Here is a 57,671-nt window from a genome sequence, read left to right as displayed (position 1 = left end):
ATATCGTATTGTTTTTAATCGATATTGACTATTTTAAATTGTTCAATGATCACTACGGCCACTTAGAGGGTGATGAAGCATTGAAATCTGTTGCGACCAGCTTAAAAAAATTGGATTTTGGCGGTGAAAAACTGGTTGCTCGATTTGGTGGAGAAGAGTTTTGTGTAGTTTTGGCGAGCGACATCGAAATTGATGGTCAAGCTTATGCTAAACGACTGATCGAATCGGTTGAATCGCTGCGCATCACCCACCAATTTTCCCCGGCGAAGAAGACGCTTTCAATCAGCGTTGGAGGGGTTGAAATTGATACCCCACAGTTGAATCACTATCTAGATTTCTTTCATGTGGCTGATAGAGCACTTTATGCAGTCAAAGCACAAGGAAGAGGTCGTTATCTCGTGCAAAAATTCACCTCTAATCTCCCGTTAACATTGCCTGTTCAATAATCTTTACGCAGTAAATTCTGTTTATTTTTGCAATGATTGTTTAATAAATAAGCAGTGTAATTGCTCTATTTGATTGTCTGTATTACCGTACTAGCTAACTAGTCTATTGATATTTGTGTGAGTGGTATGACACAGTCTGATTCTCGTGAACATTTTGGTTCACGTCTTGGTTTTATTCTTGCGGCGGCGGGTGCGGCAGTTGGCCTAGGTAATATCTGGGGCTTTCCAACCCAAGCGGCAAGCAACGGCGGCGGCGCATTCTTATTGGTTTATTTGGTGATGATCATGGTCGTTGCCTTCCCTATGTTAGTGGTTGAAATGGCGATAGGCCGTTTTGGGCAAGCAAACCCTGTTGATAGCATGCGCTCATTAACGCCTCATCCACTAGGTAAAATGGTCGGTGGCTTTGTCGGTTGGATTGGTTTGAGTGTTCCGAGTGCGGTACTGGCGTTTTACAGCATCGTCGGTGGCTGGCTAATCTGCTTTTTACTCGGTGCGATGACAGAGTTATTGGGTTTTGTGGAAATCACAGCTTGGTTGAAAGGGTTTAGTGTTGAGCGTAACTTATTCGGAACCTTAGTGTTTTATATTTTGACGATTCTAATCGTGCAAGGTGGTGTTAAAGACGGGATTGAAAAATGGTCAACGCGTTTAATGCCTGCATTGTTTGTACTGTTTGGTGTGCTGTTTGTTTACATCATGATGCAAACTGGTGCGATGGAAGGTTTACAACACTATTTGGTCCCTGATTTTTCAAAGGTGTTTGACAGACATCTTTTACTGGCGGCAATGGGACAAGGCTTTTTTTCATTAACCATTGGTGGCTGCTCGATGTTGATTTACGGCTCTTATCTGAGTAAGCAAGAAAACCTGCCGAAGATGGCACTAAATGTGACTTTAGTTGATACTGCCGTGGCTTTCATTGCTGGCCTTGTTGTGTTGCCTGCGATGTTTGTTGCGATGCATAAAGGTGTGGAAATCTATGCCGCTGACGGTTCTTTACTAAATTCAGACACGCTCGTTTTTACCGTGTTGCCATTGATGTTTGATAGCCTTGGTTGGATGGGGCAGGTGTTTGCTATCGTATTTTTCACTTTACTGACGATCGCCGCGTTAACCTCTTCTATCTCTATGCTGGAATGCCCTGTAGCCTTAGTCAGCGAGCGTTTTAATACGAAACGCGCACCAACAAGCTGGGTATTAGGCGCGTTAATTGCGCTAGTCAGTGTCGTTATTGTTTATAACTTTGGTGTGCTATTTGGCTTAGTGGCAACGGTTGCGACGCAATATTTGCAGCCGACAGCAGCGCTGATGTTCTGCCTATTTGGCGGTTGGGTATGGCGTCGTCACGCGAAGGTCAAAGAGTTAGAACAAGGTTTCCCTGAGTTCCAATTGGGTTGGTTTGGTAAAATCTGGCCTTGGTATGTGAAATTTGTCTGCCCTGTATTAGTGGCTACGGTGATTTGGGCTTCGTTCGGTTAATGAGTTACTTTCTTCATCCCACTCATGCTTAAACATAATAAAGCCCTTTGAATAAGGGCTTTATTATTGAACTTATGTGTCTCTATTGTTTAGAGTTATCGACTATTTAGACCATCGACGGTGGCATCAAGTGTCCCGTGGTTAGAGGTTCTAAATCGCTGTCTGCGACCTCTTCAATAAAATCGCCCACGACTTGCTCAACCATCTCATCGCTTTGCGAGAAGTAGGCGAGATGGAATACGGCATCTCCTTCATTAACAAGAGGCAGAGTTTGTTGGCCAATCACAATACCTCCCTTATTGGCTCTTAATTCGACTTCGACATGACCAAGCGGTGAGTTGATATAAGCAAGCACTTGTCCTTTTTCGACCTTGTCACCAAGTGTCACCACAGTGCGCAAGATGCCATCGCTTTCGGCTCTGAGCCAACTGGTTGATTTTGCGATGATCGATGTCGGTACGGCCTTGCGACTTTTGCGCATCATACCAATGGCTTGCATGGTGCGTTTCACACCGACAATACCCGCATTGATGGCAATAGGTTCAAATTTTAGCGCTTCACCTGCTTCATAAGTTAATACTGTGATGCCTGATTTCTCTGCTTCACTTCTGAGCGAGCCATTACGCAGTGGAGAGTCGATGATCACTGGGGTTGCAAATGCTTGGGCAATACGCAAGGTTTCAGGATTAGTGAGATCGGCGCGGATTTGTGGCAAATTCGTGCGATGAATAGCACCAGTATGCAGGTCAATGATGTAATCACAACGTAAAGCGACTTGGGAAAAGAAAGTATGTGCAATGCGAGAGGCGAGGGAGCCAGTTTCACTTCCAGGGAAGCAGCGATTGAGATCGCGTCGATCAGGAAGGTAGCGAGATTTATGAATAAAGCCAAAGGCATTGACGATGGGGACAACAATCAGTGTCCCTTTTAGTTTTTGCGGGTCGATGGAGTTGATCAGTTGACGGACTATTTCAACGCCGTTCAGTTCATCACCATGGATGGCGGCATTAACCATTAAGGTTGGGCCAGTGGATATTCCATTAATGATTTCGATAGGGATAGAGAGTGGCGAGTGTGTATAAAGCTTAGCCGCTTCTAGCTCCATTGCCTTGCGCGTTCCTGGGGGAACTGAATCCCCCAGGAAATGAAATGCTGTGTTTTTCCTAACCTTTGCCACGTGTTTTTGTCCCTTTCGTTGCCGCATTTTTTTCAATAAATTCGACAATCAACCCGGCGATATCTTTACCAGTAGCGGCTTCAATACCTTCAAGACCTGGCGATGAATTGACTTCCATCACTAATGGGCCACGTTCCGATCGCAAAAGATCCACACCCGCAACATTGAGACCCATAATCTTCGCCGCATCGATAGCCGTCTTACGTTCTAGAGGGGTGATTTTTACCAAAGAGGCCGTTCCGCCGCGGTGTAGGTTAGAGCGAAACTCACCATCGGCACCTTGCCGTTTCATGGCTGCGATAACTTTGTCGCCAATAACGAAACAGCGAATATCGGCGCCACCGGCCTCTTTGATGTACTCTTGCACCATGATATTGGCTTTCAGGCCCATGAACGCTTCGATCACACTTTCTGCTGCTTTGCGTGTTTCCGCTAACACTACACCGATGCCTTGAGTTCCTTCAAGTAATTTAATTACTACCGGTGCTCCTCCGACCATGTCGAGTAAGTCTTTGACATCATCGGGTTTGCTGGCGAAACCAGTAATTGGCATACCAATGCCGCGACGAGACAATAGCTGCATTGAGCGAAGTTTATCTCTGGAACGGCTAATAGCCACAGATTCATTGACAGGATAAACCCCCATCATTTCAAATTGGCGTAATACCGCAGTACCGTAAAACGTAACGGATGCACCAATACGAGGAATGACTGCATCAAAACCCGCTAACTCTTCACCTTTAAAGTGAATTTCGGGTTTTTCAGAATTGATATTCATATAGCAACGCAGCCCATCAATCACTTTGACTTGGTGGCCACGGCTTTTACACGCTTCAATCAGACGCTTGGTTGAATACAACGAAGCATTACGTGACAGAATACCAATTTTCATTATTTGCTCTCCTCGAAAGCGATTAAAAACGATTTAGTTGGATTAACTAAAATTCGACGGTGCATTGCGGTGCGACCTAATAGCATACGAAAACCCATATTTTCGCGATTGGTTAACGTTATTTCAATGGGCCAAGTTTGGCCGCCCAAACTGACGTCTGATTGAATAACGTAACGTGACTCTTCATGGCCACCGGAATCACGGACGATTCGTTCATCAATGACTTTAGCTTCGCACACTGTGACCTTGTCATTATTGCGCTGCACAGGGTGGATCCAAAAGCGAACCCAAAGAGTCTCTTCCTTGATGAAGCTCTCTACCTTAAATGCGTGTAAGCACGACGTGCGGGCTCCGGTATCGACTTTGGCATTAATTTGCTCAATACCTAACCCTGGAAGGCTGAGAGTTTCTCGCCATCCGACAATCATTTCTTCTTTCATCGCAGTTTCAATATTTTTGGAGAATGTAAGACGCCGCTAAGGAGTAGCCGCATCCCCGATACAACTTTTAAATGGTGTTATCGCTTGAAGAGAGTGTGGTGAATAACTCTAGGAACTTCAAGGGGGCGAACTCTAGCAGTCACAAAAAATGTGCGCTAATGAAATTAATTTGCCTTATCGATAAAATTAATTGATAGAAAAAGAGGTAAGGATTGATGCCGAATTCCGCTGCCAAAGCAAGATATTCATCAACTTGCTATTACACGCTGGTTGAAGAATTCGACATCAGAGTGGGTTAAACTTTCGCTGGAATATGCTCTAGTAGGGCAACCATTTGCTCCCAGAAAAGGTCGACTGTGTCGATCTTCACTTTCTCATCCGGTGAGTGAGGGAATTTAATGGTTGGGCCAAACGAAACCATATCCATTTCTGGGTAAGGTTTTTTGAAAAGACCACATTCTAGGCCAGCATGGATCACCATGATATTCGGTTTATGACCGTAAATACCTTGGTACATGTCTCTGAAAATAGCCATGATCTCTGAATCGGCATCTGGTTTCCAGCCCGGATAAGCACCAGTAAAGGCAATTTCCGCATTCGCTAGCTCAGCAACGGATTTGAGCATGCTTTCAACCTGTTGGCGACCTGAATCAATCAGAGAACGAATAAGGCATAACACAGTCACAGAGTTTTCTTGCGTGGTAATCACACCGACATTCAATGAGGTTTCAACTACGCCTTCAATTTCATCGCTCATCCGGATCACACCGTTTGGACACGCGTTTAATGCGGCAATAAAACGTTGTTGATCAACAAGAGCGAAGACATTTTCTGCATTTTCTTGCGGGTTGTTGAAAGTGACAATTCCTGTTTCGACGCGTCCAAGCTCTTCTTTCACTAGCTGGGTATAGGTGCTAAATAGCTCATCCAGTTTTACCCCATTTTCGGCAGGAATGGCCACGGTGACAAACGCTTCTCGAGGAATGGCGTTACGTAGGCTACCACCGCGAAACTCGATCAAACGTAAATCAAGTTCTTGTGCGTGACTAGCAAGAAAGCGAGCCAGCAGCTTGTTAGCATTCCCACGGCCAGTATGGACGTCACACCCAGAGTGACCTCCTTTTAACCCTTTCAAAATCAATTGATGTGTTACGTAACCAGCAGGCATGGCTTGTCGTTGGATATTAAAAGTCATTGCGCCATCAATACCACCAGCACAGCCCATATATACTTCGCCCTCTTGTTCTGAATCAGTATTGAGCAGGATCTCTCCTTCTAACCAACCCGCTTCAAGGCCGAAAGCACCAGTCATACCCGCTTCTTCATCAATCGTCAGTAACACTTCAATAGGACCGTGCTTGAGCTCTTTTGACGCGAGAACAGCCAAACATGCTGCCATACCCATGCCGTTATCGGCACCTAAAGTGGTTCCTTTGGCCGTTACCCATTCGCCATCGATATACGGTTGGATAGGGTCCTTAGCAAAGTCGTGCTGCGTGTCTTCGTTTTTTTGCGGCACCATATCAATATGAGCTTGTAGAACCACACCTTTCTTATGTTCCATGCCAGCTGTCGCTGGTTTTTTTATGAAAACGTTGCCGGTTGGATCTCGGCGTACCGCTAAACCCTGCTCTGTCGCCCACTGGATGATGTGTTGGGCTAAGGCTTCTTCATGCTTAGATGGGTGAGGAATGGAACAGATTTTATCGAAAAATTGCCATACGGGTGCCGATGACAATTTACTGATTTCAGAATAGAACTCAGACACGGAATACTCCTTTTATTCGAGCTTGCCAGATCATGAACAGGCGAAATGTTTCTTTTGTAGCGATATCGACTAGATCTGAGCATGACTTGTAGTGGTGGACAGCATACCACTCTCGACAATCAGCGAGTAGCCTCACCGCTTGAGAATTGTTTTATTGGTGTCACATTAAATCGACTGTAGCGTATAGAAGAGATGACACAATCGGCGATGAGATTCTTCCTCTTACCGCCTAATAATCATTTTTTGCTGATATTTGTGTAATTTAATTACCTAAATCTGTTGATGTAGATCATTAAAATAAAATTATGTGATTTTTATCACGCTAAATATTGTAATTTAATTTCTTGGTGGTATATTTGTAACCAACTTCGAAAGCGAAGAAAAAATGCTCAAAGGATGAGTCCGTTTATCGCCTCCATGGAACCGAGAAATCAAATTTATGTTCAATTGATTTTATAAGGTGATAGTTATGAAAGGTTTACCATCTGCAATGTTCTGGACAAACAAGTCTGTTTACACTGGCAACTTTGCTTACCCAACAAGCTTTGGTTATTAAGACTTTAAGCATGTTATTTGAACTGTATGTTCACCCCCTAGATATTGGAATTTTTTTGTAGTCAGTTTGGCTAAAATGATTCGCCGCCACCTCAGATGAGGTGGCGTTTTTTTATCTCAATGTTCAGCACTTCCTTTACGGCTCAATGGCAATACGATATGGAAATCCGCTTTTTCTTTTTGAAGAAATGAAGCGCGACTAAGTTCATAAGCCATTAATAAAAGCATATTACAGTCTTAATTCTATCTGGAATTTGTGATCTGATCTCTCTATAATCCACAGCCAATCGATTACGCAACCGTTTACTTTTTACCCTTATAGGACTCGATCATGCTCGAAAGGCTATTTAAACTTAGTGAATATGGCACAAACGTGCGCACTGAGGTTATCGCAGGAATAACGACATTTCTCACGATGGCATACATTATCTTTGTTAACCCTGCGATCTTAGCGGATGCCGGCATGGACCGTGGTGCAGTATTTGTTGCTACGTGTCTTGCGGCGGCTATTGGCTGTTTCATCATGGGCTTTGTTGCCAACTACCCAATCGCACAGGCTCCGGGTATGGGGTTAAACGCATTTTTTACTTACGCCGTTGTGCTCGGCATGGGATATACATGGCAAGTTGCGCTGGCGGCGGTATTCGTTTCTGGTGTGCTGTTCATTTTTCTTAGTATCTTTAAAATCCGTGAGTGGATCATCGGTTCGATTCCGATGTCATTACGAACGGGGATCTCGGCCGGTATTGGACTTTTTCTTGCCTTTATTGCCCTGAAAAATGCAGGCATTGTGGTTGATAACCCTGCAACTTTGGTTTCTGTCGGCGCAATTACTTCTCTTCCTGCTGTACTCGGTGCGATAGGTTTCTTCCTGACGATTGCTTTGGTTCATCGTGGTTTAAAGGGTGCTGTAATGATCGCGATTCTTGCGGTTACTGGCCTTGGTTTAGTGTTTGGTGACGTTCAGTGGCATGGCATTATGTCGGCACCACCAAGTATTGCGCCAACTTTTTTGCAGCTTGATTTCTCCGCCGTTTTTGAAGTGGGTATGATCTCAGTGGTGTTTGCGTTTCTGTTTGTCGATCTATTTGACACGGCTGGCACCTTAGTTGGTGTGGCGCAAAAGGCAGATTTGATTGGCAAAGATGGTAAAATCCCACGTCTAAATAAAGCATTGCTTGCCGATTCTACTGCTACGTCAGTCGGTGCCCTGCTAGGTACATCAAACACAACCTCTTATATTGAAAGTGTGGCGGGTGTTGCTGCTGGCGGGCGCACAGGGCTGACTGCAGTCGTTGTTGGCATTTTGTTCTTACTTGCATTATTCTTCTCGCCATTAGCTGGAATGATCCCTGCGTACGCTACGTCTGGTGCATTATTTTACGTGGCAATTTTGATGCTTTCTGGTTTGGTCAGTATTGATTGGCGCGATTTAACAGAAGCGGCTCCTGTCGTCGTTACCTGTTTATTAATGCCGCTGACATTCTCTATCGCAGAAGGTATTTCTCTTGGTTTCATTGCTTATGCGGCTATCAAACTATTTAGTGGCAAAGGGCGCAGTGTATCGATGAGTGTGTGGGTGATGTCAGCCATCTTCATCTTTAAGTATATCGCCTCTGCAATGTAATGAACGACACAGATTATTTAAATAATTAGGTTTACAACAATGAGCAATAAATTCGTTATCACTTGGGACAACATGCAGACTTACTGTCGTCAATTGGCAGAAAAACAGATGCCTGCAGAGCAATGGAAAGGTATTTGGGCGGTGAGCCGTGGTGGTCTGGTTCCTGGTGCCATATTGGCGCGTGAATTAGGTATTCGCCATGTCGATACGATTTGCATTTCAAGTTACGATCATGATCATCAGCGTGACATGACAGTGATCAAAGCACCTGAAGGTGACGGCGAAGGTTTCTTAATTGTTGAAGATTTGGTCGATAGTGGTGATACCGCACGTAAGCTACGTGAAATGTATCCTAAAGCGAAATTGATTGCGGTGTGTGCGAAGCCTTCTGGCGTAAGCTTGTTAGATGATTACGTTGTGGATATTGCTCAAGATACGTGGATTGAGCAGCCATGGGATATGACGATTCAATACGCAGAACCGATTAACCGTAAACAAAAGTAATGTTTTTCTTTGCGTTTATTTGAAAATGGCCCTTTATCGGGCCATTTTTTTTATTACTATTAGAGCACCGCTCTCAATTGAATCGACTTATGTCTGAATCTAACAGCCAAAACCTTTCTGAAACCTTGTTCCAGAAATACAAGCAAGCCCAAGAAACCTCGGCATTGACCCGTTATATGCCAAGCAGCCAAGAAATTTTGGACCTAAAAAAACAGCAAGAAGGGTACGTTTGGTATCGAAATCTCAGGCGTTTACAGTGGATATGGCAAGGTGTTGATCCAGTAGAGCAAGAAGAAGTTCTCGCCCGCATTGCCTCTTCGAAACATTCGCGAACCGAAGCGGATTGGTTAGATACGGTTATGGGCTATCACAGTGGTAACTGGGCATACGAGTGGACTAAGCTGGGTATGCGTCACCAAAAGCGCGCTAATGACAAGCAAGACGAAGAGGCGGCCAATGAACTTTTTTCCGCGTCGCTCTGCTTTAGCATTGCTGGTTATCCGCATCTAAAAAATGATAATTTATCCTTACAGGCGCAGATACTGTCAAACAGCGCTTATAACGAAGCGGCCAAATTGACTCGTTATGTGATTAAGCAGATTGAAGTACCCTATAAGAACAAAAAAATAGTCGCTAATTTGCATTTGCCCAATACCGATAGGCCTCATCCGGTCGTTTTGGTTAGCGCCGGTTTAGACAGTTTGCAGACGGATATGTGGCGTTTGTTTAGAGATTATCTCGCGCCTAGAGATATTGCGGTTTTAACCATTGATATGCCCTCTATCGGTCATAGCTCCCATTGGCCTTTAACTGAAGATTCTTCATGTCTGCATCAAGCCGTACTCAATGAACTGGAAAGCTTGCCTTGGGTTGATCATCGAAAAGTGGGGCTTGTTGGATTTCGATTTGGTGGTAACTCCATGATCAGGCTCTCTTTTCTAGAGCAAGATAAAATCAAGGCTTGTGTTTCATTAGGCGCACCTATCCACGATATTTTAGCTTCGCCAGAAAAATTGAAAAAAATGCCCAAAATGTATATTGATGTGCTGGCGTCTCGTTTAGGTAAAGACGTGGTGGATATTAATAGCCTTGCTGGGTTGATGCGAGCGTGGTCACTGAAAGTGCAAGGTTTTTTAACCAGTAGGCGAACTAAAGTTCCGATTTTGGCTTTAGGATTAGAAGGTGATCCCATTTCACCCTATTCAGATAATCAATTAGTTGCAATTTTTAGTGAATATGGCAAAGCGAAACAGATAAAAAGCAAAACAATTACACAAGGATATGAGCAATCCCTCGATTTAGCGATAAAGTGGTTAGAAGATGAGCTATTTAGGTGACTTTTCTACTAAATTAGTTAAGCATGATATTGGTATGCGGTAACAAGCATATGATTAATAAAAATAATGATCGTTCTTAACATTGAAATGGAGAGTCAATATGTCAGAACTGACCCACACCCCGACTCATTATCGCTTATTGTCTGCTTTAAAAGCTATTGGACCTTATTTACGAGAAGGCCAATGTCGTGAGGATCACTACTTATTTGATTGCCTTGCGTCTTGCGTTAATGACAAAAAATCCCCAGAGAAACGAGAGTTTTGGGGCTGGTGGCTGGAACTTACTAAGAAAGAATCAGGGTTTGAGGCTAAGTATCATACAGGACGTTACAACTTAGCTGGAGCGTGGGATGCCGACGCGATTCCTAAATCCGTATTTTCTGAAGTCAAACGTACCCAAGAAGAGTTTCATGCCAAACTGGTAGCGAGTCTCTATGAGCGCTTTGAATTGAGTGTTGAGATTGCACAAGATTCCGCTGAATTCGTCTGATTTTCGTTATCCCCTTACCCTCGTGATGAAAAAGGTGCTTTTTAGCACCTTTTCTACTTGTGAATTATTGCTTTGATTGCTAAAACATCAGCTCTTATGTGTTTTCCATTTCAGAAGAAATCATGACAACGAATCAACAAAGCGGAAAAGCGGTGCAACTTCAAACAATCGTTGTGAAGCTAGGAACCAGTGTATTAACCGGTGGTACTTTGGCGTTAGATAGAGCTCATATGGTTGAGCTTGTCCGTCAATGTGCTGAACTGAAAAAGCAAGGCCACTCAGTGGTGATTGTATCGTCGGGCGCAATTGCCGCTGGTCGAGAACACTTAGGTTACCCCGCACTCCCCAACGCAATGGCTAGCAAACAGTTGCTTGCTGCGGTTGGGCAGAGTCAACTGATTCAAGCATGGGAATCTCTTTTTGCTATTTACGGGATTAAAATCGGCCAAATGCTGCTGACTCGGGCCGATCTGGAAGACCGTGAGCGATTTTTGAATGCGCGAGATACCATTAATGCCTTGGTCGAGCACGATATTATTCCCGTCGTCAACGAAAACGATGCAGTGGCAACCAGTGAAATCAAAGTAGGCGACAACGACAATTTGTCAGCTTTAGTTGGTATCTTATGCGGTGCCGATAAACTGCTGCTGCTCACTGACCAAAAAGGGCTCTTCACCGCTGACCCGCGTAAAGATCCTAACGCTGAACTGATTAAAGAAGTCAAAACCATTGATGATACCTTGCGTAAAATCGCTGGGGGTAGTGGTACCACGCTTGGCACCGGAGGTATGGCAACTAAGCTTCAGGCCGCTGATATTGCTCGTCGTGCAGGGATTGAAGTCATTATCGCCGCAGGGCGTGCCAGCAACGTTATTTTTGACTCTTTAAGTGATGCGCCACAAGGCACCCGTTTCTTGCCATGTACCGAAGCGTTAGAAAACCGCAAACGCTGGATTTTAGCGGGTCCTGCCGCTTCTGGTGACATTGTCATTGATGGCGGAGCCGTCAACGCTGTAGTCGCGAATGGCAGTAGCTTATTAGCGAAAGGGGTAGTGAATGTCAGTGGTACTTTTGCACGTGGTGAAGTGGCGCGAGTAACCGATAAACAAGGCGTATTAATTGCCCGTGGCATCGCCGCTTATTCCAGTCAAGATTTAGCCAAAATCGCGGGCAAACACAGCAAAGATATCGGAGGCATTTTAGGTTACGATTATGGCTCAGAAGTCATTCATCGCGATGATCTTGTTGTGATCCAAGAATAGTAAGGAAAAGAAAGTGGATTTAACCATAATGGGTAAAGCCGCCAAACAGGCCGCTTTCCAGCTCGCTACCGTTTCAACGACACAAAAAAACAATGCATTAGCGATCATTGCCGATGAACTGGAGGCGCAGAGCGCCGCGATTTTAAAAGCGAATGCTCAAGATATCGAACTGGCCCGCCAAGCCGGGTTGAACGATGCGATGCTTGATCGCCTATTGCTCAATGAATCGCGCCTGCAAGCCATTGCTAATGACGTGCGTAATGTGATTAATCTCAATGACCCTGTCGGTAGTGAAATCGATAGCCGAGTGCTTGAAAACGGATTGTCATTGTCTCGCCGCCGAGTACCGTTAGGTGTGGTGGGCGTTATTTATGAAGCGCGTCCTAATGTGACCATTGATATTGCGGCATTGTGTTTAAAAACGGGTAACGCCAGTATTTTACGGGGAGGGAAAGAGACCTTTTTCTCCAATATGGCGCTAGTCAACGTTATTCAATCGGCGCTAGAAAAAGCACAACTACCAGCGGCTGCGGTGCAGTATATTGAGAAACCGGATCGCGAACTGGTTTCACAGCTGCTCAAGCTGGATGAATATGTTGATATGATCATTCCGCGCGGCGGCGCTAGCCTACATAAAATGTGCAAAGAAAACAGCACGATTCCGGTGATTATTGGTGGTTTTGGCATTAGCCATATTTTTGTTGACCAATCGGCGGATCTGGACAAATCAGTCGAGGTAATTGAAAACGCCAAAATTCAGCGCCCTTCTGCGTGCAACGCACTGGATACTTTGCTGGTTCATCAAGCGATTGCGAGTGAATTTTTGGCAAAACTGGTGCTACGACTTAATGATCAAGTGACCTTCGTTGTTGAGCCAAAAGCCCAAGCCTGCATGAGCCATGCGAAACAGTTGAGAGAGGCCGTTGAAGGCGATTTTGACACCGAATGGCTAAGTTACACTTTGGGCGTCAAAGTGGTCGATGACGTGCAGCAAGCGATTCAACATATGCGTGAACACAATGCAAGCCATTCGGATGCGATCATGACAAATGACCTATTTAATGCAGAGCTGTTTATTAATTCCGCGGGCTCTGCTGCAGTGTATGTCAATGCTTCGACGCGTTTTACCGATGGAGCTCAATTTGGTTTAGGCGCTGAAGTGGCCGTTTCGACCCAAAAATTGCACGCTCGCGGGCCGATGGGCTTAGAAGAGTTGACCAGTTACAAGTGGGTTGGCAAAGCCAATTACTTATCACGCCGTTAAGTTCTTTTCGTTATGGATAACGCAAAGTGTGGTTGTTAACAAAATAGAGATTGAAAAGGGGCTGATGCCCCTTTTGCGTTCAACTTGCGTACTAATTCCGGTACACTGATGCTCATTGCTATGGAGGTGATATGCATTGTCCTTTTTGTTCAGAGAACGACACCAAAGTGATTGATTCTCGTCTTGTCGCAGATGGCCATCAAGTGCGCCGTCGCCGTCAATGTTTGGCATGTAATGAACGTTTTACCACGTTTGAATCGGCCGAGCTCTTGATGCCAAGAGTCATCAAATCAAATGGAAATCGTGAACCGTTTAACGAAGATAAAATGGTCGGTGGTATACAGCGAGCATTAGAAAAACGCCCCGTCAGCGCCGATGCGATTGAGCTTGCAATCAGTATGATTAAATCTCAGTTGCGAGCCACTGGTGAGCGAGAAGTTCCAAGTAAAATGATTGGTAACTTGGTGATGGAGCAGCTCAAAGTACTCGATAAAGTCGCTTACATCCGCTTTGCCTCCGTGTATCGTAGTTTTGAAGATATTCGTGAGTTTGGTGAAGAAATCGCGAAGCTGGAAGATTAATCGCTTATGTTTACTCCTTTTGATTATCAAATGATGTCGCGAGCCATTGAGCTTGCTAAAGGTGGCGTTTTTACCACTCAACCTAACCCCAATGTCGGCTGCGTGATCACTCAAGGAGAGCAGATTGTTGGTGAAGGTTTTCATGTTCGTGCTGGTGAGCCGCATGCCGAAGTACACGCCTTGCGCATGGCAAACGAGCAAGCGCAAGGCGCTACCGCTTATGTCACTTTAGAGCCTTGCTCGCATCATGGCCGTACACCGCCTTGCGCTGAAGGCTTGATTAACGCCAAAGTGGCGAAAGTAATTTGCGCAATGCAAGATCCGAATCCTCAAGTCGCTGGGCGTGGTATTCAAATGCTGCGTGACGCTGGGATTGAAGTCGAAGTCGGTTTGTTAGAAGCGGATGCCATCGCGCTCAATCCGGGTTTTATTAAACGCATGACAAGTGGGATGCCCTTTGTCCAATTGAAAATGGCCGCAAGTCTTGATGGACAAACAGCACTCAATAATGGTCAGAGTCAATGGATCACTTCAGCGGCCGCGCGGCGAGATGTGCAAAAATTTCGCGCCAAAGCGGGTGGGATTTTATCGACCAGCAAAACAGTGATTGAAGATGATGCTTCATTGACTGTGCGTTGGGATGAACTGCCTCCATCAGTGCAAGTGAACTACCCACAACATCAGTTACGCCAACCAGTGCGAGTCATTCTTGACAGGCAAAACCAACTCCATGATGGTCTAAAGCTGTATCAACATTCCGGTGAAGTATTGGTGCTTGGCACTGAACATACGTCATTGCTCAATAGCAACCAGACACAATTTGAGTTAGCGGATACCTTAGCTTATTTAGCTGAGCAGTCACAAATGAATCATCTCTGGGTAGAAGCTGGTGCCACACTGGCTCGTTCACTGATCCAAGCCCAATTGGTCGATGAGATCATTTTGTACTTAGCGCCTAAAATCATGGGTAGTGATGGTCGGGGGCTATTTGGTGCTTTGGGGCTATCTTCCATGGCGGATACGCTAGAGTTAATCATCAAAGATGTACGACAAGTTGGGCCGGATATTCGGATCATTGCCGTACCTAAAATAAAAGATAAATAGCATGTTTACAGGAATTATCGAGGCGGTAGGTACACTTGCCGCGATTACACCCAAAGGTGAAGACATCAGTGTGACCGTGAAAGTCGGTCATCTTGATATGAGCGATGTCAAACTTGGTGACAGTATTGCCACAAATGGTGTCTGTTTGACCGTGGTAGATTATAACAGCACTCAATATACAGCGGATCTCTCACTAGAAACGCTCAACAAAACCGGGTTTGCTCACTATCAAGTTGGTGACAAGGTCAACCTAGAAAAAGCCATGTTGCCCACCACTCGTTTTGGTGGACACATTGTTTCTGGGCACGTTGACGGTGTTGGTGAAATCATTGAACGTAATCCCGTTGGTCGTTCGATAGAGTTTTGGGTAGCGATCCCACCGGCATTGAATAAATACGTGGCTGAAAAAGGCTCAATTACAGTAGATGGTATCAGCCTCACTGTGAATGATTTAAGAAAGAATGCCTTTAAGCTGACCATAGTGCCTCACACTTCTGCCGAAACGACCATTGATGCATTTCATGTTGGGCGTAAAGTGAATTTGGAAGTGGATGTGCTCGCGCGTTATATGGAGCGTTTGCTGCAAAACCAGCAAGATGAAGAGACACCAGAGTCGAAAATTAGCTTAGCATTTTTACAACAAAATGGTTTTGCGTAAACCGCGTATTGTCCCATGCCTCCACGGTCGTGGATAAATCTAAGTCAGGGACTGTGCGGAAAATAGTTCAGCGATAGGAAAATAGAGTATGCCAATAAGTACCCCGCAAGAGATCATTGAAGATATTCGCCTTGGGAAAATGGTCATCTTAATGGATGACGAAGATCGTGAGAACGAAGGTGACTTGATCATGGCCGCCGAGCACGTTACTCCTGAAGCGATTAATTTTATGGCTAAATTTGGTCGTGGCCTGATCTGCTTAACTATGACTAAAGCTCGTTGTCAGCGTTTAGGCTTGGCTCCTATGGTGCAGGATAATAATGCTCAATACACCACCAATTTTACCGTCTCGATTGAAGCGGCCGAAGGCGTAACCACCGGCATTTCAGCGGCCGATCGCGCCGTGACGGTACAAGCTGCGGTGGCGAAAGAGGCGAAAGCTTCAGACTTAGTGCAACCTGGGCACATTTTCCCACTGGCTGCGCAAGAGGGGGGCGTTTTAACTCGCGCTGGACACACGGAAGCCGGTTGTGATTTAGCGCGCCTTGCGGGATTAGAGCCCGCGTCTGTGATCGTCGAAATTTTAAATGATGATGGCACCATGGCGCGTCGCCCTGATCTTGAAGTGTTTGCCGAGCAACATGGTTTAAAACTCGGTACGATTGCTGATCTGATTGAATATCGTAATAACACAGAAACGACCATTGAGCGTGTTGCACAGTGCAAGTTGCCGACAGAATACGGTGAATTTGAACTGATCACTTACCGCGACGTGATTGATAATCAGATCCATTACGCATTGCAAAAAGGCACATTGGATGGTCAAGCGCCATTGGTGCGAGTTCATCTGCACGATACCTTTACCGATTTACTGCGTAGCGATCGCAATGCTGAACGCAGTTGGACTTTAGATAAAGCGATGCAGCGTATCGGCCAAGAGGGCGGCGTATTGGTCATTTTAGGTAATGAAGAGTCGAGCGACTTATTGATCCATCGCGTTAAAATGTTTGAGCAACAAGACAAAGGCCAAGCGCCTACTTTAGCGAAAAAACAAGGTACTTCACGCCGTGTGGGGATTGGTTCACAAATTCTGGCGGATTTAGGTGTTCGTGACATGCGTTTACTCTCTTCAGCCAATAAAAAGTATCACGCTTTAGGCGGTTTCGGCTTGAATGTGACTGAGTATGTTTGCCAATAACGTCATCTCGTTTTAGCGCTTAGAACCTAACGTCACATTTAAAAATACACCGTAATAAAACCAATAAAGGAAGCCCAACGCTTCCTTTATTATTTCGCTGATTAGCCGCTTGGTTTGCCGTCTAAGCCGAATTTCCATTAGATATTGCTCACAAAATTGTGCTAGAATCCGGCGATTCTCACTTGTGTATATAGTTAAAGGAAGGCTTATGAAAGTGATCGAGGGTGGTTTCCCCGCACCAAATGCAAAAATTGCTATCGTTATTTCTCGTTTCAACAGTTTTATTAACGAAAGCCTGCTTTCTGGTGCAATCGATACTTTAAAGCGTCACGGACAAGTTAGCGATGACAATATTACTGTTGTTCGCTGCCCTGGTGCTGTCGAATTACCTCTTACTGCTCAACGCGTAGCAAAAACGGGTAAATACGACGCTATCGTGTCTCTTGGCACTGTGATTCGTGGCGGTACGCCACACTTTGATTATGTGTGCAGTGAATGCAATAAAGGTTTGGCGCAAGTGTCTCTGGAATACAGCCTTCCAGTGGCATTTGGTGTTCTAACTGTTGATACCATCGATCAAGCCATTGAACGCGCGGGAACCAAGGCTGGTAACAAAGGTGCAGAAGCTGCACTAAGCGCGCTTGAGATGATTAACGTTCTTTCAGAAATCGATTCCTAATGGGGGCCAGTGTGAAACCAGCCGCACGTCGTAATGCACGTCAATTTGCGCTACAAGCAATTTATTCTTGGCAAATTACAAAAGAAAATGTTGCCACTATCGAAGAGCAATTCCTCTCGGGTGGTAAGTATGATGAAGAAGAGCATCATGCTGCTGAGCCAGCGTTAGCGGCTCCAGAAACCGACGTTGCATATTTCCGTGATCTACTCACGGGTGTAGTGCTAAGCCACACAGAGCTAGATAGCAAATTGCGTCCTTTCGTGTCTCGTCCAATGCAAGACTTAGACATGATGGAATTGGCGTTACTTCGTTTAGCCATGTACGAAATGACTCGTCGTGATGATGTGCCATATAAAGTGGTCATCAATGAGGCGATTGAGTTAGCAAAGGTATTTGCTGCTGAAGATAGCCATAAATTTGTGAATGGCGTGCTTGATAAAGCCGCCCCACATGTACGCAAAAAATAATAAGTCGTTTTAAAATAAAAGGTCAGCATTCGCTGACCTTTTTTATGACGGATCTTTCTCCGCGAAAGCCCTAAGCGATGAGAAATGATGTACATAATAAAAACTCAGGGCAGGGAATTTTTTATGTTCGGTGAATTCAATTTAATCGATACCTATTTCTCTAACCGTCAGTCACAACGTAAAGATGTCTCTCTTGCTCTAGGAGATGATTGTGCATTGGTCAAAGCACCAGAAAATGTTCGGATCGCCATCAGTACCGACACTTTAGTCGCAGGCACTCATTTTTTAACCGATGCGAATCCGGCTTGGGTGGCTCATAAAGCATTGTCATCTAACATCAGTGATTTGGCTGCGATGGGGGCAACGCCTGCTTGGGTATCGCTCGCACTCACTCTACCTAGTGTCGATGAAGCATGGCTAAAACCCTTTTGTGATGCTTTTTTCGAACTTGCGAATTACTACAATATTCAGCTAATTGGTGGGGATACAACCAAAGGACCACTGAGCATTACCTTGACAGTACAAGGTTTTGTGCCACAAGAATTGGCGCTGCTGCGCAGTGGAGCCAAAGTGGGAGATTGGGTTTACGTCACTGGTGAACTCGGTGATAGCCAAGCTGGGCTCGATGTGGTTCTTGACCCAAGCTTACGCCATAAACCTTTTGCCCAAGAGCTTGAAAAGCGTCACTATCTCTCAACGCCAAGAATTCTTGCTGGCCAAGCATTGCTTCATTTGGCTTCTTCTGCAATTGATATTTCCGATGGTTTAGTGTCTGATCTCAAACATATTTTGCATCGTTCAAATGTTGGGGTGAGTTTAGATGTCGGTGCGTTGCCTATTTCGCAAGAGCTGTTGCAGTTTGTGGGCGAGAGACAAATAGCCCAGCAATATGCACTAACCAGCGGTGAAGAGTATGAGTTGTGTTTCACTGTTCCAGAGCATAACCGAGGTTCCATCGAAAGTGCGCTTGCTCATTGTGGTTGTAAGGTGAGTTGCATTGGCCAAATTCGCCCGCAGGGTATTTTTGAGCTCCAGCATCAAGGAAAAAAACTCAATTGGCAGTTAAGCGGCTATGATCATTTTAAGGTGAACGGATGACAAACCCTATCGCATTAATCTCATTAAAGAACCCTTGGCATCTTTTGGCCACGGGTTTTGGCAGTGGCCTATCGCCTATCGTGCCCGGCACAATGGGAACGCTTGCCTCAGTGCCTTTTTATTTGCTGTTAGTACAGCTACCTCTCACTGTATATTGTGCTGTGGTTGTGCTGGCTTGCTTAGTGGGCGTGAAAATTTGCCAAGTGACTTCTGACGACATGAAAGTGCATGACCACGGTTCGATTGTGTGGGATGAATTTGCCGGTTTTTGGATAACAATGCTAGTCGTGCCACTGTTTGAATTGCCCAGTTTAGATTGGAAATGGCTGGTGGCTGGATTCGTGCTGTTTCGCTTTTTCGATATGCTCAAACCGTGGCCGATCAGTTGGTTAGATAAACGAGTGCATGGTGGTTTGGGGATTATGCTCGATGATATCGTGGCAGGTGTTGTATCCGCGATTGCGCTGTATTGGGTCGGCTTTTGGGCGGGTTGGTTATAACATTGTCAGCGTTCAATATTGATTGACGGCTTATACTTAGTAATAAAAAAGGTTCCTTTGGGAACCTTTTTTGTCAGTGAAGAGTTATCTGAAACAGGGTTATTCGATGTTCTGGGTATCTAAAGTTACTTTACCGTCTTGAGACTATTTTAGCTTCTCTAAGTCAGCTTCAATTTCAGCGATTTTGCTCGTGACCACTTTTTCCAAATGGCGCAAGTCAGTCAATATTTTTTGCTTCAGATCGAGATCACTCATAGGAACCGGCTTAGTGATTTTATTTAGTTCATCAATTACCAAGGTTAAATTACGGTTAATCTCCGTCACCTCTTTGTATTGATGGCTGCCGCTATCGACCAATACATTTTTTACTTGTCGAGGGTATTTAAATTTCACGCTTTTAGCGAACAGCTCGCCTTTCTGCTTATGAAAGTAAATCTTCAACACATCTTTATGGGCTTCTTGACGAAGTGAATAGCGCTCAATCTGTTTAGGATCTTGAATGCCTAAACCGGTGAGGTAGGGATACATAGGCAACCTCTATTGTATTTTGTGACACATCAATGAACCATTTCAATGTAGCAGTCCATGCTCGCCCGAGATAGTTCATCGTGATATCAATGGTTCAAGTTGTGGACCAGATCGCTTTCCTTTTCCGTTTAATTTGGCGCGAGTTCAGAAACATTTTTAATCAGCATTTCACGTAACGTGCACTCTTCTTCTTCACTCAATTTTCCGCCTTGTGAACCGGTGAGAATAAACAAGTCTTCTGCTCGTTCGCCAATGGTGGTGATTTTTGCACCATGCAGGTTAATGTTTAAGTCAGCAAATGTGGCTCCGACCGTTGCTAGCAGTCCCGGAGTATCAAGTGCGACTAATTCCATTAAGGTTCGTTTATTGCTTTTGGTGGGTAAAAAATCGACTTTAGTTTTGACTTTAAAATGTTGCAAGTTACGTGGCGTGCGGCGCAATTTCAGTTTGTTCTGCCAACCCGTTTCTAGCCCACTGAGTAGGTGTTTGATCAACGATGGGTGACACTCTTCGTCAATTGCATGGCCGTTTTGATCCAGTACCATGAAGGTATCAAGGACGTAGCCATCTTTACTCGACATGATCTGCGCATCATGAACATTGAGATTTCGACGGTCCAGTTCAGCAACCACAGTCGCAAAGAGGGCGGGTTGATCTTTAGTGTAAACAAACAATTCAGTGCCGCCACGAGTGGCTTTTTTGCTCATTAGGATCAGCGGTTGGCTTGGGTCGCTATGTTTGAGTAGGTGCTCACAATGCCAAGCGATCTGCTTGTGAGTGTGACGCAAAAAGTAATCCGCTTTAAAGCGTTGCCAAAGCACTTCAATTTCGCGTGCGCTGTAGCCTTCTTTACGAAGCAATGCGGATGCCATTTGTTGGTTGTGGCGAATGCGATCGCGCACATCTACCGGGTTTTCAAGCCCACGCCTAAGTGCCCGCTGTGTTGAGTGATATAGCTCTGCCAGCAAGGTGCGTTTCCAACTGTTCCAAAGCTCAGGGTTAGTAGCGCAGATGTCCGCGACAGTCAGGCAAACAAGATGTTCGAGATACTCTTCATCGCGCACTTTTTTGGCAAATTCGGTAATGACATCTGGGTCGTAAATGTCGCGTCTTTGCGCCGTTACCGACATCAAGAGGTGGTTTTGTACCAGCCAAGAGACTAATTTTGCTTCAGGCTTTGATAAACCGTGTTCAATACAAAAATCATAGGCTTCTACCGCACCGATTTCAGAGTGATCGCCGCCACGCCCTTTGGCAATGTCGTGAAAAATAGCGGCCAGAATCAGCATCTCCTTTTTCTGGAGACGTGGGTAAACTTCGCAACAGATGGGGTGCTTATCGTGATTTTGTGCGTAGCTAAAGGTATTGATGTGTTTGAGAAGACGAATGCTGTGTTCATCGACCGTATAAACATGGAATAGGTCGAACTGCATTTGTCCAACAATTTGGCTCCATTGGGGAAGATAAGCGGCGAGCACGCCTAATTTATGCATCAGGCTGAACGCACGATGTAGTGCGTTAGGGTGACGTACCAATGCCATGAATTTCTCACGCGCTTCGGGAATGGTGTGCAGGAATTTATTGAGCCGCCTTCTGGCTGTACGCAACTGGCGCATGGTTGTGGGTGCGACGCTTTCGATGCTGGAATCATTGGCGATATGAATAAACATATCCAAAATTGTTTCTGGACGAGCTTGGAAAAGCGCTGGTTTACGAGCTTCTATTAAGTTGCCACGACGTTGAAAATCATCATCTAAAATTTCTGCCACAGCTTCTTCGCCGTTATTGAGTATGGCTTGATCAAACAGACGCAGGAGCATTTTGTTGAGTTCCGCAACACGACGTAGCGTACGGTAGAACTCTTTCATCATCATCTCGACTGCGCGATTCCCTTCACCCGTAAAGCCCAGATGTTCTGCCACTTGAGCTTGATGAGCAAAAATAAGCCGATTGTCATAGCGTTTTAATTCAATGTGCAGCGCAAAGCGCACGCGCCATAAAAAGTCTTGGCACTCTACTAGCTCACGATATTCAGCATCAGTTAAAAAACCAAAACGACTCATTTCAAGCAGTGATGTTGCACCAAAGTGGCGTCTAGCCACCCAGCTTAAAGTATGAATGTCCCTTAAGCCTCCAGGAGTCGATTTGATATCGGGTTCAAGGTTATAAGTGGTGTCATGGTAACGAGCGTGTCGGTCGCGCTGCTCTTGAATTTTGGCGCGGTAAAAGGTTTCGCTTGGCCAAAACGATTCGGAATGAATCAACATCTTGAGTTTATAAAATGTCTCTTCGCTACCACATAATAGCCGAGCTTCTTGTAAGTTTGTCGCGACGGTTAAATCTTCACGGCCAATTTCAGCGCACTGCTGCACGGTACGCACGGCATGGCCCACTTCTAAACGCAAATCCCACAACAAGGTAATGAATTCGCTAATTTTACTGCCGAGTTCAGCGGGTAAAGTATGATTGGAGACGACCAGAATATCGATATCTGAAAGAGGATGAAGTTCACCGCGGCCATAGCCTCCGACGGCCACTAAACTGATGTCTGGAACCTGCGAAAATGAATAATGTTCCCATAACTTGTAGAGCAGTTGGTCCATATATTCAGAGCGGCCTAATACCAGGTCGTTGACCGGATGGTGGTGCAAAAATTGATGTTTCTGATACTGAGTGAACTGTTCAAGTTGTTGTTTAAGCTCGCCGATAGTGAGTTGTGTGTCAGTAAAGGTGAGGGGAGACTGAAAAGGCATAACGGCAATCCATGCTAGTGATATGTCACAACGTAGACTGACTGTATCAAATCACTGCAGATAAAAAAATATCCCTGCAAGAGGGATATTAATTGATAAGGTTTTGGTTCGATGTAATTAGGCGTTATGCATCAGACGTGGAATGGTTTCTTCTTCACGCAGCGTCAGCACTTCACAGCCAGTGGCGGTAACCAAAATGGTGTGTTCCCACTGCGCTGAGTTTTTGCCATCGGCGGTGTAAACCGTCCAATTGTCTTCATCATCAAGGCGGCAACCAAATTTACCCGCATTAATCATTGGCTCGATAGTGAAAATCATCCCTTCACGCAGTACGGTTCTGTCGCCGTTTTTATAGTGAACCACTTGTGGTTCTTCATGAAATTGAGCGCCAATACCGTGGCCGCAATAATCTTTCACAATCGAAAATTTAAGGCGTGGGTTATTTTTATTATTGGTTTTAATGTGTTTTTCGATCGCAGTACCAATCTCACCCAATTGAACTCCGGGTTTGACCTTCTTCATGCCGATATAAAGACACTCTTGCGCAACAAGACATAGGCGCTTATCTGCTGGCGACACTTCACCGACAAAGAACATCTTTGAGGTATCACCGTGGTAGCCATCTTTAATAACCGTGATATCAATGTTCAGAATATCACCCTCTTTCAGTACCGCTGGGCGCTGTAATTGCCCATACTGCGTATCTTGAGTTGCCGGAATACCGTGACAAACAATGTGATTGATAGAGGTACAGATCGATTTAGGAAAACCGTGGTAATTCAATGGTGCTGGAATAGCTTGCTGTACTTCAGTGATGTACTTGTGGCAGATCTGGTCAAGTTCTTCAGTGGTGATGCCCACTTTTACATGCGGTTCAATCATCTCAAGGACATCGGCAGCTAGTTTACCCGCGACGCGCATTTTGGCTATTTCTTCAGCAGTTTTGATTTTTACAGACATCGGCTTTCTCTATGCATTAATTCTTAAGCACTTAACTGTGCGAATGGGCGTTATTCTAGCAGTGCATGGATGAATCGCAAGGGATCCCTGTCGGTAAGTAAGAATTGTTTGCATAACTACAGCTTACCTAAGCCATGATGTGTCGTATTTTTTTCTAGCCAGAGAAGGGCTAAATATGGTATAAAGCGCGCCGGAATCGAAGTGCGTTTTCTTCTGAAATGACGAAGCCCACCTTCCTTTCTAAACACATTATCTTTAAATCACACACATTCCGACACGTGTTCCGGGGTGCTCCAACAATAAAACTATCGGCAACAACCGAATAGATGTTAGGGGTCGGATACATGGGGAATGTGGAGGCCTAACCCCATAGAGGATTTTTAAATGGCAACTGTATCAATGCGCGACATGCTAAAAGCTGGTGTTCACTTCGGTCACCAGACTCGTTACTGGAACCCAAAAATGAAGCCATTCATTTTTGGTGCTCGTAGCCGTGTTCACATCATCAACTTAGAAAAAACTGTTCCTATGTTCAACGAAGCTCTAGCTGAGCTACAAAAAGTTGGCGAGAAAAAAGGTAAAGTTCTTTTCGTTGGTACTAAACGCGCAGCATCTGAAGCTGTTAAAGAAGCGGCTATCGCAAGCAACCAATTCTACGTTAACAACCGCTGGTTGGGCGGCATGCTAACTAACTGGAAAACTGTTCGTCAGTCAATCAAGCGTCTAAAAGAGCTTGAAATTCAAGCAACAGATGGCACTTTTGATAAGCTAACTAAGAAAGAAGCTCTAATGCGTACTCGTGAAATGGAGAAGCTAGAGAAATCTCTTGGTGGTATCAAAGATATGGGCGGTCTACCTGACGCACTATTCGTTATCGATGCAGATCACGAGCACATTGCAGTTAAAGAAGCAAACAACCTAGGTATCCCAGTTTACGCTGTTGTTGATACTAACTCTAACCCAGATGGCGTTGACTACATTATCCCTGGTAACGACGACGCAATCCGTGCAATCCAGCTTTACCTAAATGCTGTTGCAGAAACGGTTAACGAAGGTCGTAACAAAGATGCAGCTGCACTTGCTGCTGCAAAAGACGGTTTCGTAGAAGCAGAATAATAGCGGCTCTGAGTCACACTTGATTATATGTGTCACACGATTGATGCATTGAACAAGTTATAGTTAGCATCAGGGGCCAAACAATCGGCCCCTGATTTTTACCACCAGAATCAACTGAGGAATAGAGAATGGCAACTGTAACTGCTGCTCTAGTAAAAGAACTGCGCGAGCGTACTGGCGCAGGTATGATGGAATGTAAAAAAGCGCTTGTAGAAGCAAACGCTGACATCGAACTAGCAATTGAAAACATGCGCAAAAGCGGCGCAGCTAAAGCAGCGAAAAAAGCAGGTAACATCGCAGCTGAAGGTACTATCCTAATTAAAGAAGCTGATGGTTTTGCAGCACTTCTAGAAGTGAACTGCCAAACTGACTTCGTAGCAAAAGATTCAAGCTTCCTAGCGTTCGCTAACGAAGTTCTAGCGGTTGCACTTGCTGAGCGTCTAGATATCGCAGCACTTCAAGCTAAATTTGAAGAAGCACGTATTGCTCTTGTTGCTAAAATTGGTGAAAACATCACTATCCGTCGCGTTCATTACATTGAAGGCGCTAAAGTAGGTTCATACCGCCATGGCGACCGTATCGGTGTTGTGGTTGCTGGTGAAGCGGATGAAGAGACCATCAAACACGTAGCAATGCACGTTGCTGCTGCAAAACCTGAGTACGTGAACCCTGAAGATGTACCAGCAGAAGTTGTGGCTAAAGAGCGTGAAATCCAAATCGAAATCGCAATGCAATCTGGCAAGCCAGCAGCAATTGCTGAGAAAATGGTTGAAGGCCGCATGACTAAGTTCACAGGTGAAGTATCACTTACTGGTCAAGCGTTCATCATGGATCCTTCTCAAACTGTTGGCGCAATGCTGAAAGCTAAAGGCGCAACCGTTACTAACTTCGTACGTCTAGAAGTTGGTGAAGGTATTGAGAAAGCTCAAGAACTTAGCTTCGCTGAAGAAGTTGCGATGGTTCAAAAAGGTTAATCCTAGCGATTTTGCCTAAAAAGAGACCGTAGCCAAGGCTGCGGTCTTTTTACGAATGGCATATTGAGACTAATTGTGATGATTTAGAATTCAGTATTCAGTTTTAAATCATGACTGTTAATTAACAACTCTCTATTTGGAAGGTAAGCTCCATGACTACGAACCCTAAACCAGCCTATCAACGTATCCTGTTAAAACTTAGCGGTGAAGCGCTACAAGGCGAAGAAGGTTTTGGTATTGATCCTGCGGTGTTAGATCGCATGGCACAGGAAGTAAAAGAACTGGTTGAACTGGGTGTTCAAGTGGGTGTTGTCATCGGCGGCGGTAACTTATTCCGTGGCGCAGGTCTTGCTGAAGCGGGCATGAACCGTGTTGTGGGCGACCACATGGGAATGCTGGCAACCGTAATGAATGGTTTGGCAATGCGTGATGCTTTGCACCGTGCTTATGTGAATGCGCGCGTGATGTCTGCCATTCCTCTTAAAGGTGTGTGTGACGATTACAATTGGGCCGATGCTATCAGCCAACTACGTCAAGGCCGTGTTGTGATCTTCTCAGCGGGTACTGGTAACCCATTCTTCACAACCGATTCTGCTGCCTGTTTGCGCGGTATTGAAATTGAAGCGGATGTGGTTCTAAAAGCGACAAAAGTAGATGGCGTATTTAGTGCAGACCCAGTGGCAAACCCAGACGCAGAACTGTATGATAAGCTGTCTTATACAACTGTGCTTGAAAAAGAGCTAAAAGTGATGGACTTGGCCGCGTTTACGCTAGCGCGTGACCATAAAATGCCAATCCGCGTATTTAATATGAACAAACCGGGCGCACTACGTCGCGTGGTAATGGGTGAAGCGGAAGGTACACTAATTAGCACCGCTGACTAATCACTCCAAAACAAAAAAACAAGTAGGTGATATTTGTGATTAACGAAATCAAGAAAGACGCTCAAGAGCGTATGGATAAGAGCGTAGATGCCCTGAAAAACAACCTTTCTAAGGTACGTACTGGTCGCGCTCACCCAAGTTTACTCTCCGGCATTTCTGTCGATTACTATGGTGCTTCGACACCGCTGAATCAAATCGCTAACGTTGTAGCTGAAGATGCACGTACTCTCGCGATCACTGTTTTTGATAAAGAGTTGACGCCAAAAGTTGAAAAAGCGATTTTGATGTCTGATTTGGGTCTAAACCCAATGTCTGCAGGTACGGTTATTCGTGTACCACTGCCACCACTGACCGAAGAACGTCGCCGTAATTTGGTGAAAATTGTTCGTGGTGAAGCCGAAGGTGGTCGCGTTGCAGTTCGCAACATTCGTCGTGATGCCAATGGCGACTTAAAAGCTCTACTGAAAGATAAAGAAATCTCTGAAGACGAAGATCATAAAGCGCAAGAAGAGATTCAAAAACTTACCGATGTAGCGATTAAGAGAATTGATGAAGTTCTTGCTGCAAAAGAAAAAGAGTTAATGGAAGTTTAATTCGCTCTTTTTAGCCTTTCTAAAACGCTGTGCTCACAGTGCAGCGTTTTTTTATGCTATTTTGCCCTATCAGTTTGGTAATCAATTAATTTCTTATGCAAAACTCATCCCTCTCATCTGATGTATTACCCCAACACATCGCAATCATTATGGACGGAAATGGCCGTTGGGCTAAAGCACAAGGTAAACCTCGTGTATTTGGTCATAAGAATGGTGTAGCAGCGGTCCGAAGAACGATTTCTACTGCAGCGAAATTGGGTATTAAAGCCGTTACTTTGTTTGCCTTTAGCAGTGAAAATTGGCGGCGTCCGGAAGCTGAAGTAGGCGTGTTGATGGAGTTATTTATTACTGTGCTATCCACAGAAGTAAAAAAGCTGCATAAGAACAATCTGCGTCTTAGAGTCATTGGTGATAAAACACGTTTTAGCTCACGCTTACAAACAAAAATCGCTCAGGCAGAAGAGTTAACCTCATCAAACAGTGGCATGGTCGTTAATATCGCCGCAAACTATGGCGGAAAATGGGATATCACAGAAGCAATGCGCTCTATCGCGGTCAAAGTGGCGAGCGGTGAGCTTTCTCCTGATCAGATTGACGAGACGCTGATTACACAGTCGCTAACGATGTCTGATATTCCTGAAGTGGATTTGCTCATTCGTACCAGCGGTGAATGTCGTATTAGTAATTTTATGTTGTGGCAATTGGCCTATGCAGAGATGTACTTTACGCCGATTTACTGGCCTGAGTTTGGTGAAGAAAGTTTAATTGAAGCAGTGACTTGGTTTGTTAACCGTGAACGCCGTTTTGGCTGCACAGGGGAACAGGTTAAGGCATTGATGGAACAGAAATAAAGGATCCATTAGTTTGAAGCAACGAATTATCACGGCGCTCATATTAGCTCCACTGGTGATGCTGGGCATTTTTGAACTGCCACTCCCCCTATTTATGGCCGTTTTGGCCCTTGTGGCGCTCGTCGGTGTATGGGAATGGACGCAGTTTATTGATTCTACATCTAGGTACCTGGCGCTGTTACCCGCCATTATCATTGGTGGAGCAAGTTACCTACTGATTTCCCCTGATGCCGTTAGCCTAGCCAACATGAACTCGAATCACTATGTGATATTAAGTGTTGGGGTGGCTTGGTGGCTGTTTTCTAGCTTTTTAGCTATTACCTATCCTAAATCCCGCCCATGGTGGGAAAAATCCAATCTACTTAGGCACCTTTTTGGTGTGCTTACGCTACTTCCTTTTTTCTGGAGCGTCCTTTTTTTACGCGCAGAAGCCTTTTTGAGTGAGCCATACCACGGTGCTAAGTTGGTGCTATTTGTCTGCTTAATTGTTTGGGCTGCAGACAGTGGCGCTTATTTTGCGGGCAAAAGTTTTGGTAAGCACAAAATGGCACCAGCAGTCAGTCCAAATAAAACCATTGAAGGGTTGATTGGTGGCATTATTACGGCATTGATTGTGGCGTGGTTTACTGTTGATTGGTTTGATATCCGGTTTACAAACACGCTGTCGATGGTCGGTATTACATTAGCGACTGTGATTATCTCTGTGCTCGGTGATCTGGTCGAAAGTATGTTTAAGCGCGTTTCAGGAATTAAAGACAGCAGTAATATTATTCCTGGGCATGGCGGCGTTTTGGATCGTATCGATAGCCTGACGGCTGCATTTCCTGTTTTTGCTCTACTGTATTTCATTTTCTAATGCTTGGGTTAAGCTGTCTTACCCCAATCTTAATTCACGGTTGTTGCTATGCGTAAGTTAACGATTCTCGGGGCCACAGGTTCAATTGGGGCAAGCACATTAAAAGTCGTGGCTCAAAATCCCGAACACTTTTCCGTTGTGGCTTTAGCCGCGGGAAATAATGTCAATAAAATGCGTGAGCTATGCCAGCGTTGGCAGCCAGTTTATGCGGTAATGGCGAACCAAAAGGCGGCGGATGAGCTTTTAGCTCAATTGCAGTCACTGAACTTAAAAACAACCGTATTATTTGGTGAAGACGCCATGTGCCACGTCGCCGCATTAGATGAGGTGGATACGGTGATGGCGGCGATTGTTGGTGCGGCAGGTTTGTTACCAACCATGGCTGCGGTAAAGGCGGGCAAGCGTGTTTTGCTGGCAAACAAAGAAGCCTTGGTGATGTCTGGCCAATTGTTTATTGATGCGGTCGAAAAATACGGTGCTGAATTGCTCCCTGTCGATAGCGAACATAACGCGATTTTTCAATGCTTACCCCCTGAAATACAAGGCTCTTTGGGTCGCTGTGATTTACAAGAACATGGTGTGCAACATATTCTGCTCACGGGTTCTGGCGGCCCTTTTCGCTATAGTGATTTATCCACGTTAGCAGATGTTTCACCACAGCAAGCGATTGCTCATCCTAACTGGTCGATGGGGCCGAAAATTTCGGTTGATTCCGCTACCATGATGAACAAAGGTTTGGAATATATTGAAGCTAAGTGGTTGTTTAATGCATCGAAACAGCAATTAAAAGTGTTAATCCACCCACAATCGGTGATCCACTCTATGGTGCAGTACCGCGATGGTTCGGTGCTTGCGCAAATGGGGGAACCCGATATGTCCACGCCAATTGCTTTAACTCTCTCTTATCCAGAACGCATTACTGCGGGTGTTCCGGCACTGGATTTTACCAAATTAAGTAATTTGAGTTTTATGGATGTGGACTACGAGCGTTATCCTTGTTTGGGATTGGCGATTGATGCTTGCTATCAAGGGCAACATGCCACCACCTCTTTAAATGCAGCCAACGAAATAGCCGTTGAAGCTTTTTTAAATAAGCAAATTCGTTTTACCGATATCGCACAAGTTAATGAACGTGTATTGTCAAAAGTGTGTGCAGCACATACTCAGTTACATTGCTATGACTTGGAAAGCTTGTTAGAGCTCGATAGAATGGCGCGCACTATTGCCCAGCAAATCATACAAGAGCATTTATTATGAGTGGTATTTTGTGGAATTTCGTCTCTTTCATCATTGCGTTAGGTATATTGGTTGCTGTGCATGAATTTGGTCATTTTTGGGTAGCACGTCGCTGCGGAATTAAAGTCGAAAAATTTTCCATTGGCTTTGGTAAATCACTTTGGAGCCGAGTAGCCAAAGATGGCACCGAGTACAACCTCTCAATTATTCCTCTCGGCGGCTACGTTAAAATGCTCGATAGCCGTGTTGATGATGTTCCAGCTGAATTAAAACCCTTAGCTTTTGACCAAAAACCATTGTGGAAACGTGTCGCTGTCGTGAGTGCTGGGCCTGCTTTTAACTTTTTCTTCGCCATTTTTGCCTATTGGCTCGTGTTCTTAATTGGCGTCCCAGCGGTAAAACCTGTGATTGGCGAAATTGCCCCGCAATCGATCGCCGCTCAAGCGGGTTTAGAGTCAGGAATGCAGATCAAAGCAGTCTCAGGAGTGAATACCTTAGATTGGGAATCGGTCAATATGGGGCTGATTAGCCATATTGGTGATGAACAATTAACGCTCACCGTCGGAACCAATAATGAAATTGGTGTGGATGAAATCAAAACATTAGATATCCGTTCTTGGAACTTTAACCCAGAAACAGAGTCTGCTATGGGAGCGTTAGGTTTTAAACCATTTGTTCCTGAAATATCGCTGACGCTAACCAATGTTTCTCAAGGTAGCGCCGGAGAGAAGGCCGGGTTAGAAGTTGGCGACACCTTGATCGAAGCCAACGGTGCGAAGATAAACTATTGGCAGCAAGTTGTGGAGTTGATACAAAGCCATCCCAATCAGCCAGTTTCATTGGTTGTTGTGCGTGATGAACAACGCTTGACTATCGAGCTTACGCCTGACGTTCGTGAGTTACCGCAAGGCAAAACGATAGGTTTTGCGGGAATCGCTCCTAAAGTCGCAGAATGGCCGGAAAGTTATCGATTTGAGCTGCAATATGGTGTATTTGAATCAGTCGGAAAAGCGGTTGAAAAAACACAGCAAGTGATCAACTTAACCGTCAGCATGTTGAAAAAACTGGTGGTCGGTGATGTGGGGTTGAATAATCTGAGTGGGCCGATTTCGATTGCCAAAGGAGCAGGAACTACTGCTGACTATGGTTTGGTCTATTTCTTGGGTTTTCTGGCTCTGATTAGTGTCAACTTAGGCATTATCAATCTAGTACCACTGCCAATGTTAGATGGCGGACACTTACTGTTTTTTGCAATTGAAGCCGTTATTCGTCGTCCTGTCCCAGAGAAGATTCAAGAAATGGGATACCGAATTGGTGGGGCGATCATCTTTTCTTTGATGGCTGTGGCAATATTTAATGATTTTAGTCGCCTGTGATTTGTAACCATTAGGCAGAAGTTGTAGCAAGGAATAACAAGAATAAATATGGCAATGAAACAGATCCTTTTCGCGACACTATTGGCAACCAGCCTCTCAGCACATAGTGCCGAGAATTTCGTAGTGCAGGATATTCAAATTGAAGGGCTTCAACGCGTTGCGCTCGGCGCCGCATTGCTTAAAATGCCCGTTCGAATTGGCGATACCGTTGATGCACAAGATGTCGCGGATATTATCAAAGCACTTTACACTTCGGGCAACTTTGAAGACATCAAAGTATTACGAGACAACAATGTTCTGATCGTTCAGGTTAAAGAACGTCCAACCATTGCAAGTGTTTCCTTCTCTGGAAATAAAGCGATCAAAGAAGAGCAGTTGCAGCAGAATCTTGATGCATCCAATATCCGCATCGGTGAGGCGCTTGATCGTACGACCTTGAGCAATATTGAAAAGGGGTTGGAAGATTTTTACTACAGCGTGGGTAAGTACAACGCGACCGTAAAAGCGGTGGTGACACCTTTACCTCGCAACCGTGCTGACCTTAAATTTGTGTTCAGTGAAGGGGTTTCTGCGAAAATCCAGCAAATCAACTTTATTGGCAATGAAGTGTTTAGTGACCAAGATTTACTGTCACGCTTCAATTTAAATGTCGATGTGGCGTGGTGGAATTTCCTCTCTGATGATAAATACCAAAAGCAGGTTTTAGCCGCTGATATTGAAGCTTTGCGCTCTTTCTACCTCGACCGTGGCTACTTAAAGTTTCAAGTCGATTCCACGCAAGTTGCTATTTCTCCTGATAAAAAAGGCGTTTATATCACTTTAGGCATTAGCGAAGGTCAGCCTTATAAAATCAAAGACGTTAAATTCCGCGGAGAGCTGATTGGCAAAGAGGCTGAATTTACCGCTTTGATCCCATTTGAAGCCGAGGAAACCTATAACGGCTCACTGGTGACCAAGCTTGAAGAAGATGTAAAACGAGTATTGGGTGAAGCTGGCTATGCTTATCCTCAAGTTCGAACCATCCCAGAATTTAATGATGAAACGCAAGAAGTTTCCTTGGTTGTTCATGTGGAAGCGGGTAAGCGTATCTATGTCCGTGATATTCGCTTTGTCGGTAATAACTCAACCAAAGATGAAGTTTTGCGCCGCGAAATGCGTCAAATGGAAGGCAGTTGGCTGAGCTCTAAAGCGATTGATACGGGTAAGAGCCGTTTGAACCGTCTTGGCTTCTTTGAAACAGTGGATGTGCAAACCGTACGTGTACCTGGTAGTGAAGACCAAGTCGATCTGGTGTACAACGTGAAAGAGGCCAACTCAGGTAGTGTTAACTTTGGTGTCGGTTATGGTACAGAATCAGGTGTGAGTTTTCAGGTTGGTTTACAGCAAGACAACTTCATTGGTTCAGGTAATCGAGTTGGCATCAATGCCATGATGAACGACTATCAAAAGAACATCAGTTTAGATTACCGTGATCCCTATTGGAACCTTGATGGTGTCAGTTTGGGTGGTAAGATTTTCTATAACCAGTTTGAGGCTTCTGAAGCTGGTATTGTTGATTATACCAATGAAAGTTACGGCACAAGTTTAACGTGGGGTTTCCCATTTGACGAATTAAACCGTTTTGACCTCGGTATCGGTTACACGCACAACAAGATCGGTAATATCGATGAGTATGTGCAAGTTAGTCAATTCTTACAGTCTCAAGCGAGTAATCGTAGCGATGATGGCAGTTTGATCACCAATGACTTTGACGTCAACATCTCATGGACGCGCAATAATTTAAACCGAACCATTTTCCCAACGGCGGGGAATCACCAACGCGCTTTCTACAAGATGACCGTGCCGGGTTCAGACGTAAAGTATTTCAAAGCGCAGTACGATGTTCGCCAGTATTTCCCATTAACCAAAAAACATGAGTTTTCACTCTTGCTAAGAGGACGCTTAGGGTATGGTAATGGTTACGGGAAAACGGATGGTAACGATAACTTGTTCCCATTCTATGAAAACTATTATGCAGGTGGCTTTACCACTTTGCGTGGTTTTGGATCTAACTCGGCTGGACCGAAAGCGATTTATAACGATGCGACAGGATGTAATGGCAATAATGGTGGCAACAACCGCTGCTATAGCGCAACAGATGACTCTGTCGGTGGTAACGCGGTCGCGCTAGCCAGTGTAGAACTGATTGTACCGACGCCATTTGCCTCTGATGAAACTCGTAGCCAAATTCGCACCAGCATCTTCTTCGATATGGCCAGCGTTTGGGATACAGAGTTCGATTACAAAGATGGGAAACTCGGTTATGGTGATCAGTATTATTACGATTACTCAGATCCAATGAATTACCGTTCCTCTTATGGTGCGGCACTACAGTGGATGTCACCTATGGGGCCATTGGTATTTTCAATTGCCAAACCTATTAAAATTTATGAAGGTGATAATGAAGAGTTCTTCACTTTCACGATCGGCAGAACATTCTAATTAGAGGAAAGTATTTTGAAAAAAGCGATTCAAGCGGCAGGATTGGGCCTAGTTGTACTGAGTTCATCATTTTTTGCGCAAGCCGCTGAGGCGGCGCAGAAAGTAGGTTACATTAATACCGCGCAAGTATTCCAAGCATTACCTCAACGAGAAGTTGTGCTGCAAAAATTACAAGAAGAGTTTAAAGATAAAGGGGCTGAGCTACAGTCAATTCAAGCTGAAGCAAAAACCAAAATTGAAAAACTTAAACGTGATGGCGAACTGCTAGGTCAAGATGAGATCGAGAAGCTGCGTATTGAAATTGGTCAATTAGACAGCAAGTACAAAATCAAAGCGCAAGCGTTAGAGCAAGCCTCAGCGCGTCGTGAGAGTGAAGAGAAGCAAAAACTCTTCATGGTGATTCAAGACGCTGTGAAGAAAGTTGCGGAAAAAGAAGGTTATGACATCGTTGTTGACGTGCAAGCTATGCAATATGGTAAGCCGGACTACAACCTATCAGAGAAAGTAATTAAACAACTAAAATAATATTATTATGGCAAAACTGACTTTAGCCGAATTGGCAACCATCACCGGGGGAGAGCTGTTTGGTGATGGCTCTGCGACAGTTTCCGCTGTCGCACCTATGGATAAGGCGCAGGAAGGTTACGTAACTTTCCTCTCTAATCCCAAATATAACAAACACCTTGGTCAATGCCGCGCAACGGTGATTATGGTCAAGGCTAGTGAACGTGAATTGTGTACAACCAATGTATTGGTCGTCGCTGATCCATACGTTGCTTTTGCAAAGGTGGCGCAAGCGCTGGACACGACACCGCGACCTGCGAGTGATATCAGCTCTTCTGCGGTTGTTGCACCGGATGCCCAGCTAGGGCAGAACGTTTCTATTGGTGCAAACGCGGTCATTGAGACGGGCGTGCAACTGGGCGATAACGTCTCCATTGGTGCCGGCTGTTTCATCGGTAAAAACGCCAAAATTGGCGCTAACACCCAGTTGTGGGCAAATGTCAGCGTTTACCACGAAGTGGAAATTGGCTCGGCGTGCCTTATTCAGTCAGGTGCCGTGATTGGTTCTGATGGTTTTGGCTATGCCAATGAGAAAGGTGAGTGGATTAAAATTCCGCAAATTGGCACAGTCCGGATCGGTAATCGAGTTGAAATCGGTGCCTGCACGACAATTGATCGTGGCGCATTAGATGACACGATTATTGAAGATAACGTCATTCTCGATAACCAATTACAGATTGCACATAACGTCTGTATTGGCTATGGCACTGCAATTGCTGGCGGTACCATCATTGCTGGCAGCACCCACATAGGCAAATATTGCATTATTGGTGGCGGTGCGGTGATCAATGGCCATATCGAGATTGTTGATGGGGTCACTATTACTGGCATGGGGATGGTGATGCGTAGCATCACCGAGAAAGGCATGTTCTCTTCTGGTATTCCGTTGCAACCGAACAAAGAATGGCGTAAAACTGCCGCTCGCGTTCACCGTATCGAAGATATGCACAAGCGACTTAAAGCACTTGAAAAGTACTTAGAGCAGGAAGCGGAATCCTAATTCTACTTTTTCCCGATTAGGCTCGCCAATTGCGAGTCTTTTTCGTCTATAATGCCAAATAATTTTTGAAAGTTTTACTGTATAGGAATATGACTTTGACGACTGAAACGAAAACGATGCACATCACTGAAATTCAGAGGCTGCTTCCTCACCGTTACCCATTTCTGTTGATTGACCGTGTAATTGACTTTGAAGAAGGCAAATACCTTGTTGGCTTGAAAAATGTGTCAGTTAATGAACCTCAGTTCACTGGTCATTTTCCGCAGTTACCTATTTTTCCAGGTGTGCTGATTTTAGAAGCAATGGCACAAGCAACGGGCCTATTAGCATTCAAAACCTTTGGTGCACCGAAAGATAACGAATTGTATTACTTTGCTAGTATTGATAATGCGAAGTTTCGTAAACCTGTAGGCCCTGGCGACCAACTGATCATCGAAGTGCAGTTTATTAAAGAGCGTCGTGGTATTGCGTTGTTTAATGGCGTAGCGAAAGTTGATGGTGAGGTTGTGTGTTCAGCTGAAATGAAATGTGCTCGTAGAGAGTTTTAATATGATTCATGAAACTGCACAAATCCACCCAAGTGCGGTGGTTGAAGATGGCGCTATCATCGGAGCTAACGTCACTGTTGGTCCATTTACTTACATCACCTCTGGGGTAAGCATTGGCCAAGGTACGGAAGTGATGTCGCATGTGGTCATCAAAGGAAACACCGTCATTGGTGAAGAGAACCGTATTTTCCCTCACGCCGTCATTGGCGAAGAGAACCAAGATAAGAAGTATGGTGGTGAAGATACGCGAGTTGTCATTGGTGATCGCAATGTTATTCGTGAAGCGGTGCAAATTCACCGTGGTACTATGCAAGATAAAACGCAAACAGTTGTTGGCAACGACAACCTATTGTGTGTGAATGCCCATATTGCGCACGATGTGATTGTTGGTAATCATACGCACATTGGTAACAACGCAATTCTTGGCGGCCATGTGACGGTCGGTGACTATGCGGGTGTTATGGCGTTGTCGGCGATTCATCCTTTCTGTAGCGTTGGTGCTTATGCTTATATCGGTGGTTGTTCTGCTGTGGTGCAAGATGTACCCGCTTACGTGTTAGCACAAGGTAACCATGCCTCACCATTTGGCCTTAACCTTGTTGGTTTGAAGCGAAATGGTTTTGAAAAAGCCGAAATTCGCGCGCTACAAAAAGCGTATAAAGAAATTTACCGATCAGGTAAAACGCAAGCAGAAGTCTTACCTATATTGGTTGAGATGGTGAAAGAGTACCCATCGATTCAGCGTTTTACTGATTTACTAGAAAAAACTGAGCGTGGCATTATTCGTTAGTTCACCACTGAGTTTCTATTAATATCCGAAGATCGCTACTTGTTTAGCGATCTTTTGTCTTTTTGACGCCGCATAACGGCTGAGCGAATTCTGTTAGGAAATGATATGCACTCACATGAAAATCCCCTAAGAATCGGTATTGTTGCCGGAGAGCTTTCTGGCGATACATTAGGAGAAGGCTTCATTCAAGCCATCAAGCAGCAATACCCCAATGCACAATTTGTCGGTATTGGCGGCCCTAAAATGATTGCTCAAGGTTGTGAATCTTTATTTGATATGGAAGAGCTAGCCGTGATGGGTCTGGTTGAGGTGCTTGGCCGCTTACCACGTTTACTGAAAGTTAAAGCGCAGTTGGTGAAGTATTTTAAAGCCAATCCGCCGGATGTGTTTGTTGGTATTGATGCACCAGATTTTAATTTACGACTAGAGCTTGATCTCAAAAAAGCGGGCATCAAAACCGTCCACTATGTGAGCCCATCTGTATGGGCATGGCGTCCCAAACGTATTTTTAAAATCGATGCGGCGACCGATCTAGTGTTGGCATTTCTTCCGTTTGAAAAAGCGTTTTACGACAAGTATCAGGTTGCGTGCGAATTTGTCGGCCATACACTGGCCGATGCCATTCCACTGCAACCCGATAAAATCGCCGCTCGTGAACTGTTGAAATTAGAGACAGATAAACAGTGGCTGGCTGTGCTACCCGGTAGCCGAGGGGGAGAAGTTGGTTTAATTGCCAAGCCATTTATTGAAACATGTCGACAAATCAAACAGAAATACCCTGATATTGGTTTTGTGGTAGCCGCCGTCAATCCTAAACGTAAACAGCAGTTTGAAACCATTTGGCAGGAGATCGCCCCAGAGCTCGATTTTGCTATTATTGAAGACACCGCGCGCAATGTCATCACGGCTGCAGATGCTGTGCTGCTTGCCTCTGGCACAGTCGCACTGGAATGCATGTTGCTCAAACGGCCGATGGTGGTGGGATACAAAGTGAACTGGCTCACCGGATGGTTGGTTCAGAAGCTTGCGATAACCGAATTTGTTTCACTGCCCAATATTTTAGCCGGAGAAGAACTGGTTCCTGAGTTCATTCTTGATGAATGCGACCCGCAACATCTGTTTCCTGCGGTCGATAGCATGCTCAGCCGTGATAATTCCTCTTTAATTGAACGTTTTACTGAAATGCATCACTGGATCCGCAAAGGTGCGGATCAACAAGCCGCCAAGGCGGTTTTAAGCTTGATTAACCATTAACGATTAAGAGCGATTGAAAAATAACGAGAGGAAAATAGACAAGATGGCAGAACAAACACTGACTCCTTTTGAATACCCTAAGGGCTATGTTTTGATTGCAGGAGTGGATGAAGTTGGCCGAGGTCCATTAGTGGGCGACGTAGTGACTGCCGCAGTAATCTTGGATCCGAATAATCCGATTGAAGGTTTGGCCGACTCGAAAAAGTTATCAGAAAAAAAACGCCTAGCGCTTTTTCCTGAAATTAAACAAAAGGCGCTCGCTTGGTCTGTTGGCCGCTGTTCACCAGCTGAAATTGATGAGCTTAATATTCTTCAAGCGACTATGGTGGCGATGCAACGCGCGATTGCAGGTCTAGCGATTCAACCTGATTTGGTTTTAATTGATGGCAACCGTGTTCCACAGTTACCGATGCATAGTATCGCGGTCGTCAAGGGTGATATGCGTGTGGCGCAAATCAGCGCCGCCTCAATCATTGCTAAAGTGGTACGCGATAAAGAGATGGAAGCGCTCGATAAATTGTACCCACAATTTGGCTTTGCTCAACATAAGGGCTATCCAACTAAAGCGCATTTTGCCGCGATCGAACAACATGGCGTCATCGCAGAGCACCGTAAAAGCTTTAAGCCAGTGAAACGCGTGCTGGGAATTGACTAATTGCGGGTGTCAGCCACGAGCAGATTCGCGTAGAATAACCGCCAAATCTTGTACCAAACCTAGCATCTAGGATTTTATTGCATGCCAGAACCAAAGTTTGTCCACCTTCGTGTCCACAGCGACTTTTCTATGATCGATGGCTTGTCCAAAGTGCCACCGCTTGTGAAAAAAGTGGCCGAGATGGGGATGCCTGCCGTAGCGTTGACCGACTTCACGAACTTATGTGGTTTGGTCAAATTTTATGGTACCGCTCATAACTGTGGGGTAAAGCCGATTATCGGTGCAGATTTTGTCATGCAATCCGAGGAGTTTGGTGATGAGCTCACCAAGCTGACGGTTCTAGCGAGTGATAATGTTGGTTACAAAAATCTGACCTTACTGATCTCCGATGCTTATCTACGCGGTCATGTGCAACACCTACCTGTGATTGATAAAGCGTGGCTAGTGAAATATGCAGAAGGCTTGATTGTGCTTTCGGGTGGAAAAAGTGGTGAAATAGGCAAAGCACTGCTTAAAGGTAATCAGGCGTTAGTCGATAAATGTGTCGAGTTTTATCAAACTCATTTTGTCGATCGTTTTTACCTTGAATTGACTCGCACAGGGCGAGCCGACGAAGAGAGCTATCTGCACTTTGCTCTAGAATTGGCTGAAAATAACGATCTGCCCGTCGTTGCAACCAATGAAGTGGTGTTTCTCAGCGAAGAGTTTTTTGAAGCGCATGAAATTCGAGTAGCGATTCATGATGGCTACACCATGGAAGATCCTCGTCGGCCAAAAAATTACAGCCCACAGCAATATTTGCGCACCGAAGCGGAAATGTGTGAGCTGTTTACCGACATTCCTGAAGCGCTGCAAAACAGTGTTGAGATTGCCAAACGGTGTAATGTTACCGTCCGTTTGGGGGAATATTTCTTGCCCGCCTTCCCAACGGAAGGAATGAAAGAAACCGAATACTTGGTGATGAAATCACAAGAAGGCCTTGAAGAGCGTCTTGAATTTCTGTTCCCCGATCCTGAGGTTCGCGCACAACGTCGCCCTGAATATGATGAACGGCTGCAAATTGAGCTCGAAGTGATTAATAACATGGGATTCCCCGGTTATTTCTTGATTGTGATGGAGTTCATCCAGTGGTCAAAAGATAACGATATTCCGGTGGGACCGGGGCGCGGATCGGGTGCGGGTTCATTGGTGGCTTACGCGCTCAAAATTACCGATTTAGATCCACTACAATATGATTTACTTTTCGAACGTTTCTTGAACCCAGAACGGGTCTCAATGCCCGATTTTGACGTCGATTTCTGTATGGATAAACGTGACCAAGTTATTGATCACGTTGCTGAAATGTATGGTCGTGATGCGGTATCACAGATCATCACCTTTGGTACTATGGCTGCCAAAGCGGTCATTCGTGACGTGGGACGCGTGCTTGGTCATCCGTTTGGATTTGTCGACCGCATTTCAAAGCTTATTCCACTAGATCCAGGAATGACACTCGAAAAGGCGTTTAAGGCTGAACCCGCGTTACCTGAGCTGTACAACAATGACGAAGACGTCAAAGAGCTGATTGATAAGTGCCGAATTCTAGAAGGTTGCACGCGTAACGCTGGTAAGCATGCGGGTGGGGTGGTGATCTCCCCAACCACAATTACCGACTTTTCGCCGATTTATGCGGATGCTGAAGGGCATTTCCCCGTTACTCAATTTGATAAGAACGATGTTGAAACCGCAGGCTTAGTCAAGTTTGACTTCTTAGGTCTACGTACCTTAACCATTATCGATTGGGCACTAGGGCTGATTAACCCGCGCTTACAACGAGAAGGCAAAGAGCCCGTTCGTATTGAAGCTATCCCGTTAGAAGACCCAGTTTCATTTCGTGTATTGCAAAATTCTGAAACCACCGCGGTATTCCAGTTAGAATCGCGCGGCATGAAAGATCTGATCAAACGTCTCCAGCCAGACTGCTTCGAAGATATCATTGCACTAGTGGCTCTGTTTCGCCCTGGGCCTTTGCAATCGGGTATGGTGGATAACTTTATCGACCGTAAACATGGCCGAGAGGCGATCTCCTACCCAGATGAAAAATGGCAACATGAGTCATTAAAAGAAATTCTAGACCCAACCTACGGCATCATCTTGTACCAAGAGCAAGTGATGCAGATCGCCCAAGTCCTAGCCGGATACACATTAGGCGGCGCGGATATGCTGCGCCGTGCGATGGGTAAGAAAAAGCCAGAAGAGATGGCCAAGCAGCGGGCGATTTTTGAAGAAGGTTCGATAAAAAACGGCGTGGATGGCGAATTGTCGATGAAAATCTTCGACTTAGTAGAAAAATTCGCCGGTTACGGGTTTAACAAATCGCACTCTGCGGCTTATGCTCTGGTTTCTTATCAAACCTTATGGTTAAAAACCCACTACCCAGCCGAATTTATGGCGGCAGTAATGACGGCCGACATGGACAACACCGAAAAGGTGGTTGGCTTAGTGGATGAATGTTTACGCATGAATCTTAAAGTGTTACCACCGGATATTAACGCCGGCTTGTACCGCTTTAACGTCGATGAAAATGGCGCGATTGTCTATGGTATTGGCGCGATCAAAGGTGTGGGTGAAGGGCCGATTGAAGCGATTTTAGAAGCGCGCACAGCAGGCGGCTATTTTAAAGATTTGTTTGATTTTTGCGCCAGAATTGATTTGAAAAAAGTCAATAAGCGTGTGATTGAAAAGCTTATTTATGCGGGTGCTTTGGATCGTTTAGGCCCACACCGTGCTGCAATGATGGCCTCATTAAATGATGCTGTGAAAGCGGCCAGCCAATTCCACCAAGCTGAAGCCTTTGGTCAGGTTGATATGTTTGGTGTATTGACTGATGCGCCAGAAGAAGTAGAACATAAATATACGCAAGTCCCCGAGTGGCCTGAGAAAGTTTGGCTTGAAGGTGAGCGCGATACATTGGGCCTTTATTTGACCGGGCATCCAATAAACGCACATATTAAGGAACTTGCGAAGTACACCAGTTGTCGACTAAAAGATGCCACGCCAACGCGACGCGATCAATCCGTCACTTTAGCGGGGTTAGTGATTGCGGCTAAAGTCATGACCACCAAGCGTGGCACGCGGATTGGCATCATGACGTTAGATGATCGTTCAGGACGTATGGAAGTGATGTTATTCTCTGATGCGTTAGAGCGGTATGCAGAGCTGTTAGAAAAAGATAGAATTTTAGTGATTTCTGGACAGGTCAGCTTTGATGACTTCAATGGTGGCCTTAAAATGTCGGCGCGCGAAGTCATGGACTTGGGCAGTGCGCGTGAAAAATATGCCCGTGGCTTGTCGATATCGATTGAGCAATCACAGATAGACAGCCAGTTTTTTGAGCGCTTTAGTCAGATCTTAGAGCCTCACCGAGCAGGGACTATACCTGTCAATGTATACTACCAACGCGCAGAGGCGAGAGTGCGACTCACTCTTGGTACGCAGTGGCGTGTAACCCCAAGTGATACATTGTTAGACGAATTGAAACAGCTACTTGGCAAAGATCAGGTAGAACTCGAATTTAACTAAAATTTGGCGTCAAATATGTTGAACGCTGAGTATAAAAGGATCGGTAGATGAGCCTAAATTTTCTAGAATTTGAAAAACCAATTGCTGAACTTGAGGCTAAAATTCAGGCGCTACGCGACGTGTCTCGCCATGGTGGTGATAAGTCCGTTGATCTCGACAAAGAGATCGAACAGCTAGAAAAGAAAAGCTTAGAGCTTAAGAAGAAAATCTTTGGTGATTTAGGGGCATGGCAAGTGGCTCAATTGGCACGCCATCCACAACGCCCTTACACGCTTGATTACATCAACCATGTCTTCACTGAGTTTGACGAGTTGGCTGGTGATCGCGCTTTTGCTGATGACAAAGCGATTGTCGGCGGCATTGCTCGTTTAGAAGGACGTCCGGTGATGGTGATTGGTCACCAAAAAGGACGTGAAACGAGAGAGAAAGTAAGACGTAACTTCGGAATGCCAAAACCAGAAGGCTATCGCAAAGCGCTACGTTTGATGAAAATGGCTGAACGTTTTGGCATGCCTATTATTACCTTCATTGATACCGCAGGTGCTTATCCTGGTGTTGGCGCTGAAGAACGTGGCCAATCTGAAGCGATTGCTACAAACCTAAAAGTGATGTCAGGCTTGAAAGTGCCAGTTATTTGTAATGTTGTCGGTGAAGGTGGCTCTGGTGGCGCTTTAGCGATTGGCGTGGGTGACTACGTGAACATGCTGCAATATTCCACTTATGCGGTAATTTCGCCAGAAGGATGCGCTTCAATCTTGTGGCGAGATTCAGATAAAGCGCCGCAAGCGGCTGAAGCGATGGGCTTAGTCGCTCCTCGCTTAAAAGAGCTTGAGCTGATTGATGAAATTATCGAAGAACCATTAGGTGGCGCGCATCGCGATCCAATACAAATGGCCGCCAATATGAAAGCAACACTGCTAAAACAGCTTGCTGATTTAGAGCCGCTGAATGAAGAAGCATTATTGGCTCGTCGTTATCAACGTTTGATGAACTACGGCTACTGCTAAACAGCAGAGCGAACAATAAATAAAAAGGGTTGGATTCTGTCCAGCCCTTTTTTATCGGCCCGATTTCAGGACTGGTTTGCTTGGCGCGTTTCAAGGTAAACTGGCATCAATTCCTCTTAGCGCTGAAAACCCATGTCTGAACTTTATTCGCTATTTTCACACGTTATCAATCGTCATCGCTTAGCAAGCAGCCAATTAGTCTTGGGTTTTAGTGGTGGCATGGACTCGCGGGTGATGCTTGAACTATTGGCGCAATATCGTGACGAAACCTCCTGTGAGTGCTGTGCTGTTTATGTTCATCATGGATTAAGTCAACATGCCGATGAGTGGGCCAAACAGTGCCAGCGCTGGGCCCAACACGCCGCGATCCCTTTTTTTATTGAACGGGTGCAACTCGATACCGCTAGCGGTGAAAGTGTGGAGTCATTGGCGCGTACGGCGCGTTACCAAGTTTTAGCGAAATACATTAACACTGACGATTTGTTGCTAACTGGACAGCATAGCGATGATCAGATCGAGACATTTTTGCTCGCGTTAAAGCGTGGTAGTGGACCCAAAGGACTCTCTTCGATGGCACAAGCGATGCCATTTGGCGCGGGGAAAATCGTCCGTCCTTTGCTTGCGGCAACTCGCGTACAGATCGAAAGCTTTGCCGTAACCCAGAATTTGGATTGGGTCGAGGACGAAAGTAACCAAGATACCCGTTTTGATCGTAATTTTATCCGCCATCACATCACGCCAGTTCTTACGCAGCGCTGGCCGCATATTCACCAAGCGGTTGCTCGTAGTGCGACATTGTGTGCTCAGCAGCAGGTGTTGCTTGAAGAGCTGCTACAAGAGGCAATGCAAGAGGCAAAAATGCCTGATGGCAGTTTATCAATTACCGCGCTTTCTCATCGCAGCGAATTAGCACGCTATCAATTGCTAAGAATGTGGCTTGCTCAATTGGGGGAGCCAATGCCGACTCAAGAACATTTGGCGATGATTTGGCAACAAGTGGCGTCTGCGCGTATTGATGCGAATCCTCGGCTTAAACTAGGGCAAAGTGAGATCCGCCGCTTTGACCAAAAGCTATATTGCATCCAAACTTATCAAGACATTTCAGATTGGCAGGCGATGATTGTGCCCGATCAATCATTAACCTTGCCTGATGGACTAGGTAATCTGACGTTATCGTCTCATGGTGCTAGCAAGGGAATAGCCTTGCCTGATGATTGCCATCAATTAAGCGTTACGTTTAATCCTGAAGGGCTGGCAGCATGCCCTGTCGGACGAGTGGGAAGTCGAAAGCTAAAAAAATTGTTTCAAGAGTATGGCGTGCCGAGTTGGCTACGACGAAGAACGCCAATATTGATGCATCGGAATCAAGTGGTTGCGATTGCAAATTTATTTGTTGATCGTGACTTCAGTGGGCAAGATTGTGAACTCATCTGGGACAAATGAACGCTTTTCATGCAAAATTCGTATAAAACATACAATGAATATGGACATGAAGGTGGAGCAATGAAAAAAGTCGCGATTGGAATAGTTATGGGTTTAACGTTGTTAGCGGGAAGTGCGTTTGCTGGAGACCCAGCCGCAGGGCAAGCCAAAGCAGCTATCTGCGCGGCGTGTCACGGCGCAGACGGGATTGCCCTTATTCCGGGATACCCAAATCTAAAAGGGCAAAATGAGCAATACCTTATCTCATCAGTTAAAGCCTACAAGAATAAAGAGCGTAATGGTGGTTTAGCCGTCGTAATGCAAGCGCAAGCGGCAATGCTCAGTGATGCCGATATTGAAAACTTAGCGGCCTATTTCGCAAGTCTTAAGTAAATGACAGTGAACGGGTTTCAATCAGCCCAAGCGTTGCTTGGGCTTTTTATTGATTGTTTTTTTTTGCTAGCAGATAATGCCACCAATTGACGAAAGTGTAAGGGATGAACATGAAAAAAATCGAAGCCATTATTAAGCCATTTAAACTTGATGACGTCCGCGAAGCGTTAGCTGAAGTCGGGATCACGGGTATGACAGTTTCTGAAGTAAAAGGATTTGGTCGTCAGAAAGGGCATACTGAATTGTACCGTGGCGCTGAGTACATGGTGGATTTCTTACCTAAAGTGAAGCTTGAAATTGTGGTGACTGACGATGTCGCTGATCGCTGCGTTGACACCATTATTGAGACGGCGCAAACGGGAAAAATTGGTGATGGTAAAATTTTCATTACCAATATTGAACGAGTGGTACGAATTCGTACCGGTGAAGAAGACGAAGACGCTATTTAGCTGTACACCGAGAAGAAGGGAGCCAATGGCTCCTTTTTTGTCTCTTTATTAATACATCCCTACCAATTTTGTTGAACGTTATGAAAAGAAAATATCTGCTTGTTTTGCCGCTGTTGCTGATTACTGCGGCTGTGGTTAGTTTTTTCTCTATTTTTACTATTCCTTCAACGCCGCAATTGTTGACTATTGATGGGAAAAACGCTTCATCTCCACTGATTTGTTACGATAATCCAAACGCTCGCGCAATTGATGTGCGTGGTCAGCTTAATGTACTGGTTTGGAATATCTATAAACAAAATAGAGAAACATGGCAAAGTGAGCTGGATAAATTCAGCCAAGATGCCCAATTGGTGTTGCTACAAGAAGCGAGCATGACCTTGTCATTGAAAGAGTGGATCAGCCAAAAGCAGTGGGGAGGGACGCAAGCGGATGCTTTTCGTATTTTTGGTGAATCAGCCGGAGTGTTAAATCTTGGCAGGCAGATGCCAGTATTAGCGTGTGCTTACACCGAATTAGAGCCTTGGTTGCGCTTACCCAAATCGGCGATTTACGCCCTGTATCGTTTAAGTGATGGTCAGACTCTGGCGGTTGTAAACCTGCATGCAGTGAACTTTACCTATGGAACGCAAGAGTATACCAATCAGCTGGAAGCGTTACTCGTTCAATTAAAAACACATCAAGGGCCGGTGATTGTCGGTGGCGATTTTAATAGCTGGAGTCAAGCAAGAATGGACACATTAACCACTGCATTAAATCGTGTGGGTTTGAAGGAAGTGTTGTTCGAACCCGATCACCGTGTTCAGTTTGTGACGGGCTTGGTGCTTGATCATCTTTTTTATCGTGGTTTAACACTGCTCAATGCAAAAGCGCCCGTAACGGACGCTTCTGATCATAACCCACTATTGGCGAGTTTTAGTTTATAACCACTTTCTAACTGATGGCGATGTACAGCGCCCAAATCAGGTAATAGCCAATCCAAGGCAGCGCCGAAATCACCAGAGCTTGGCCGCGTTCCAGCTCTGTCCATGCGCCCACCGCCGCGTAGCCAAGTACGATGTACCAAGGCAAAAGCAGTGGGAAGGAGCTGGCAAATTGAGACCAATCATTAGTCAGTGGCAACTTAATTAGGCCATTTAAACTATTAAGGTCAGCAGCGTAAGTCATCACGTGGCCATGTTTGAGTAATAAGCTCGCGTAACTGGCGAGATCGCCCAACACGGCTGGGAAAGTGATGACAGCACTTGCGGCAAACCAACGCCAGAAACCGTGCTGATGTTGGCTCTGCTTGGTCGCCAAATTGAACCACAATGCCAACATGAAAATCGTTAGCGTGCGGCCTACCACATCACTGATAATTTCGCTTGCCATCAAGGTGTTGGCATCTAACATTTCAAGCTGAGCGGGGTTGATCATAGCCAACTGCGCCGAGAGCCCAGCTTTTAACCATTCAAGGTTAACCACGTCAAAATAAGCCCCCCAAAATAGAAAGGGACTCAGGATTAAAAAGAGATAAGGTTGCCAACCCCACATGCCGCGTTGATAAAGGGCTAAAAAACAAGACGTGGGGGAACGGAAAATATCCACCAACATGATTAACGGGTTACTGGAAGGATTCATACACTGACCTTAGTGACATCGACGTAGAGCTTGAGTTTTTGACCCGGCTTTAAGTACTTTTGGTTTGCAAGCTCGTTCCATTTTACAATGTCGAGGCTTTTGACTTTAAACTTATTAGCGATGGCGCTGAGTGTATCGCCGCTACGCACTTGATAAAAAACAGTACGAATGATGGCACCTTCACTGCTATTTTTCCAAATGACTAGTGTTTGGCCAATCTTCAACGTGTCTCTTGGCCCCATACCGTTCCATTTTGCTAAGGACTGATGGGAAACATTGTGCTGTTTGGCAATGCTCCATAAGCTATCACCTTTGGCTACCGTATGAGACAGCTTATACTGACCACGGGCCATCGCTTGCGTTTTTGCCAAGCGGTTACTGGCACTGAGTGCGTATGCTTTTTCGTCTTTTACGGATGTTGGGATCATTAAATACTGCCCAACGCGAATGACGTTGCCATTGAGATTGTTGGCCGTCTGAATCACTTTGCTGGTGGTATTGTGCTGTTGAGCAATCACACTCAAGCTATCGCCGGATTTTACCTTGTAGCGTACTAACTTCATCCCCTTACCGCGATTCTCTTCAACTTTCTGAGCAAAGCGTTCCACTTTATCTACTGGGATAAGCAGTTGATGAGGTCCCGTCGGCGAGGTCGCCCATTGATTGTAAGCTGGGTTGTAACTTTGCAACTCTTTCACGCTCATTCCGGCGTAATTGGCGGCAATGGCAAGATCAAGCTGTTCTTGAGGGTCGACTAACGTTAACACTGGTTTGTTAGCGATTGCTGGGATTTCAATGCCATATTTTTCTTGATTGGCAACAATATCGGCCAGCGCGAGTAATTTAGGGACGTAGCCTGTGGTTTCATCGGGTAAGTCGAGTGAGAAAAAGTCGGTTGGTTTACCAGCCTTGTGATTTTTACGAATCGCGCTAGAGATCCGCCCACCACCGCTGTTATAGGCGGCAATCGCATGGCTCCAATCACCATCAAAACGCTTATTTAATGCAGTGAGATAATCCAAAGCCGCATCGGTGGCGGCGTCTACATCTCGTCTTCCGTCATACCAAAAATTTTGCTCTAGGCCATACATCTCTCCCGTACTCGGCACAAATTGCCACAGCCCCGCAGCGCTACCGTGTGAGTAGGCAAAGGCATCAAACGAGCTTTCAACAATAGGTAAGAGTGCTAACTCAAGTGGTAAGCCGCGCTGCTCAATTTTCTCAGTGATAAGGTAAAGAAATGGCTTTGCTCGCTCGGCAACAGTTTGTAGGTGATTAGGGTGTTTAAGATACCAAGTTCGATAATAATTCACTGATTTATGATCTGGGATATCCATCGACAACTGCATTGCGATGCGCTGCCATACGTCCGCTTGCTCTTGTGGCGTGATCACTTTCGGCGTTGTCTTTTTTGCAGATGACGACTTTTGTTTAGCCATCTCTTTTTGTGTCTGAATCTGAGGGCTATTTGCCTCTTTGGCATTTGGCGCTGTTGTTTGGTCTGTTGGCTGAGTGATTTGGCACCCCGCTAACAAGAGCACCATCACCCAGCTAAATTGAAATCGCATCTATCTCAGCCCTTTGACTTAATGGCTGCTGATAATACTTGGCACTTTATTGCTATGACAAGCAGCAAATCGTCAAAATTCGTTCTTCCACTCACGTAACGCGGTAAAAATTGATAGAGGATCGGTTTGTTGAGTACGATTCGCGACGGATTTTATCACACTCTCTTGCTGGGTCCGCAAAAATGGATTGATCCATTTTTCTTGGCGGATAGTGGTCGGTAATGTCGATTTCTGCTGGGCTCGGAGCCGGTTGACGGTATCTCGATACTGTTGAAGTTGGTCATTATCGGGCTCAACGGCTAAAGCAAATGCGACGTTACTTGCGGTATATTCGTGCGCGCAATAGACCTCAGTCTCTTCTGGCAATGCGGCAAGTTTACACAGTGACGTAAACATTTGCTCCATTGTGCCCTCAAAAACACGGCCACACCCTGCGGAGAACAGTACATCGCCACAAAACAGTTTATTGTCACCGACATAGCCAATGTGACCTTTTGTGTGTCCTGCGAGATCAAGCACCATAAAGATTTCATCGAATAGTTCTAGCTGATCGCCAGCTTCAACCGCGTGCGTTAAGGTAGGAATAGGTTCATGAGCGGGACCAACAACGTTAATGCTGGGAAACTGGCGAACCAGTTCTGCAACACCACCAATGTGATCATGGTGATGGTGGGTAATTAATATTGCTTCGAGCGTTAATTGATGCTTCGAGAGGTACTCAAGCACTGGTGCTGCATCACCGGGATCGACCACAGCACAACGCTGATCGCTATTTTGGATCAGCCAGATGTAATTATCATTAAATGCGGGTATGCTTTTGATCTGTAACATGAGTATCTCCAATCACCGAGGTGAAATAGGTTATCGATGAAGCCAGCGCGTAGCGAAAAAAAATTAGATAAGCCTCATTCTTGGTCCCAACTTAAAAATGGCCAGTGGGTTAGTGATTCTATTCAGACTCGGCTTGATGAATGGTGCTCTAAATTATTTGGCTATCATATGCTTAAGCTCGGTGGTTTGAGTTGTGAGCTTGCCAGTTGCAACTGCAATATTCAACACCAAGTTCATCTTGATATTGAAAACCCACTCCATACGGTGATTGCCGATAGCTACGAACTGCCTTTTCTTGAAAAGAGTTTTGATGTGGCTATTTTAGCGCACCAACTGGATTATTGTGGCGATCCGCACCGTATCTTACGCGAAGTTGATCGCGTGATGATGGATGATGGCTACATCATTATTACGGGGTTTAATCCAATCAGTTTTACGGGGATCGCAAGTTTGATGCCTTGGCGAAAACATAACTTACCTTGGAGCGGTCGTATGTTTACCGCTAACCGGATTAAGGACTGGCTGAGTGTCTTGAACTATCAAGTGATTGACTGTGACCAATATGCCCTTTTCCCGATGCAAAAATATCAACCCATGTGGGCGTGGTTGGAAAATGGTATTGGCGACTGGGCCGCTCCATTTGGTAGCCTGTATTTCATCGTAGCGCGCAAACGTACTTATCCCTTGAAACCGATTAAACCTCATTGGCGTTTTAAACGGCGTCTTTCGCCAGTTAGCCTGAACTACCGTTTATCAACTCAGAACCAAGATAAGGCCTGTGACCCTTATTCGGATGCTTGATACCCAATATCGTCTTCGGTTGGGTTTTCTGCTGCATTGCGTGCTAATTCATCGCACATTTCATTTTCACGATGACCCGCATGGCCTTTCACCCAGCGCCAGTCAATGGTGTGGCGGGCGCTTTCTTTATCAAGTGCTTGCCATAAATCGGCATTCTTCACTGGTTTTTTATCCGATGTTTTCCAACCGCGTTTTTTCCAGTTGTGGATCCACTGAGTAATACCTTGACGAACGTATTGGCTGTCTGTGGTGAGAATAACATTACATGGCTCTTTCAGTGTTTGCAGTGCAACCACTGCCGCTAACATTTCCATTCGGTTGTTAGTGGTGAGTCGGTAGCCTTTGGCTAACGTTTTTTCGGTTTCTTTGTAACGAAGGACAACCCCATAACCACCCGGGCCAGGATTACCTAAGCAAGATCCATCAGTGAAAATTTCCACCTGTTTTGTCATGATTTGATACTATTAGGTTACGCACATTATTGGCATAGTCTGACATACATATCCTTATGAATACTAGCAGCAATTCCCAATCCCAACGTATCGTCGTTCTCGATACGGAAACCACGGGTATGAACCGTGAAGGCGGCCCTCACTATGAAGGACACCGCATTGTTGAAATCGGTGCCGTTGAAATTATCAACCGCAAGCTGACAGGCCGCCACTTCCATGTCTACCTGAAACCCGATCGTGAGATTCAGTTAGAAGCGATCGAAATCCACGGTATTACCGATGAGTTTTTGATGGACAAACCGCAATATCGCGATGTGCATCAAGAGTTTTTAGATTTCATCAAGGGGGCTGAGCTGGTGGCGCACAACGCTCCCTTCGACGTCGGTTTTATGGATTACGAGTTTCGCAAGCTCGACGCTAAAATCGGTAAGACGGAGCAGTATTGCAAAGTGACCGATACGCTTGCTATGGCAAAGCGTATTTTCCCCGGCAAACGCAATAACTTGGATATACTTTGTGATCGTTATGGTATCGATAACTCACATCGTACCTTGCACGGTGCATTGCTCGATGCGGAGATATTAGCGGACGTTTATCTGCTGATGACTGGCGGGCAAACCTCGTTACAGTTCAGTGCCGGAACGCGCAGTGATGGCAGTGTGGGAGGAGAGTCAATAAAACGAGCTGTCGCAGGTCGGAAAAAGCTAAAGGTTTTGCAGGCTTGTGCCGATGAATTACAAGCACACCAAGAAAGATTGGATCTAGTCGAAAAGAGCGGAAGCTGCCTTTGGCGTCAGTAGGAGAAAATATGTTGAGGATAATGGCAGCAGTGATTGCGCTGATGTGGAGTACAGGCGTTTTTGCGGTGAATTCCTCCTCGATGTCGCTGCTCGACAATCGTTTCCGTGTGGATCCAACCATTTCACAAATTACTTTTGTTGTGTATCGCGAAAAGTCATCCCAACCCGTGGTGCTTGTGCGGCCTGATGGTAAGAAATATTACGCTTGGCAACATAGCGATAATGTGCGTTGGTATCAAGAACCCACAATGGATATCATTTCAATTGATAAGCCAATGCCTGGCCCTTGGCAGGCCATAGGCAAGGTTTCCTCACAAAATAGCATCAAGCTTATTTCTCATCTGCAACTTGATACTGATCTGTTTCCTACGCGCTTATACCTTGGTGAAGTGATAAAATTTACCGCGCGATTAACCTCCGACGGTAAGCCTTTATTGTTGAGAGACTTTCTCGATAGAGTCAACTTAAAAGTAACCTTTACTAAATACGTTGAAAATGAAGAAGATCTGATTAAAGAAGCGCGTCCATTACCGGAAGTGATTGGTGAATTTGCCGATGATGGACGTGGTTTAGATGAACAGCCAGGTGATGGCATTTTCACTGTAGCGCTGCCTATCACTCCAATGCCGGGTAAGTATCGCGTTAGGATCACCTCTGGCAACGGCGTGTTTTTACGCGCCCAAGAGCAAGAGGTGCTGGTTTACCCAGCTCCAGTATCAACCACCTTTATCCAATCTCGTGTTGATGGTGCGCCACATCAAATTGTTTTTTCGGGTGAGCAAGGAATGATAGCCCCAGGCTCCATCGTTGCCCATGTCGAACATGCGAATATTTATGATGATATCTTTATTACTGAGGGGCAGTCAGAAAAAGAGGCGCTAAAGTTAAGTTTAGAAATTCCATACAATGGAGACAACGGTAACTATCGTTGGTCTGGAAAGTTGTATGCGACAGAGCTTGCCAGCCAGCGTCCACTTTACTTCCCGCTTGCTGAGCATACTTACAGCGTGGTTGATGATGTCAACATTGAGGAGACTCGCCGTTTGCAGATGGAAGAAGAAATCCAGCAGCGTAAGCTTGAACAGGAGCAGTTGATTATTCAGATGAGAGAAGAGGCAACGAGTCGCAGTATTATGTTCATTGTTATTGGTAATATTGGTGCGATATTGATTGGGCTTTTGGCGTGGTTTGTGATGCGTAAGATTAAAGCGAAAAAGGCGTTGCAACCCGAATTACAGTTGAATATGCCGAAGAAATAACAAGAGATGTTGCCGAGTTGGCAACCTCTTGATTCTGTATTCCAGTCATAAAAAAGGGCGTTGAAAACGCCCTTTGACATTCAATAAATTGACTTACGCAACATCATTTATTGCCGGATATTGAGGCTTTGCGGCCAGTTCCTGTGGCGCAAAATCATCGACATTAATGGTATACAAACGATGAGCCTCAGCTTCCGTTAATAGCTGTGCTTCTTGTTCGGTTAGAATTTTTTGTTGTAAGCCAATGGCGGCCACTTCATCTAAACGCAAGAATGGACGGCGTTGATTGGTGACGCTGCACACTTTATCGAACAAAGGCTCTGCACGTAAAATGATGTCCAGTGCTTGTTCAATCTTACCCGCCGCATTATGCGCCGTTGGGGCGAGATATTGGTTGCGACCGATGCGTGAACGAGTTTCACTCGGTGTTTGCAGGATCTGCGCAACTTGGCTATCTAATTTATCACTAGGTGCTTTGCGTACTCGACCAATCGGCATCAACAATATACGAAGTACCTTACCAATCGCTTTGTTCGGGAAGTTGGTTAAGAATTCATCAATGGCGACTTCCGTCTGCTTCAAACTGTCTTGTAGACCCCAATGAACCAAAGGAAGATCCTCCACGGGACGACCATCATTTTCAAAACGCTTAAGTGTGGCAGAACTGAGGTAGAGTTGGCTCAAAATATCGCCAAGGCGTGCTGACAAACGCTCTTTACGTTTGAGAGAGCCTCCCAATACAGCCATCGAAATATCAGAAAGCAGTGCTAAGTTAGCGCTGTAACGGTTTAGTTGTTGATAGTAGCGTTTGGTTGCATCATTAGTCGGTGCAGATGAACCCAAACCATCGGTAACACCAAACCAAATACTGCGCACAAGATTACTCATGGTGAAGCTGACGTGACCTGCAAGAGCGGCGTCAAATTTCTCAACGGCATCAGAATCTTGTGAATAAGCGGCGTTCATTTCTTCTAAAACATAAGGATGACAACGGATCGCGCCTTGACCAAAGATGATCATTGAGCGAGTCAGAATATTGGCCCCTTCGACGGTTACGGCAATCGGTGCACCTTGGTAGCTGCGAGCTAAAAAGTTAGCAGGTCCAATACAAATCCCTTTTCCGCCCACAATGTCCATTGCATCAATAATGCTGCGTTGACCACGGTGGGTGCAGTGGTATTTGACTATAGCGGAAATGACCGAGGGTTTTTCGCCCAGATCAATACCAGCTACGGTTAAATTGCTCGCCGCATCCATCACATAAGCGTTACCACCTAAACGTGCTAATGGCTCTTCGACACCTTCCATATGGCCAATTGGTTGCTTAAATTGACGACGAATCCGAGCGTAAGCTCCTGTTGCTAGCGCCGCAGTTTTAATTCCGCCAGTCGAGTTAGAAGGTAACGTAATGCCACGTCCAACCGATAAACACTCTACAAGCATACGCCAGCCTTGTCCTGCCATGCTTGGTCCGCCAATAATGAAATCAAGCGGCACAAATAAGTCGTTAGCACGTGTCGGACCATTTTGGAATGGAACGTTCAATGGCATGTGGCGATTGCCAATTTCAACTCCTTTTAAGTGGGTTGGGATGAGCGCACAAGTGATGCCAAGCTCTGTTTTATCCCCAAGTAAGCCGTCAGGATCGCGCAGTTTGAATGCTAGGCCTAATACGGTTGCAACCGGGGCGAGCGTGATGTAGCGCTTGTTCCACGTTAGGCGCATCCCTAACACTTCTTTTCCTTCCCATTTCCCTTTACATACCACGCCAAAATCAGGAATTGAACCTGCATCGGAACCTGCTTCTGGGCTGGTTAATGCAAAGCAGGGAATCTCTTTACCTTCCGCTAAACGTGGCAGGTAATGGTTTTTCTGATCTTCAGTACCATAATGTTGTAAAAGTTCGCCCGGGCCTAAAGAGTTCGGTACACCAACGGTGGATGAAAGCACTCCAGATACACCCGTTAGCTTTTGTAGCACAATGGATTGTGCATAAGCTGAAAACTCCAAGCCGCCGTATTGTTTTTTAATGATCATGGCGAAGAATTTATGATCTTTTAAATATTGCCAAACCTCAGGAGGTAAGTCGGCTAATTCATGCGTAACTTGATAATCGCTAACCATGGCACACACTTCGTTGACTGGTCCATCAATAAAGGCTTGCTCTTGTGCACTTAATGTCGGCGCTGCAATTTTGTGTAGTTTGTTCCAGTTCGGTTTGCCTTTAAACAGTTCAGCTTCCCACCAAACGGTTCCTGCATCTAATGCCTCTTTTTCGGTTTGTGACATTGCTGGCAGCACTTTTTTGAACAGTGTTAATGCTTTTTCGCTAATCACGCTTTGACGGATAGAGGGAACGGCTAATAAAGCGATAGCCGCTAAATACAGCAACCATCCAATCACCCCGGTGTAATCCAGCAGGGTAAGAACCACCATGGTTACCGTTAGCGCAACTAATGCGCTAAAAAGTGACATTCGGTGGTAGAGGCACACACCGAACACGGTGAGAAAACCAAGTATAGAGAGCAAGATGTCCATAATTTCATTCCTTTGAGACTGTATTCACGCCATTGCGGCTGATTTTTGTCAGTGCATTGGAAAGTGTTGTTAGTCGTCTCGTTTATGTAAGTGGTCTAACCAGTGCTAAGTGTAATCAAATTATTAACGAAATGTAAAACCTTGTATTGTTCAAAAAGTGATCCATGTAGGGCAAAACCTCAAAATAAATAACCCATAGAGGGCTTTCTGGAGTGGGAAGCGGGAGAAAACAACAATTCTTGAAGTCGAACTATCGACAGAAAGGATGGTTTGGGTAAACTCAAGCCTGTTACTGGCTCTTGATTGATGGAGCCTATCGGTAAACAGATTAAAAAGAGAATATATCTATGTACCAGGATTTAATTAAAAGTGAATTGACCGAAGCGGCTGACGTGCTAAACAAATTTCTTAATGATGAGCATAACATCGCTCAAATTGAGGCCGCCGCAAAACTGATTGCCGACTCATTTAAGCAAGGCGGAAAAGTGCTCTCTTGCGGCAATGGCGGTTCCCACTGTGATGCAATGCACTTTGCTGAAGAGCTAACGGGGCGCTATCGCGAGAATCGTCCGGGTTATCCTGGTATTGCTATTTCAGATCCAAGCCATTTGTCTTGCGTTAGCAATGATTTTGGTTACGATTTTGTATTCTCTCGCTATGTGGAAGCTGTGGGCTCAAAAGGCGATGTCCTGTTTGGCCTATCGACTTCTGGTAACTCGGGGAACATTTTGAAAGCGATTGAAGCGGCCCAAGCCAAAGGGATGAAGACCATTGCTCTGACCGGTAAAGATGGTGGGAAAATGGCAGGTTTAGCGGATATCGAGATTCGTGTCCCGCACTTCGGCTACGCGGATCGTATCCAAGAAATCCATATCAAGATCATCCACATAGTTATCCAACTGATTGAAAAAGAGATGGCGTAAGAAGTTCAACGCCGTTCTTTTCTTTTAATGTGTTTGTGGTTGCAAAAGGGAGTGCATTAAACCATGTGTGAATTGCTCGGTATGAGTGCCAATGTGCCGACTGATATTTGCTTTAGTTTTACTGGGTTGATTCAGCGTGGCGGCAACACGGGGCCGCATTGTGATGGTTGGGGAATCACTTTCTATGAAGGGAAGGGTTTTCGCACCTTTAAAGACCCTAACCCTAGCTTTCAGTCAAAAATTGCAGAGCTTGTGCAGAGTTACCCTATAAAAAGTCGGGCAGTGGTTAGCCATATTCGTCAAGCAAATCGGGGTGGGGTGAATTTGGAAAATACTCACCCATTCACTCGAGAATTGTGGGGGAGATATTGGACGTTCGCTCACAATGGACAATTGGCGGATCACCAGCAGCTAGAAACTGGACGCTATCGCCCTGTTGGTGAAACGGATAGCGAGCAAGCTTTCTGTTGGTTGTTAAAGCAGTTAGAAGCGCGTTATCCTGAACCGCCTCAAGATATGCTCAGCATGTTTCAATTCGTTGCGAAGTGTTGCGATCAACTTAAGCAGCAAGGTGTGTTTAATATGCTACTTTCTGATGGTGAGTTTGTGGTGACCTATTGCACGAATCATCTGTACTGGATTACTCGACGCGCCCCCTTTGGGAAAGCAAGTTTACTTGATGAAGATGTCGAGATTAACTTCCAAGAAGAAACAACGCCTGATGATGTTGTGTCAGTGATTGCGACTCAGCCACTGACGGGAAATGAAACTTGGCAACGAATGAAGCCAGGCGAATATGCGATTTTCCATTATGGCGAATACGTTGATGGCAATGCGCAGTCCTTAGCTGACATTCCGTTTGCCGCGGCAAAGCCAGGCTGCCAAGCACCTATTTAAGGTTTTTATTCTTAAGCTTGTCTATTTACTGCTGTTTGAATTGTATTTGAGATGACAATAAAAAAGGTTGCTGTTGAGGCTAATGCCGATCAGTTAAGGCCAAAGTGATCGGTTGAACGATCCTTCAGAGCTGTCAAAATCCAAGTGTATTTAATGCACTTGGATTTTTTTATGGATGTTTCTCAAGCTCTAAACATAATTAATG

The 57,671-nt window shown here is 45.3% G+C and carries 54 protein-coding genes (1 of these 54 running past the window's edge); 42 read left to right on the top strand and 12 right to left on the bottom strand.

Translation table 11 applies throughout. The features are described from left to right. Together AACQ75_RS04990 and AACQ75_RS04985 are read left to right on the top strand one after the other, a co-directional pair. On the top strand, positions 1–446 hold the 3' end of the coding sequence (locus tag AACQ75_RS04990; RefSeq protein WP_170889656.1) for a diguanylate cyclase. The gene continues 1,111 nt to the left of window position 1, outside the view; 446 of the gene's 1,557 nt are visible here — the last part of the coding sequence; its start codon lies off the left edge, out of view; it ends in the stop codon at positions 444–446. A gap of 126 nt (positions 447–572) precedes the next feature. Next, positions 573–1,928: a sodium-dependent transporter gene (locus AACQ75_RS04985; protein ID WP_170889654.1), complete on the top strand. Its 1,356-nt coding sequence runs from the start codon at positions 573–575 to the stop codon at positions 1,926–1,928. Positions 1,929–2,034: 106 nt separating this feature from the next. Here the strand turns inward: AACQ75_RS04985 and AACQ75_RS04980 are convergent, their stop codons facing one another. The 4 genes from AACQ75_RS04980 to AACQ75_RS04965 form a co-directional block, all read right to left on the bottom strand. Then, entirely contained in the window at positions 2,035–3,132 is a 1,098-nt protein-coding gene (locus tag AACQ75_RS04980; protein ID WP_088718002.1) for a succinylglutamate desuccinylase/aspartoacylase family protein, read from the bottom strand. Then, the gene (gene rimK, locus AACQ75_RS04975; protein ID WP_010320145.1) at positions 3,092–3,997 is read right to left on the bottom strand and encodes a 30S ribosomal protein S6--L-glutamate ligase; all 906 of its coding nucleotides are present in this window, start codon (positions 3,995–3,997) and stop codon (positions 3,092–3,094) included. The genes AACQ75_RS04980 and rimK overlap by 41 nt, the downstream gene beginning before the upstream one ends. Further along, a complete protein-coding gene (locus AACQ75_RS04970; protein ID WP_019282319.1) occupies positions 3,997–4,437 on the bottom strand; it encodes an ATP-dependent zinc protease family protein in 441 nt (146 codons plus the stop codon). The genes rimK and AACQ75_RS04970 overlap by 1 nt, the downstream gene beginning before the upstream one ends. 295 nt (positions 4,438–4,732) lie before the next feature. Beyond that, the gene (locus tag AACQ75_RS04965; RefSeq protein WP_017046587.1) at positions 4,733–6,205 is read right to left on the bottom strand and encodes an aminoacyl-histidine dipeptidase; all 1,473 of its coding nucleotides are present in this window, start codon (positions 6,203–6,205) and stop codon (positions 4,733–4,735) included. 886 nt (positions 6,206–7,091) lie between these two features. On the opposite strand from AACQ75_RS04965, the gene AACQ75_RS04960 reads away from it, so the two are divergent. The 14 genes from AACQ75_RS04960 (at position 7,092) to pgpA (ending at position 19,529) form a co-directional block, all read left to right on the top strand. Continuing rightward, a complete protein-coding gene (locus AACQ75_RS04960; protein ID WP_013856188.1) occupies positions 7,092–8,387 on the top strand; it encodes an NCS2 family permease in 1,296 nt (431 codons plus the stop codon). Between the two features lie 39 nt (positions 8,388–8,426). Next, positions 8,427–8,891: an oxytetracycline resistance phosphoribosyltransferase domain-containing protein Tet(34) gene (tet(34), locus tag AACQ75_RS04955; RefSeq protein ID WP_010320141.1), complete on the top strand. Its 465-nt coding sequence runs from the start codon at positions 8,427–8,429 to the stop codon at positions 8,889–8,891. Positions 8,892–8,980: 89 nt separating this feature from the next. Continuing rightward, on the top strand, positions 8,981–10,228 hold the full coding sequence (gene frsA, locus AACQ75_RS04950; protein ID WP_170889652.1) for an esterase FrsA: 1,248 nt from the start codon (positions 8,981–8,983) through the stop codon (positions 10,226–10,228). A gap of 100 nt (positions 10,229–10,328) precedes the next feature. Next, a complete protein-coding gene (gene crl, locus AACQ75_RS04945) occupies positions 10,329–10,718 on the top strand; it encodes a sigma factor-binding protein Crl (RefSeq protein WP_170889650.1) in 390 nt (129 codons plus the stop codon). A gap of 122 nt (positions 10,719–10,840) precedes the next feature. Beyond that, the gene (gene proB / locus AACQ75_RS04940; protein ID WP_038148735.1) at positions 10,841–11,980 is read left to right on the top strand and encodes a glutamate 5-kinase; all 1,140 of its coding nucleotides are present in this window, start codon (positions 10,841–10,843) and stop codon (positions 11,978–11,980) included. A 13-nt stretch (positions 11,981–11,993) separates the two neighbouring features. After that, positions 11,994–13,244: a glutamate-5-semialdehyde dehydrogenase gene (locus AACQ75_RS04935; RefSeq protein ID WP_170889648.1), complete on the top strand. Its 1,251-nt coding sequence runs from the start codon at positions 11,994–11,996 to the stop codon at positions 13,242–13,244. 131 nt (positions 13,245–13,375) lie between these two features. Beyond that, entirely contained in the window at positions 13,376–13,825 is a 450-nt protein-coding gene (nrdR, locus tag AACQ75_RS04930; protein ID WP_010320136.1) for a transcriptional regulator NrdR, read from the top strand. A 6-nt stretch (positions 13,826–13,831) separates the two neighbouring features. Then, positions 13,832–14,929, top strand: coding sequence for a bifunctional diaminohydroxyphosphoribosylaminopyrimidine deaminase/5-amino-6-(5-phosphoribosylamino)uracil reductase RibD (ribD, locus tag AACQ75_RS04925; RefSeq protein WP_017047324.1), 1,098 nt, complete (start codon positions 13,832–13,834; stop codon positions 14,927–14,929). 1 nt (position 14,930) lies between these two features. After that, on the top strand, positions 14,931–15,587 hold the full coding sequence (locus AACQ75_RS04920; protein ID WP_010320134.1) for a riboflavin synthase: 657 nt from the start codon (positions 14,931–14,933) through the stop codon (positions 15,585–15,587). An 88-nt stretch (positions 15,588–15,675) separates the two neighbouring features. Continuing rightward, positions 15,676–16,785 (top strand): bifunctional 3,4-dihydroxy-2-butanone-4-phosphate synthase/GTP cyclohydrolase II, encoded by a 1,110-nt coding sequence (gene ribBA, locus AACQ75_RS04915; RefSeq protein WP_013856195.1) that lies wholly within the window; start codon positions 15,676–15,678, stop codon positions 16,783–16,785. Positions 16,786–16,993: 208 nt separating this feature from the next. Continuing rightward, positions 16,994–17,464: a 6,7-dimethyl-8-ribityllumazine synthase gene (ribH, locus tag AACQ75_RS04910; protein ID WP_026027639.1), complete on the top strand. Its 471-nt coding sequence runs from the start codon at positions 16,994–16,996 to the stop codon at positions 17,462–17,464. Beyond that, positions 17,464–17,931 (top strand): transcription antitermination factor NusB, encoded by a 468-nt coding sequence (gene nusB / locus AACQ75_RS04905; RefSeq protein WP_013856197.1) that lies wholly within the window; start codon positions 17,464–17,466, stop codon positions 17,929–17,931. The genes ribH and nusB overlap by 1 nt, the downstream gene beginning before the upstream one ends. A 123-nt stretch (positions 17,932–18,054) precedes the next feature. Beyond that, positions 18,055–19,029, top strand: coding sequence for a thiamine-phosphate kinase (gene thiL, locus AACQ75_RS04900; protein WP_094123770.1), 975 nt, complete (start codon positions 18,055–18,057; stop codon positions 19,027–19,029). Beyond that, complete coding sequence (gene pgpA, locus AACQ75_RS04895; RefSeq protein ID WP_013856199.1) at positions 19,026–19,529, top strand: phosphatidylglycerophosphatase A; 504 nt, start codon at positions 19,026–19,028, stop codon at positions 19,527–19,529. Before thiL ends, pgpA begins: the two co-directional genes overlap by 4 nt. Positions 19,530–19,673: 144 nt before the next feature. Here pgpA and AACQ75_RS04890 read toward each other — a convergent pair whose 3' ends face one another. From AACQ75_RS04890 to map, 3 genes are all read right to left on the bottom strand, one after another. Then, a complete protein-coding gene (locus tag AACQ75_RS04890) occupies positions 19,674–20,057 on the bottom strand; it encodes a DUF3461 family protein (protein ID WP_026027637.1) in 384 nt (127 codons plus the stop codon). Positions 20,058–20,185: 128 nt separating this feature from the next. Then, complete coding sequence (gene glnD, locus AACQ75_RS04885) at positions 20,186–22,810, bottom strand: bifunctional uridylyltransferase/uridylyl-removing protein GlnD (RefSeq protein ID WP_170889646.1); 2,625 nt, start codon at positions 22,808–22,810, stop codon at positions 20,186–20,188. 117 nt (positions 22,811–22,927) lie between these two features. Continuing rightward, entirely contained in the window at positions 22,928–23,770 is an 843-nt protein-coding gene (gene map / locus AACQ75_RS04880; protein ID WP_017044011.1) for a type I methionyl aminopeptidase, read from the bottom strand. Positions 23,771–24,154: 384 nt separating this feature from the next. On the opposite strand from map, the gene rpsB reads away from it, so the two are divergent. From rpsB to AACQ75_RS04775, 21 genes are all read left to right on the top strand, one after another. Beyond that, entirely contained in the window at positions 24,155–24,886 is a 732-nt protein-coding gene (gene rpsB / locus AACQ75_RS04875; protein WP_013856204.1) for a 30S ribosomal protein S2, read from the top strand. A 128-nt stretch (positions 24,887–25,014) separates the two neighbouring features. Beyond that, a complete protein-coding gene (gene tsf / locus AACQ75_RS04870; protein ID WP_013856205.1) occupies positions 25,015–25,860 on the top strand; it encodes a translation elongation factor Ts in 846 nt (281 codons plus the stop codon). Positions 25,861–26,012: 152 nt separating this feature from the next. Beyond that, a complete protein-coding gene (gene pyrH, locus AACQ75_RS04865; RefSeq protein ID WP_010320123.1) occupies positions 26,013–26,744 on the top strand; it encodes a UMP kinase in 732 nt (243 codons plus the stop codon). Positions 26,745–26,779: 35 nt separating this feature from the next. Further along, positions 26,780–27,337, top strand: a complete 558-nt coding sequence (gene frr / locus AACQ75_RS04860; RefSeq protein ID WP_010320122.1) for a ribosome recycling factor — start codon at positions 26,780–26,782, stop codon at positions 27,335–27,337. A 95-nt stretch (positions 27,338–27,432) separates the two neighbouring features. Beyond that, complete coding sequence (locus AACQ75_RS04855) at positions 27,433–28,188, top strand: isoprenyl transferase (RefSeq protein ID WP_013856207.1); 756 nt, start codon at positions 27,433–27,435, stop codon at positions 28,186–28,188. A gap of 13 nt (positions 28,189–28,201) precedes the next feature. Then, on the top strand, positions 28,202–29,044 hold the full coding sequence (locus tag AACQ75_RS04850) for a phosphatidate cytidylyltransferase (protein WP_170889644.1): 843 nt from the start codon (positions 28,202–28,204) through the stop codon (positions 29,042–29,044). Positions 29,045–29,092: 48 nt separating this feature from the next. Next, entirely contained in the window at positions 29,093–30,301 is a 1,209-nt protein-coding gene (ispC, locus tag AACQ75_RS04845) for a 1-deoxy-D-xylulose-5-phosphate reductoisomerase (protein ID WP_170889642.1), read from the top strand. Next, positions 30,298–31,656 (top strand): sigma E protease regulator RseP, encoded by a 1,359-nt coding sequence (gene rseP / locus AACQ75_RS04840; RefSeq protein ID WP_094129751.1) that lies wholly within the window; start codon positions 30,298–30,300, stop codon positions 31,654–31,656. The genes ispC and rseP overlap by 4 nt, the downstream gene beginning before the upstream one ends. Before the next feature lie 48 nt (positions 31,657–31,704). Then, on the top strand, positions 31,705–34,137 hold the full coding sequence (bamA, locus tag AACQ75_RS04835; protein ID WP_017046601.1) for an outer membrane protein assembly factor BamA: 2,433 nt from the start codon (positions 31,705–31,707) through the stop codon (positions 34,135–34,137). A 15-nt stretch (positions 34,138–34,152) separates the two neighbouring features. Continuing rightward, positions 34,153–34,662, top strand: a complete 510-nt coding sequence (locus AACQ75_RS04830) for an OmpH family outer membrane protein (RefSeq protein ID WP_013856212.1) — start codon at positions 34,153–34,155, stop codon at positions 34,660–34,662. 7 nt (positions 34,663–34,669) lie between these two features. Further along, positions 34,670–35,701 carry a UDP-3-O-(3-hydroxymyristoyl)glucosamine N-acyltransferase gene (gene lpxD, locus AACQ75_RS04825; protein WP_017046602.1) on the top strand — a complete coding sequence of 344 codons (1,032 nt, stop codon included), beginning with the start codon at positions 34,670–34,672 and terminating at the stop codon, positions 35,699–35,701. Between the two features lie 116 nt (positions 35,702–35,817). Then, a complete protein-coding gene (gene fabZ / locus AACQ75_RS04820) occupies positions 35,818–36,249 on the top strand; it encodes a 3-hydroxyacyl-ACP dehydratase FabZ (protein WP_026027636.1) in 432 nt (143 codons plus the stop codon). 1 nt (position 36,250) lies between these two features. Continuing rightward, a complete protein-coding gene (gene lpxA / locus AACQ75_RS04815; RefSeq protein ID WP_170889640.1) occupies positions 36,251–37,039 on the top strand; it encodes an acyl-ACP--UDP-N-acetylglucosamine O-acyltransferase in 789 nt (262 codons plus the stop codon). A gap of 105 nt (positions 37,040–37,144) precedes the next feature. Beyond that, positions 37,145–38,293 (top strand): lipid-A-disaccharide synthase, encoded by a 1,149-nt coding sequence (lpxB, locus tag AACQ75_RS04810; protein WP_088732787.1) that lies wholly within the window; start codon positions 37,145–37,147, stop codon positions 38,291–38,293. Positions 38,294–38,336: 43 nt separating this feature from the next. Next, positions 38,337–38,948, top strand: coding sequence for a ribonuclease HII (gene rnhB, locus AACQ75_RS04805; RefSeq protein ID WP_170889638.1), 612 nt, complete (start codon positions 38,337–38,339; stop codon positions 38,946–38,948). Between the two features lie 81 nt (positions 38,949–39,029). Beyond that, on the top strand, positions 39,030–42,509 hold the full coding sequence (gene dnaE, locus AACQ75_RS04800; RefSeq protein ID WP_170889636.1) for a DNA polymerase III subunit alpha: 3,480 nt from the start codon (positions 39,030–39,032) through the stop codon (positions 42,507–42,509). Positions 42,510–42,556: 47 nt separating this feature from the next. After that, on the top strand, positions 42,557–43,516 hold the full coding sequence (gene accA, locus AACQ75_RS04795) for an acetyl-CoA carboxylase carboxyl transferase subunit alpha (RefSeq protein WP_013856219.1): 960 nt from the start codon (positions 42,557–42,559) through the stop codon (positions 43,514–43,516). A 132-nt stretch (positions 43,517–43,648) separates the two neighbouring features. Further along, positions 43,649–44,959, top strand: a complete 1,311-nt coding sequence (gene tilS / locus AACQ75_RS04790) for a tRNA lysidine(34) synthetase TilS (protein ID WP_094123766.1) — start codon at positions 43,649–43,651, stop codon at positions 44,957–44,959. Between the two features lie 60 nt (positions 44,960–45,019). Next, complete coding sequence (locus tag AACQ75_RS04785) at positions 45,020–45,331, top strand: c-type cytochrome (protein ID WP_026028528.1); 312 nt, start codon at positions 45,020–45,022, stop codon at positions 45,329–45,331. A gap of 110 nt (positions 45,332–45,441) precedes the next feature. Then, entirely contained in the window at positions 45,442–45,780 is a 339-nt protein-coding gene (gene glnB, locus AACQ75_RS04780; protein ID WP_010320105.1) for a nitrogen regulatory protein P-II, read from the top strand. 80 nt (positions 45,781–45,860) lie between these two features. Next, on the top strand, positions 45,861–46,703 hold the full coding sequence (locus AACQ75_RS04775; RefSeq protein ID WP_170889633.1) for an endonuclease/exonuclease/phosphatase family protein: 843 nt from the start codon (positions 45,861–45,863) through the stop codon (positions 46,701–46,703). A 7-nt stretch (positions 46,704–46,710) separates the two neighbouring features. Here the strand turns inward: AACQ75_RS04775 and AACQ75_RS04770 are convergent, their stop codons facing one another. The 3 genes from AACQ75_RS04770 to gloB all read right to left on the bottom strand — a co-directional run bounded on the left by AACQ75_RS04770 (position 46,711) and on the right by gloB (position 49,796). Then, a complete protein-coding gene (locus AACQ75_RS04770; protein ID WP_013856224.1) occupies positions 46,711–47,397 on the bottom strand; it encodes a YIP1 family protein in 687 nt (228 codons plus the stop codon). Next, the gene (locus tag AACQ75_RS04765; protein WP_017043992.1) at positions 47,394–48,965 is read right to left on the bottom strand and encodes a lytic transglycosylase; all 1,572 of its coding nucleotides are present in this window, start codon (positions 48,963–48,965) and stop codon (positions 47,394–47,396) included. The genes AACQ75_RS04770 and AACQ75_RS04765 overlap by 4 nt, the downstream gene beginning before the upstream one ends. 72 nt (positions 48,966–49,037) lie before the next feature. Beyond that, complete coding sequence (gene gloB / locus AACQ75_RS04760) at positions 49,038–49,796, bottom strand: hydroxyacylglutathione hydrolase (protein WP_170889631.1); 759 nt, start codon at positions 49,794–49,796, stop codon at positions 49,038–49,040. Between the two features lie 36 nt (positions 49,797–49,832). Between gloB and AACQ75_RS04755 the strand changes: the two genes are divergently transcribed. After that, positions 49,833–50,597: a methyltransferase domain-containing protein gene (locus AACQ75_RS04755; RefSeq protein WP_013856227.1), complete on the top strand. Its 765-nt coding sequence runs from the start codon at positions 49,833–49,835 to the stop codon at positions 50,595–50,597. Here the strand turns inward: AACQ75_RS04755 and rnhA are convergent. Continuing rightward, positions 50,582–51,049, bottom strand: a complete 468-nt coding sequence (gene rnhA, locus AACQ75_RS04750) for a ribonuclease HI (protein ID WP_013856228.1) — start codon at positions 51,047–51,049, stop codon at positions 50,582–50,584. The two genes, AACQ75_RS04755 and rnhA, sit on opposite strands and share 16 nt — an antisense overlap. Before the next feature lie 56 nt (positions 51,050–51,105). On the opposite strand from rnhA, the gene dnaQ reads away from it, so the two are divergent. Beyond that, positions 51,106–51,849, top strand: a complete 744-nt coding sequence (gene dnaQ, locus AACQ75_RS04745) for a DNA polymerase III subunit epsilon (RefSeq protein ID WP_013856229.1) — start codon at positions 51,106–51,108, stop codon at positions 51,847–51,849. An 8-nt stretch (positions 51,850–51,857) separates the two neighbouring features. Then, complete coding sequence (locus AACQ75_RS04740) at positions 51,858–53,108, top strand: TIGR03503 family protein (RefSeq protein WP_170889629.1); 1,251 nt, start codon at positions 51,858–51,860, stop codon at positions 53,106–53,108. Between the two features lie 93 nt (positions 53,109–53,201). Here AACQ75_RS04740 and fadE read toward each other — a convergent pair whose 3' ends face one another. Next, complete coding sequence (gene fadE, locus AACQ75_RS04735; RefSeq protein ID WP_170889627.1) at positions 53,202–55,646, bottom strand: acyl-CoA dehydrogenase FadE; 2,445 nt, start codon at positions 55,644–55,646, stop codon at positions 53,202–53,204. A 347-nt stretch (positions 55,647–55,993) separates the two neighbouring features. On the opposite strand from fadE, the gene lpcA reads away from it, so the two are divergent. Both lpcA and AACQ75_RS04725 read left to right on the top strand, forming a co-directional pair. Continuing rightward, positions 55,994–56,569: a D-sedoheptulose 7-phosphate isomerase gene (lpcA, locus tag AACQ75_RS04730; RefSeq protein WP_010320095.1), complete on the top strand. Its 576-nt coding sequence runs from the start codon at positions 55,994–55,996 to the stop codon at positions 56,567–56,569. Positions 56,570–56,632: 63 nt separating this feature from the next. Beyond that, the gene (locus AACQ75_RS04725) at positions 56,633–57,466 is read left to right on the top strand and encodes a class II glutamine amidotransferase (RefSeq protein ID WP_170889625.1); all 834 of its coding nucleotides are present in this window, start codon (positions 56,633–56,635) and stop codon (positions 57,464–57,466) included. The last annotated feature ends 205 nt before the right edge of the window (positions 57,467–57,671 follow it).

Origin of the sequence: Vibrio sp. B1-2 (assembly GCF_963888445.1) — a bacterium.
Taxonomy (GTDB): Bacteria; Pseudomonadota; Gammaproteobacteria; order Enterobacterales; family Vibrionaceae; genus Vibrio; species Vibrio anguillarum.
The sequence above is the reverse complement of the archived record's forward strand: the minus strand, read 5'-3'. Positions and strand labels throughout refer to the sequence as shown.

Bases quoted from the DNA above. Each gene is read 5' to 3' on its own strand.
- AACQ75_RS04985 (WP_170889654.1), top strand. From the start codon at position 573: ATGACACAGTCTGATTCTCGTGAACATTTTGGTTCACGTCTTGGTTTT.
- AACQ75_RS04980 (WP_088718002.1), bottom strand. From the start codon at position 3,132: ATGCGGCAACGAAAGGGACAAAAACACGTGGCAAAGGTTAGGAAAAAC.
- rimK (WP_010320145.1), bottom strand. From the start codon at position 3,997: ATGAAAATTGGTATTCTGTCACGTAATGCTTCGTTGTATTCAACCAAG.
- AACQ75_RS04970 (WP_019282319.1), bottom strand. From the start codon at position 4,437: ATGAAAGAAGAAATGATTGTCGGATGGCGAGAAACTCTCAGCCTTCCA.
- AACQ75_RS04960 (WP_013856188.1), top strand. From the start codon at position 7,092: ATGCTCGAAAGGCTATTTAAACTTAGTGAATATGGCACAAACGTGCGC.
- frsA (WP_170889652.1), top strand. From the start codon at position 8,981: ATGTCTGAATCTAACAGCCAAAACCTTTCTGAAACCTTGTTCCAGAAA.
- crl (WP_170889650.1), top strand. From the start codon at position 10,329: ATGTCAGAACTGACCCACACCCCGACTCATTATCGCTTATTGTCTGCT.
- proB (WP_038148735.1), top strand. From the start codon at position 10,841: ATGACAACGAATCAACAAAGCGGAAAAGCGGTGCAACTTCAAACAATC.
- nrdR (WP_010320136.1), top strand. From the start codon at position 13,376: ATGCATTGTCCTTTTTGTTCAGAGAACGACACCAAAGTGATTGATTCT.
- ribD (WP_017047324.1), top strand. From the start codon at position 13,832: ATGTTTACTCCTTTTGATTATCAAATGATGTCGCGAGCCATTGAGCTT.
- AACQ75_RS04920 (WP_010320134.1), top strand. From the start codon at position 14,931: ATGTTTACAGGAATTATCGAGGCGGTAGGTACACTTGCCGCGATTACA.
- ribBA (WP_013856195.1), top strand. From the start codon at position 15,676: ATGCCAATAAGTACCCCGCAAGAGATCATTGAAGATATTCGCCTTGGG.
- ribH (WP_026027639.1), top strand. From the start codon at position 16,994: ATGAAAGTGATCGAGGGTGGTTTCCCCGCACCAAATGCAAAAATTGCT.
- nusB (WP_013856197.1), top strand. From the start codon at position 17,464: ATGGGGGCCAGTGTGAAACCAGCCGCACGTCGTAATGCACGTCAATTT.
- thiL (WP_094123770.1), top strand. From the start codon at position 18,055: ATGTTCGGTGAATTCAATTTAATCGATACCTATTTCTCTAACCGTCAG.
- pgpA (WP_013856199.1), top strand. From the start codon at position 19,026: ATGACAAACCCTATCGCATTAATCTCATTAAAGAACCCTTGGCATCTT.
- AACQ75_RS04890 (WP_026027637.1), bottom strand. From the start codon at position 20,057: ATGTATCCCTACCTCACCGGTTTAGGCATTCAAGATCCTAAACAGATT.
- glnD (WP_170889646.1), bottom strand. From the start codon at position 22,810: ATGCCTTTTCAGTCTCCCCTCACCTTTACTGACACACAACTCACTATC.
- map (WP_017044011.1), bottom strand. From the start codon at position 23,770: ATGTCTGTAAAAATCAAAACTGCTGAAGAAATAGCCAAAATGCGCGTC.
- rpsB (WP_013856204.1), top strand. From the start codon at position 24,155: ATGGCAACTGTATCAATGCGCGACATGCTAAAAGCTGGTGTTCACTTC.
- tsf (WP_013856205.1), top strand. From the start codon at position 25,015: ATGGCAACTGTAACTGCTGCTCTAGTAAAAGAACTGCGCGAGCGTACT.
- pyrH (WP_010320123.1), top strand. From the start codon at position 26,013: ATGACTACGAACCCTAAACCAGCCTATCAACGTATCCTGTTAAAACTT.
- AACQ75_RS04855 (WP_013856207.1), top strand. From the start codon at position 27,433: ATGCAAAACTCATCCCTCTCATCTGATGTATTACCCCAACACATCGCA.
- ispC (WP_170889642.1), top strand. From the start codon at position 29,093: ATGCGTAAGTTAACGATTCTCGGGGCCACAGGTTCAATTGGGGCAAGC.
- rseP (WP_094129751.1), top strand. From the start codon at position 30,298: ATGAGTGGTATTTTGTGGAATTTCGTCTCTTTCATCATTGCGTTAGGT.
- bamA (WP_017046601.1), top strand. From the start codon at position 31,705: ATGGCAATGAAACAGATCCTTTTCGCGACACTATTGGCAACCAGCCTC.
- lpxD (WP_017046602.1), top strand. From the start codon at position 34,670: ATGGCAAAACTGACTTTAGCCGAATTGGCAACCATCACCGGGGGAGAG.
- fabZ (WP_026027636.1), top strand. From the start codon at position 35,818: ATGCACATCACTGAAATTCAGAGGCTGCTTCCTCACCGTTACCCATTT.
- lpxA (WP_170889640.1), top strand. From the start codon at position 36,251: ATGATTCATGAAACTGCACAAATCCACCCAAGTGCGGTGGTTGAAGAT.
- lpxB (WP_088732787.1), top strand. From the start codon at position 37,145: ATGCACTCACATGAAAATCCCCTAAGAATCGGTATTGTTGCCGGAGAG.
- rnhB (WP_170889638.1), top strand. From the start codon at position 38,337: ATGGCAGAACAAACACTGACTCCTTTTGAATACCCTAAGGGCTATGTT.
- dnaE (WP_170889636.1), top strand. From the start codon at position 39,030: ATGCCAGAACCAAAGTTTGTCCACCTTCGTGTCCACAGCGACTTTTCT.
- accA (WP_013856219.1), top strand. From the start codon at position 42,557: ATGAGCCTAAATTTTCTAGAATTTGAAAAACCAATTGCTGAACTTGAG.
- tilS (WP_094123766.1), top strand. From the start codon at position 43,649: ATGTCTGAACTTTATTCGCTATTTTCACACGTTATCAATCGTCATCGC.
- AACQ75_RS04785 (WP_026028528.1), top strand. From the start codon at position 45,020: ATGAAAAAAGTCGCGATTGGAATAGTTATGGGTTTAACGTTGTTAGCG.
- glnB (WP_010320105.1), top strand. From the start codon at position 45,442: ATGAAAAAAATCGAAGCCATTATTAAGCCATTTAAACTTGATGACGTC.
- AACQ75_RS04775 (WP_170889633.1), top strand. From the start codon at position 45,861: ATGAAAAGAAAATATCTGCTTGTTTTGCCGCTGTTGCTGATTACTGCG.
- AACQ75_RS04770 (WP_013856224.1), bottom strand. From the start codon at position 47,397: ATGAATCCTTCCAGTAACCCGTTAATCATGTTGGTGGATATTTTCCGT.
- AACQ75_RS04765 (WP_017043992.1), bottom strand. From the start codon at position 48,965: ATGCGATTTCAATTTAGCTGGGTGATGGTGCTCTTGTTAGCGGGGTGC.
- gloB (WP_170889631.1), bottom strand. From the start codon at position 49,796: ATGTTACAGATCAAAAGCATACCCGCATTTAATGATAATTACATCTGG.
- AACQ75_RS04755 (WP_013856227.1), top strand. From the start codon at position 49,833: ATGAAGCCAGCGCGTAGCGAAAAAAAATTAGATAAGCCTCATTCTTGG.
- rnhA (WP_013856228.1), bottom strand. From the start codon at position 51,049: ATGACAAAACAGGTGGAAATTTTCACTGATGGATCTTGCTTAGGTAAT.
- dnaQ (WP_013856229.1), top strand. From the start codon at position 51,106: ATGAATACTAGCAGCAATTCCCAATCCCAACGTATCGTCGTTCTCGAT.
- AACQ75_RS04740 (WP_170889629.1), top strand. From the start codon at position 51,858: ATGTTGAGGATAATGGCAGCAGTGATTGCGCTGATGTGGAGTACAGGC.
- fadE (WP_170889627.1), bottom strand. From the start codon at position 55,646: ATGGACATCTTGCTCTCTATACTTGGTTTTCTCACCGTGTTCGGTGTG.
- lpcA (WP_010320095.1), top strand. From the start codon at position 55,994: ATGTACCAGGATTTAATTAAAAGTGAATTGACCGAAGCGGCTGACGTG.
- AACQ75_RS04725 (WP_170889625.1), top strand. From the start codon at position 56,633: ATGTGTGAATTGCTCGGTATGAGTGCCAATGTGCCGACTGATATTTGC.